53 protein-coding genes, 3 tRNA genes and 1 pseudogene (2 of these 57 only partly in view) are annotated in these 55,852 nt (G+C 71.1%); 32 read left to right on the plus strand and 25 right to left on the minus strand.

The features are described 5' to 3' along the window. From recF to AB0K14_RS01115, 8 genes and pseudogenes are all read left to right on the plus strand, one after another. Positions 1 to 471, plus strand: partial view of a DNA replication/repair protein RecF gene (gene recF, locus AB0K14_RS01080; protein ID WP_360448560.1) — the end only. The gene continues 645 nt to the left of window position 1, outside the view; the window shows 471 of its 1,116 coding nt (coding positions 646-1,116); its start codon lies off the left edge, out of view; the stop codon is at positions 469 to 471. 118 nt (positions 472 to 589) lie between these two features. Further along, the gene (locus AB0K14_RS01085) at positions 590 to 1,090 is read left to right on the plus strand and encodes a DciA family protein (protein ID WP_360448558.1); all 501 of its coding nucleotides are present in this window, start codon (positions 590 to 592) and stop codon (positions 1,088 to 1,090) included. A gap of 235 nt (positions 1,091 to 1,325) precedes the next feature. Next, complete coding sequence (gene gyrB / locus AB0K14_RS01090) at positions 1,326 to 3,296, plus strand: DNA topoisomerase (ATP-hydrolyzing) subunit B (RefSeq protein ID WP_360448555.1); 1,971 nt, start codon at positions 1,326 to 1,328, stop codon at positions 3,294 to 3,296. 33 nt (positions 3,297 to 3,329) lie between these two features. After that, the gene (gene gyrA / locus AB0K14_RS01095) at positions 3,330 to 7,211 is read left to right on the plus strand and encodes an intein-containing DNA gyrase subunit A (RefSeq protein ID WP_360448552.1); all 3,882 of its coding nucleotides are present in this window, start codon (positions 3,330 to 3,332) and stop codon (positions 7,209 to 7,211) included. Between the two features lie 26 nt (positions 7,212 to 7,237). Next, on the plus strand, positions 7,238 to 8,095 hold the full coding sequence (locus tag AB0K14_RS01100) for a DUF3566 domain-containing protein (protein ID WP_360448550.1): 858 nt from the start codon (positions 7,238 to 7,240) through the stop codon (positions 8,093 to 8,095). Between the two features lie 63 nt (positions 8,096 to 8,158). Next, a tRNA-Ile gene (locus AB0K14_RS01105) sits at positions 8,159 to 8,232 on the plus strand. A gap of 35 nt (positions 8,233 to 8,267) precedes the next feature. Further along, positions 8,268 to 8,384, plus strand: a pseudogene (locus AB0K14_RS01110) (DLW-39 family protein); the annotation flags it as partial. 36 nt (positions 8,385 to 8,420) lie between these two features. Next, positions 8,421 to 8,493, plus strand: a tRNA-Ala gene (locus AB0K14_RS01115). A 339-nt stretch (positions 8,494 to 8,832) separates the two neighbouring features. Here the strand turns inward: AB0K14_RS01115 and AB0K14_RS01120 are convergent. Beyond that, on the minus strand, positions 8,833 to 9,249 hold the full coding sequence (locus AB0K14_RS01120) for a DoxX family protein (protein ID WP_360448547.1): 417 nt from the start codon (positions 9,247 to 9,249) through the stop codon (positions 8,833 to 8,835). Between the two features lie 126 nt (positions 9,250 to 9,375). Between AB0K14_RS01120 and AB0K14_RS01125 the strand changes: the two genes are divergently transcribed. Further along, on the plus strand, positions 9,376 to 9,930 hold the full coding sequence (locus AB0K14_RS01125; protein ID WP_360448545.1) for a DUF2020 domain-containing protein: 555 nt from the start codon (positions 9,376 to 9,378) through the stop codon (positions 9,928 to 9,930). Between the two features lie 57 nt (positions 9,931 to 9,987). On the opposite strand, the gene AB0K14_RS01130 is transcribed toward AB0K14_RS01125, so the two are convergent. Further along, positions 9,988 to 10,596, minus strand: a complete 609-nt coding sequence (locus AB0K14_RS01130; protein ID WP_364337046.1) for a hypothetical protein — start codon at positions 10,594 to 10,596, stop codon at positions 9,988 to 9,990. Between the two features lie 94 nt (positions 10,597 to 10,690). Between AB0K14_RS01130 and AB0K14_RS01135 the strand changes: the two genes are divergently transcribed. From AB0K14_RS01135 to AB0K14_RS01145, 3 genes are read left to right on the plus strand one after another with little or no spacing between them, the layout of a single operon-like run. After that, positions 10,691 to 11,239 carry a peptidylprolyl isomerase gene (locus AB0K14_RS01135; protein WP_360448540.1) on the plus strand — a complete coding sequence of 183 codons (549 nt, stop codon included), beginning with the start codon at positions 10,691 to 10,693 and terminating at the stop codon, positions 11,237 to 11,239. Then, positions 11,240 to 12,124 (plus strand): rhomboid family intramembrane serine protease, encoded by an 885-nt coding sequence (locus tag AB0K14_RS01140; protein WP_360448537.1) that lies wholly within the window; start codon positions 11,240 to 11,242, stop codon positions 12,122 to 12,124. It begins immediately after the preceding gene. Positions 12,125 to 12,126: 2 nt separating this feature from the next. Beyond that, entirely contained in the window at positions 12,127 to 12,852 is a 726-nt protein-coding gene (locus tag AB0K14_RS01145; RefSeq protein WP_360448535.1) for an MBL fold metallo-hydrolase, read from the plus strand. An 8-nt stretch (positions 12,853 to 12,860) separates the two neighbouring features. Here the strand turns inward: AB0K14_RS01145 and AB0K14_RS01150 are convergent, their stop codons facing one another. Both AB0K14_RS01150 and crgA read right to left on the minus strand, forming a co-directional pair. Further along, the gene (locus tag AB0K14_RS01150; protein ID WP_360448533.1) at positions 12,861 to 13,274 is read right to left on the minus strand and encodes a PH domain-containing protein; all 414 of its coding nucleotides are present in this window, start codon (positions 13,272 to 13,274) and stop codon (positions 12,861 to 12,863) included. 216 nt (positions 13,275 to 13,490) lie between these two features. After that, positions 13,491 to 13,757: a cell division protein CrgA gene (gene crgA / locus AB0K14_RS01155; RefSeq protein ID WP_053714567.1), complete on the minus strand. Its 267-nt coding sequence runs from the start codon at positions 13,755 to 13,757 to the stop codon at positions 13,491 to 13,493. Positions 13,758 to 14,356: 599 nt separating this feature from the next. Between crgA and AB0K14_RS01160 the strand changes: the two genes are divergently transcribed. Continuing rightward, positions 14,357 to 15,892 carry a class E sortase gene (locus tag AB0K14_RS01160; RefSeq protein ID WP_360448530.1) on the plus strand — a complete coding sequence of 512 codons (1,536 nt, stop codon included), beginning with the start codon at positions 14,357 to 14,359 and terminating at the stop codon, positions 15,890 to 15,892. Continuing rightward, positions 15,892 to 16,050 carry a hypothetical protein gene (locus AB0K14_RS01165; RefSeq protein WP_170185175.1) on the plus strand — a complete coding sequence of 53 codons (159 nt, stop codon included), beginning with the start codon at positions 15,892 to 15,894 and terminating at the stop codon, positions 16,048 to 16,050. Before AB0K14_RS01160 ends, AB0K14_RS01165 begins: the two co-directional genes overlap by 1 nt. Positions 16,051 to 16,053: 3 nt before the next feature. Here AB0K14_RS01165 and AB0K14_RS01170 read toward each other — a convergent pair whose 3' ends face one another. Further along, complete coding sequence (locus AB0K14_RS01170) at positions 16,054 to 17,409, minus strand: FAD-dependent oxidoreductase (RefSeq protein ID WP_360448526.1); 1,356 nt, start codon at positions 17,407 to 17,409, stop codon at positions 16,054 to 16,056. Between the two features lie 65 nt (positions 17,410 to 17,474). Between AB0K14_RS01170 and AB0K14_RS01175 the strand changes: the two genes are divergently transcribed. Beyond that, the gene (locus AB0K14_RS01175; RefSeq protein WP_360448523.1) at positions 17,475 to 18,119 is read left to right on the plus strand and encodes an aminodeoxychorismate/anthranilate synthase component II; all 645 of its coding nucleotides are present in this window, start codon (positions 17,475 to 17,477) and stop codon (positions 18,117 to 18,119) included. 60 nt (positions 18,120 to 18,179) lie between these two features. Here the strand turns inward: AB0K14_RS01175 and pknB are convergent, their stop codons facing one another. From pknB to AB0K14_RS01210, 7 genes are all read right to left on the minus strand, one after another. Continuing rightward, positions 18,180 to 20,192, minus strand: coding sequence for a Stk1 family PASTA domain-containing Ser/Thr kinase (gene pknB, locus AB0K14_RS01180; RefSeq protein ID WP_360448521.1), 2,013 nt, complete (start codon positions 20,190 to 20,192; stop codon positions 18,180 to 18,182). A gap of 72 nt (positions 20,193 to 20,264) precedes the next feature. Beyond that, positions 20,265 to 21,692: a serine/threonine-protein kinase gene (locus tag AB0K14_RS01185; RefSeq protein ID WP_360448518.1), complete on the minus strand. Its 1,428-nt coding sequence runs from the start codon at positions 21,690 to 21,692 to the stop codon at positions 20,265 to 20,267. Next, positions 21,692 to 23,155: a penicillin-binding protein 2 gene (locus tag AB0K14_RS01190; RefSeq protein WP_360448515.1), complete on the minus strand. Its 1,464-nt coding sequence runs from the start codon at positions 23,153 to 23,155 to the stop codon at positions 21,692 to 21,694. Before AB0K14_RS01190 ends, AB0K14_RS01185 begins: the two co-directional genes overlap by 1 nt. After that, positions 23,152 to 24,615 (minus strand): FtsW/RodA/SpoVE family cell cycle protein, encoded by a 1,464-nt coding sequence (locus tag AB0K14_RS01195; RefSeq protein WP_360448512.1) that lies wholly within the window; start codon positions 24,613 to 24,615, stop codon positions 23,152 to 23,154. Before AB0K14_RS01195 ends, AB0K14_RS01190 begins: the two co-directional genes overlap by 4 nt. A 4-nt stretch (positions 24,616 to 24,619) precedes the next feature. Beyond that, entirely contained in the window at positions 24,620 to 26,005 is a 1,386-nt protein-coding gene (locus tag AB0K14_RS01200) for a PP2C family serine/threonine-protein phosphatase (RefSeq protein ID WP_360448509.1), read from the minus strand. Next, on the minus strand, positions 26,002 to 26,463 hold the full coding sequence (locus tag AB0K14_RS01205; RefSeq protein ID WP_184926688.1) for an FHA domain-containing protein: 462 nt from the start codon (positions 26,461 to 26,463) through the stop codon (positions 26,002 to 26,004). Before AB0K14_RS01205 ends, AB0K14_RS01200 begins: the two co-directional genes overlap by 4 nt. A 70-nt stretch (positions 26,464 to 26,533) precedes the next feature. Next, positions 26,534 to 27,712 (minus strand): FhaA domain-containing protein, encoded by a 1,179-nt coding sequence (locus AB0K14_RS01210; protein WP_360448506.1) that lies wholly within the window; start codon positions 27,710 to 27,712, stop codon positions 26,534 to 26,536. A gap of 116 nt (positions 27,713 to 27,828) precedes the next feature. Between AB0K14_RS01210 and AB0K14_RS01215 the strand changes: the two genes are divergently transcribed. The 3 genes from AB0K14_RS01215 to AB0K14_RS01225 all read left to right on the plus strand — a co-directional run bounded on the left by AB0K14_RS01215 (position 27,829) and on the right by AB0K14_RS01225 (position 29,626). Further along, positions 27,829 to 27,914: transfer RNA gene (locus AB0K14_RS01215), tRNA-Leu, on the plus strand. 447 nt (positions 27,915 to 28,361) lie between these two features. Continuing rightward, positions 28,362 to 28,979, plus strand: a complete 618-nt coding sequence (locus AB0K14_RS01220; RefSeq protein WP_360448504.1) for a hypothetical protein — start codon at positions 28,362 to 28,364, stop codon at positions 28,977 to 28,979. 14 nt (positions 28,980 to 28,993) lie between these two features. Further along, a complete protein-coding gene (locus AB0K14_RS01225; protein WP_360448502.1) occupies positions 28,994 to 29,626 on the plus strand; it encodes an NAD(P)-binding oxidoreductase in 633 nt (210 codons plus the stop codon). A 1-nt stretch (position 29,627) separates the two neighbouring features. Here the strand turns inward: AB0K14_RS01225 and AB0K14_RS01230 are convergent, their stop codons facing one another. Next, complete coding sequence (locus AB0K14_RS01230) at positions 29,628 to 30,917, minus strand: D-arabinono-1,4-lactone oxidase (protein WP_360448500.1); 1,290 nt, start codon at positions 30,915 to 30,917, stop codon at positions 29,628 to 29,630. A gap of 73 nt (positions 30,918 to 30,990) precedes the next feature. Here AB0K14_RS01230 and AB0K14_RS01235 point away from each other — a divergent pair, with 73 nt between their 5' ends. After that, positions 30,991 to 32,178 carry an amino acid deaminase/aldolase gene (locus AB0K14_RS01235; RefSeq protein WP_360448498.1) on the plus strand — a complete coding sequence of 396 codons (1,188 nt, stop codon included), beginning with the start codon at positions 30,991 to 30,993 and terminating at the stop codon, positions 32,176 to 32,178. Between the two features lie 16 nt (positions 32,179 to 32,194). Here the strand turns inward: AB0K14_RS01235 and AB0K14_RS01240 are convergent, their stop codons facing one another. Further along, positions 32,195 to 32,809, minus strand: a complete 615-nt coding sequence (locus AB0K14_RS01240; RefSeq protein WP_360448495.1) for a TetR family transcriptional regulator — start codon at positions 32,807 to 32,809, stop codon at positions 32,195 to 32,197. Between the two features lie 101 nt (positions 32,810 to 32,910). Between AB0K14_RS01240 and AB0K14_RS01245 the strand changes: the two genes are divergently transcribed. Genes AB0K14_RS01245 through AB0K14_RS01255 form a run of 3 tightly spaced genes read left to right on the plus strand, consistent with a single transcriptional unit; the run spans position 32,911 to position 36,196 of the window. After that, positions 32,911 to 34,173, plus strand: a complete 1,263-nt coding sequence (locus AB0K14_RS01245; RefSeq protein ID WP_360449075.1) for a family 1 glycosylhydrolase — start codon at positions 32,911 to 32,913, stop codon at positions 34,171 to 34,173. 47 nt (positions 34,174 to 34,220) lie between these two features. Further along, positions 34,221 to 35,393 carry an MFS transporter gene (locus AB0K14_RS01250; RefSeq protein WP_360449073.1) on the plus strand — a complete coding sequence of 391 codons (1,173 nt, stop codon included), beginning with the start codon at positions 34,221 to 34,223 and terminating at the stop codon, positions 35,391 to 35,393. 11 nt (positions 35,394 to 35,404) lie between these two features. Next, positions 35,405 to 36,196 carry an SDR family NAD(P)-dependent oxidoreductase gene (locus tag AB0K14_RS01255; RefSeq protein ID WP_360448493.1) on the plus strand — a complete coding sequence of 264 codons (792 nt, stop codon included), beginning with the start codon at positions 35,405 to 35,407 and terminating at the stop codon, positions 36,194 to 36,196. 286 nt (positions 36,197 to 36,482) lie between these two features. Here AB0K14_RS01255 and AB0K14_RS01260 read toward each other — a convergent pair whose 3' ends face one another. Beyond that, a complete protein-coding gene (locus AB0K14_RS01260; RefSeq protein ID WP_360448491.1) occupies positions 36,483 to 36,845 on the minus strand; it encodes a hypothetical protein in 363 nt (120 codons plus the stop codon). A gap of 13 nt (positions 36,846 to 36,858) precedes the next feature. Further along, on the minus strand, positions 36,859 to 37,011 hold the full coding sequence (locus AB0K14_RS01265; RefSeq protein WP_360448488.1) for a hypothetical protein: 153 nt from the start codon (positions 37,009 to 37,011) through the stop codon (positions 36,859 to 36,861). 444 nt (positions 37,012 to 37,455) lie between these two features. Here AB0K14_RS01265 and AB0K14_RS01270 point away from each other — a divergent pair, with 444 nt between their 5' ends. The 3 genes from AB0K14_RS01270 to AB0K14_RS01280 all read left to right on the plus strand — a co-directional run bounded on the left by AB0K14_RS01270 (position 37,456) and on the right by AB0K14_RS01280 (position 40,075). Then, complete coding sequence (locus AB0K14_RS01270) at positions 37,456 to 38,778, plus strand: helix-turn-helix transcriptional regulator (protein WP_360448486.1); 1,323 nt, start codon at positions 37,456 to 37,458, stop codon at positions 38,776 to 38,778. 19 nt (positions 38,779 to 38,797) lie between these two features. Next, positions 38,798 to 39,688 (plus strand): aminoglycoside phosphotransferase family protein, encoded by an 891-nt coding sequence (locus AB0K14_RS01275; protein ID WP_360449071.1) that lies wholly within the window; start codon positions 38,798 to 38,800, stop codon positions 39,686 to 39,688. A gap of 72 nt (positions 39,689 to 39,760) precedes the next feature. Further along, a complete protein-coding gene (locus AB0K14_RS01280; protein ID WP_360448484.1) occupies positions 39,761 to 40,075 on the plus strand; it encodes a hypothetical protein in 315 nt (104 codons plus the stop codon). Between the two features lie 36 nt (positions 40,076 to 40,111). Here the strand turns inward: AB0K14_RS01280 and AB0K14_RS01285 are convergent, their stop codons facing one another. The 5 genes from AB0K14_RS01285 to AB0K14_RS01305 are packed head-to-tail and all read right to left on the minus strand — an operon-like array spanning position 40,112 to position 43,880. Further along, positions 40,112 to 40,915, minus strand: coding sequence for an NAD(P)H-binding protein (locus AB0K14_RS01285; RefSeq protein WP_360448482.1), 804 nt, complete (start codon positions 40,913 to 40,915; stop codon positions 40,112 to 40,114). Between the two features lie 58 nt (positions 40,916 to 40,973). After that, entirely contained in the window at positions 40,974 to 41,996 is a 1,023-nt protein-coding gene (locus AB0K14_RS01290; protein ID WP_360448479.1) for a CopD family protein, read from the minus strand. Then, positions 41,993 to 42,556: a copper resistance CopC family protein gene (locus AB0K14_RS01295; protein WP_360448476.1), complete on the minus strand. Its 564-nt coding sequence runs from the start codon at positions 42,554 to 42,556 to the stop codon at positions 41,993 to 41,995. The genes AB0K14_RS01290 and AB0K14_RS01295 overlap by 4 nt, the downstream gene beginning before the upstream one ends. After that, positions 42,553 to 43,311, minus strand: coding sequence for a YcnI family protein (locus AB0K14_RS01300; RefSeq protein WP_360448473.1), 759 nt, complete (start codon positions 43,309 to 43,311; stop codon positions 42,553 to 42,555). The genes AB0K14_RS01295 and AB0K14_RS01300 overlap by 4 nt, the downstream gene beginning before the upstream one ends. Before the next feature lie 44 nt (positions 43,312 to 43,355). Next, on the minus strand, positions 43,356 to 43,880 hold the full coding sequence (locus AB0K14_RS01305) for a hypothetical protein (RefSeq protein WP_360448470.1): 525 nt from the start codon (positions 43,878 to 43,880) through the stop codon (positions 43,356 to 43,358). 98 nt (positions 43,881 to 43,978) lie between these two features. Here AB0K14_RS01305 and AB0K14_RS01310 point away from each other — a divergent pair, with 98 nt between their 5' ends. After that, positions 43,979 to 45,640 (plus strand): BCCT family transporter, encoded by a 1,662-nt coding sequence (locus AB0K14_RS01310; RefSeq protein ID WP_364337414.1) that lies wholly within the window; start codon positions 43,979 to 43,981, stop codon positions 45,638 to 45,640. On the opposite strand, the gene AB0K14_RS01315 is transcribed toward AB0K14_RS01310, so the two are convergent. After that, complete coding sequence (locus AB0K14_RS01315; RefSeq protein WP_360448466.1) at positions 45,621 to 46,052, minus strand: DUF6474 family protein; 432 nt, start codon at positions 46,050 to 46,052, stop codon at positions 45,621 to 45,623. The two genes, AB0K14_RS01310 and AB0K14_RS01315, sit on opposite strands and share 20 nt — an antisense overlap. 107 nt (positions 46,053 to 46,159) lie before the next feature. Between AB0K14_RS01315 and AB0K14_RS01320 the strand changes: the two genes are divergently transcribed. After that, positions 46,160 to 47,794, plus strand: a complete 1,635-nt coding sequence (locus AB0K14_RS01320) for a TM0106 family RecB-like putative nuclease (protein ID WP_360448464.1) — start codon at positions 46,160 to 46,162, stop codon at positions 47,792 to 47,794. Between the two features lie 77 nt (positions 47,795 to 47,871). Here the strand turns inward: AB0K14_RS01320 and AB0K14_RS01325 are convergent, their stop codons facing one another. Further along, positions 47,872 to 48,624, minus strand: coding sequence for an SDR family NAD(P)-dependent oxidoreductase (locus AB0K14_RS01325; RefSeq protein WP_360448461.1), 753 nt, complete (start codon positions 48,622 to 48,624; stop codon positions 47,872 to 47,874). A 280-nt stretch (positions 48,625 to 48,904) separates the two neighbouring features. Between AB0K14_RS01325 and AB0K14_RS01330 the strand changes: the two genes are divergently transcribed. After that, positions 48,905 to 50,203 (plus strand): UDP-glucose/GDP-mannose dehydrogenase family protein, encoded by a 1,299-nt coding sequence (locus AB0K14_RS01330; protein WP_360448459.1) that lies wholly within the window; start codon positions 48,905 to 48,907, stop codon positions 50,201 to 50,203. A gap of 85 nt (positions 50,204 to 50,288) precedes the next feature. Then, a complete protein-coding gene (locus tag AB0K14_RS01335; RefSeq protein ID WP_360448457.1) occupies positions 50,289 to 52,085 on the plus strand; it encodes a gamma-glutamyltransferase in 1,797 nt (598 codons plus the stop codon). Between the two features lie 81 nt (positions 52,086 to 52,166). Here the strand turns inward: AB0K14_RS01335 and AB0K14_RS01340 are convergent, their stop codons facing one another. Then, on the minus strand, positions 52,167 to 52,436 hold the full coding sequence (locus AB0K14_RS01340) for a hypothetical protein (protein WP_360448454.1): 270 nt from the start codon (positions 52,434 to 52,436) through the stop codon (positions 52,167 to 52,169). Between the two features lie 183 nt (positions 52,437 to 52,619). Here AB0K14_RS01340 and AB0K14_RS01345 point away from each other — a divergent pair, with 183 nt between their 5' ends. Together AB0K14_RS01345 and AB0K14_RS01350 are read left to right on the plus strand one after the other, a co-directional pair. Next, entirely contained in the window at positions 52,620 to 53,519 is a 900-nt protein-coding gene (locus tag AB0K14_RS01345) for a sensor histidine kinase (protein WP_360448451.1), read from the plus strand. Beyond that, positions 53,416 to 54,075 (plus strand): response regulator transcription factor, encoded by a 660-nt coding sequence (locus tag AB0K14_RS01350; RefSeq protein WP_360448448.1) that lies wholly within the window; start codon positions 53,416 to 53,418, stop codon positions 54,073 to 54,075. Before AB0K14_RS01345 ends, AB0K14_RS01350 begins: the two co-directional genes overlap by 104 nt. 130 nt (positions 54,076 to 54,205) lie before the next feature. Here AB0K14_RS01350 and AB0K14_RS01355 read toward each other — a convergent pair whose 3' ends face one another. Then, positions 54,206 to 54,580, minus strand: a complete 375-nt coding sequence (locus AB0K14_RS01355) for a hypothetical protein (RefSeq protein ID WP_360448445.1) — start codon at positions 54,578 to 54,580, stop codon at positions 54,206 to 54,208. 363 nt (positions 54,581 to 54,943) lie between these two features. On the opposite strand from AB0K14_RS01355, the gene AB0K14_RS01360 reads away from it, so the two are divergent. Next, positions 54,944 to 55,852, plus strand: partial view of a hypothetical protein gene (locus AB0K14_RS01360; protein ID WP_360448443.1) — the 5' portion only. The gene runs 366 nt beyond the window's last position; only the first 909 of its 1,275 coding nucleotides appear in the window; it begins with the start codon at positions 54,944 to 54,946; its stop codon lies off the right edge, out of view.

The following is a 55,852-nucleotide window of genomic DNA, read 5'->3' on the forward strand; positions in this document are numbered from 1 at the left end:
GCGCCGGAGTCCCGACCCGCGCGGATCGCGTACCGGTCGAGCCTCGGCGAGGCGTTCCCGGAAACGCACGACCGCGACGAGCTCGAAGACGCGTTGCTCGCCGAGATGCACCGGGTGCGCGGGCAGGAGGTCGAGCGGGGCGTGTGCCTGGTCGGACCGCACCGCGACGACCTCGACCTGGCGTTGGGCGACCTGCCCGCGAAGGGCTACGCCAGTCACGGAGAGTCGTGGTCCTTCGCGTTGGCGCTGCGCCTCGGCGGGTACGAGCTGCTGCGTGTCGAAGGGGCGGAACCGGTCCTCGTGCTGGACGATGTGTTCGCCGAACTCGACCGCGGCAGGCGTCGCCAGCTGGCGAAGGTGGCGGCCGGCGCGGAGCAGGTGTTGATCACGGCGGCGGTCGTGGAGGACGTGCCCGAGGAGTTGGACGGGCTGCGGTTCGACGTTCGCCACGGGGAGGTGCACCGTGTCTGACGAGTTGCCCCGAACGGGTGTGACCCGACGCACATCTGGGGACAACCCTGTGGATGGTGTGGATAACTCGGTCCCAGAACCGGACATATCCACAGTCGACGCGACACGAGAGGGTGGTTTGCGGGGATCGGACCTCGCCCGCGCCGCCCTCGAAGCCGCCCGTGCCTCCGCCAAGGCACGCGGTGCGCGGGGTGCGCGCAAGGGTGCCGGGGCTCCCACCGGCCGTCGTCGGCGACGCCGCTGGTCCGGCCCCGGTCCGGACGACCGCGACCCGCAACCGCTGGGCAGGCTGGCGTCCAGGCTCGCCGCCGACCGCGGCTGGGCGGAGCGGTTGGCCGGTGGCCAGGTGTTCGCCCGGTGGCCGAAGCTGGTCGGTGAGGACGTGGCCGAGCACGCGCAGCCGGTTGCGCTCAGTGACGGCGAGTTGACCGTCCAGGCCGACTCCACGGCCTGGGCCACGCAGCTGCGGCTGCTCCAGCGCGACCTGCTCAAGCGGATCGCGGCGGGTGTCGGCAACGGCGTCGTGCAGAAGTTGAAGGTGCAGGGCCCGGCGGCCCCGAGCTGGCGTTACGGCCCCAGGCACGCTCCGGGCCGCGGACCACGTGACACCTACGGGTGACGAGCGTCAGGGCCGCAGCGGCGATCCTGTGGCGCGGTGAGCGCTCACCAGTCGATTTTGACCCCGCGAGCGGCGGTCGGCACCCGGCGGCGTTCACTTCGGGCCGCCTGTGAGCAAACCAGGGGTGTCCTAAGTGGGTTTCTGTCGGTCTGCCCCGGTAGAATCGAGGGGAGCGCAACCCAGCGTCGCCCGGCGACGGAACCAGTCGCGTGAAGTCCGAGGAGACACCAGGCCCGTGGCAGCCAAGAAGAATGAGTACAACGCGTCCTCGATCACCGTCCTGGAGGGCCTGGAAGCGGTCCGCAAGCGGCCAGGCATGTACATCGGTTCCACCGGCGAGCGCGGTCTGCACCACCTGATCCAGGAGGTCGTGGACAACTCGGTCGACGAGGCCATGGCGGGCTACGCGACGGTGGTCGACGTGACGCTGCTGGCCAACGGGGGCGTCCGGGTCATCGACGACGGCCGCGGCATCCCGATCGGCATGCACCCGGTCGAGAAGCGGCCCACGCTCGAAGTGGTGCTGACCAAGCTGCACGCGGGTGGCAAGTTCGACAGCGACTCCTACGCGGTGTCCGGCGGTCTGCACGGCGTCGGCATCTCCGTGGTGAACGCGCTGTCGACCGCCGTCGACGTCGAGGTCAAGACCGAGGGTTTCACGTGGAACCAGCGGTTCGAGAACACCAAGCCCGCGCACGAGCTGACCAAGGGCGAGCCGACCGACGAGACCGGCACGACCATCACGTTCTGGGCCGATCCGACGATCTTCGAGACTACCGAGTACAACATCGAGACGATCTCCCGCCGCCTGCAGGAGATGGCGTTCCTCAACAAGGGCCTCACGATCATCCTGCGCGACGAGCGCATCCAGGAAGGCGACGAGGAGGCCGACGCCGAGGGCCACGTGGCGGCCGTGCGCGAGCGCACCTTCCACTACCCGGGTGGCCTGGAGGACTTCGTCCGCCACATCAACCACACCCGTGAGGCCGTCCACCAGAAGGTCGTCTCGTTCGAGGCCAAGGGCGAAGACCTCGAGGTCGAGGTGGCGATGCAGTGGAACACCGGCTACACGCCGTCGGTGTACACCTTCGCCAACACGATCAACACCCACGAGGGCGGCACCCACGAAGAGGGCTTCCGCGCCGCGCTGACCCGCGTGGTCAACGAGTACGCGCGCGAGAAGAAGCTGCTCAAGGAGAAGGACACCAACCTCACCGGCGACGACATCCGCGAGGGCCTGGCCGCCATCGTCTCGGTCAAGCTCAAGGAGCCCCAGTTCGAGGGGCAGACCAAGACCAAGCTGGGCAACAGCGAGGCCAAGTCGTTCGTGCAGAAGTCGACCAACGAGCACCTGGCCGACTGGTTCGAGCGCCACCCGAACGAGTCGAAGACGATCGTCACCAAGGCGGTGTCGTCGGCGCAGGCCCGCATCGCCGCCCGCAAGGCCCGTGAGCTGGTGCGCCGCAAGGGCGCCCTCGACATCGGCGGCCTGCCGGGCAAGCTCAAGGACTGCCGCTCCACCAACCCGGAGGAGTGCGAGATCTACGTCGTGGAGGGCGACTCCGCGGGCGGCTCGGCCAAGGAGGGCCGCGACTCCATGTTCCAGGCGATCCTGCCGATCCGCGGCAAGATCATCAACGTGGAGAAGGCGCGCATCGACCGCGTGCTGAAGAACAACGAGGTCCAGTCGCTGATCACCGCGTTCGGCACGGGCATCCACGAGGACTTCGACCTCGCCAAGCTGCGCTACCACAAGATCGTGCTGATGGCCGACGCCGACGTGGACGGCCAGCACATCCGCACCCTGCTGCTCACCCTGCTGTTCCGCTTCATGCGCCCGCTCATCGAGCACGGCCACGTGTACCTGGCGAACCCGCCGCTCTACAAGATCAAGTGGCAGCGGGCCGAGCCGGAGTACGCCTACTCCGACCGCGAGCGCGACGGCATCATCCAGGCCGGTCTCGCCGCGGGCAAGAAGATCGGCAAGGACGACAACATCCAGCGCTACAAGGGCCTCGGCGAGATGAACTCCTCCGAGCTGTGGGAGACGACGATGGACCCGGCCAACCGGGTGCTGACGCAGGTGACCATGGACGACGCCGCGACGGCCGACGAGCTGTTCAGCGTGCTCATGGGCGAGGACGTGGAAGCCCGCCGCGCGTTCATCACCCGCAACGCCAAGGGCGTGCGGTTCCTCGACGTCTGATCTCTCCCCGGCCCCTGTTAAGGAAGTAGAACTGTGAGCGAGACGACGCTGCCCCCGGTCGGTGGAGACCGCACCGAGCCGCGCGACATCCAGCAGGAGATGCAGAACTCGTACATCGACTACGCGATGAGCGTGATCGTGGGACGAGCGCTGCCCGACGTGCGCGACGGCCTCAAGCCCGTGCACGTCCGCGTGCTGTACTCGATGTTCGACTCGGGCTTCCGCCCGGAACGCAGCTACAACAAGTGCGCCCGCGTGGTCGGCGACGTGATGGGCAACTACCACCCGCACGGCGACTCGGCCATCTACGACGCACTGGTCCGCCTCGCCCAGCCGTGGTCGCAGCGCTACCCGCTGATCGACGGCCAGGGCAACTTCGGCTCCCCGGGCAACGACCCGGCAGCGGCCATGAGGTACTGCTCCGTTCCGGAAACCCGGATTCGCCTAGCAGACGGCTCCTCGCCGCGGATCGGCGACCTCGTGCCGGACGCCAAGCCGAACAGCGACAACCCGATCGACCTCAAGGTGCTCGACCGCAACGGCAACCCGGTGCGCGCCGACATGCTGTTCCACTCCGGCGAGCATCCCACGCTGAAGCTGCGAACCAAGAACGGCTACGAGCTGACCGGCACGCACAACCACCCGGTGCTGTGCCTGGTCAACGTGCTCGGCGTGCCCACCTTGCTGTGGAAGCTGCTGGAGGAGATCCAGCCGGGCGACCGCGTGGTCATGCAGCGCACGCCGCAGGACGGCGGTGATCTGCCGGAGATCGGGCACTACTCGTCCGCGATCCTGGCCGGCGCCTTCGTCAGCGAGGGCTTCGTGTCCGAGAACCGTGCAGGCTTCAACAACGTCGATGCCGAGTACTTCCAGCGCGTGGTCGAAGCCTATGACGACGCGGTCGGCGGTCCGCGCTACGTGTACTCGCGCACCATCAAGTCCGGGTCCGTCCTCCACGAGCTCGACGTGCAGGACATGACCCAGCTCCGGGTCAGCGTGCTCGGTGGGATGGTGGGGCAGCGCAGCGCCGCCAAGCGCGTGCCGGAGTTCGTCTGGGCGGCCGGTGAGGTGGTCAAGCGGGCGTTCCTGTCCTCGCTGTTCACCGGTGACGGCTCCGCCTCGGCCCTGCCGCGCAACACCGTGCAGGTCTCGTACTCCACGCGCAGCGCCCAGCTCGCCCGCGAGGTCCAGCAGCTCCTGCTGGAGTTCGGCGTGGTCAGCACGCTGGTGAACTACGAGAACGGTGAGATCAAGGTCGTCATCACCAACCGGCGTGACGCGCGCCTGTTCGCCCGCAACGTGGGCTTCCTGGGCGCGAAGCAGGACAAGCTGAACGCGATCCTCGACGCCGTCCCACTGGCGAGCAGGTCGATGAGCAGCGACCACGTGCCGTTCGTGGGTGACTACGTCCGGGCACACGGGGCGACCCGGTGGACCGAGCGTGACTGGCTGCGGCGGCACAACGTGGACCGTGTCGAGCGGTGGGAGCGCGACTACGACGAGATCACCGCGCGGATCACCAACCGCGAGGTGCTGGATGTGGTCGAGCCGCTGGTCGACGGCCGGTTCTACTACGCGTCGGTCGAGTCGGTCACCGACGCGGGTGTCCGGCCGGTGTTCAGCCTGCGAGTGGACACCGAGGACCACGCGTTCATCACCGACGGCTTCGTCAGCCACAACACCGAGTGCCGGTTGACCCCGTTGGCCATGCAGATGCTGGCCGACATCGAGGAAGACACGGTCGACTTCCGGGACAACTACGACGGCCGCATCCAGGAGCCGACGGTCCTGCCGTCGCGCGTGCCGAACCTGCTGATCAACGGCAGCTCGGGCATCGCGGTCGGCATGGCGACCAACATCCCGCCGCACAACCTGCGCGAGGTCGCGGAGGGTGTGGTGTGGGCGCTGGACAACTGGGAGGCGTCCGACGAGGAGACCCTCGAGGCGATGATCGCCCGGATCAAGGGTCCGGACTTCCCGACGCACGGCCAGATCCTGGGCACCGCGGGCATCGAGGACGCCTACCGAACCGGCCGCGGCTCGGTGAAGATGCGCGCGGTCGTGGAGATCGACGAGGACGCCAAGGGCCGCACGATCCTGGTCGTCACCGAACTGCCCTACCAGGTGAACCCGGACAACCTGGTGGAGACCATCGCCACCCTGGTCCGCGACCAGAAGCTCACCGGCATCGCGAACATCGCCGACGAGTCGAACCGCCGCTCGGGCATGCGCATCGTGGTCACGCTCAAGCGTGACGCGGTGGCCAAGGTCGTGCTGAACAACCTCTACAAGCACACCCAGCTGCAGTACTCGTTCGGCGTGAACATGCTGTCGCTGGTCGACGGCGTGCCGCGCACGTTGCGCCTGGACCAGATGATCCGGCACTACGTGAAGCACCAGATCGAGGTCATCGTCCGGCGCACGCGCTTCCGGCTGCGCAAGGCCGAGGAGCGCGCCCACGTCCTGCGCGGCCTGGTCAAGGCGCTCGACCAGCTCGACGCGGTGATCGCGCTGATCCGCCGGTCTGAGACGCCCGAGGTGGCGCGCACGGGCCTGATGGAGCTGCTCGACGTCGACGAGATCCAGGCCAACGCGGTCCTGGAGATGCAGCTGCGCCGCCTGGCGGCCCTGGAGCGGCAGAAGATCGTCGACCAGTTGGCCGAGATCGAGCTGGAGATCGCCGACTACAAGGACATCCTCGCCAAGCCGGAGCGGCAGCGCGCGATCGTGCGTGAAGAGCTGATGGCGATCGTGGACAAGCACGGTGACGACCGGCGCACCCGGATCGTGCCGTTCGACGGCGACGTGTCGATGGAAGACCTGATCGCGGTCGAGGACGTCGTCGTCACGATCACCCGGACGGGTTACGCGAAGCGCACGAAGACCGACCTGTACCGCTCGCAGAAGCGCGGCGGCAAGGGTGTGCAGGGCGCGCAGCTCAAGCAGGACGACATCGTGCAGCACTTCTTCGTGTGCTCCACGCACGACTGGATCCTGTTCTTCACCAACAAGGGGCGGGTGTACCGGGCGAAGGCGTACGAGCTGCCCGAGGCCAACCGCAACGCGCGTGGCCAGCACGTGGCGAACCTCCTGGCGTTCCAGCCGGAGGAGGAGATCGCCCAGGTCATCCAGATCAAGAACTACGGGGTCGCGCCGTACCTGGTGCTCGCCACCAAGAAGGGCCTGGTCAAGAAGTCGAAGCTGTCCGACTTCGACTCCAACCGGGCCGGCGGCCTGATCGGCATCAACCTGCGCGACGACGACGAGCTGGTCGGCGCGGTGCTGTGCTCGGCGGAGGACGACCTCCAGCTGATCTCGGCCGACGGCCAGTCGATCCGGTTCCACGCCAGCGACGAGGCGTTGCGCCCGATGGGCCGGGCCACGTCCGGTGTGCTGGGCATGCGGTTCAACGCCGGTGACGAGCTGCTCTCGATGGGTGTCGTCCAGGAGGGGCTGTTTGTTTTGGTGGCCACCGACGGTGGGTACGCCAAGCGCACGCCGATCGAGGACTACCCCGTCCAGGGTCGTGGTGGCAAGGGTGTGCTCACCATCCAGCACGACCGCAGGCGTGGCAGGCTGGTCGGCGCGCTCATCGTCGACGTCGACGACGAGCTGTACGCGATCACCTCCTCGGGCGGGGTCATCCGGACCAGCGCCAAGGAGGTGCGCAAGGCAGGGCGGCAGACGAAGGGCGTCCGGTTGATGAACCTCGGTGAAGGGACCACCCTGATCGCGGTGGCACGCAACGCCGACGAGCCCGTGGACGTCACCACTGGTGACGGCGGTGTGGTTGTCGACTCCGCCGACGAGAGCTCGACCGTCGGCACCGCCGACGGAAGTCTGATTGTCGACTCCGCCGACGGAAGTCGGATCGTCGACTCCGCCGACGGTGGCCAGGCCGAGCCTGCCAACTAGCGCGAACGAGAGGTTGAGGACAGCTCGTGACTCCACCCGAGAAGCCAGAGGACAAGACCGCGGTGATCACCCGGCCAGGCGCCGAGCCGACCGCGGCGGCCGGCGCCACGGCCGCTGGCGCCGAGAAGCCGGCGGTCGACGCCTCGGGGGCGTCCGAGCAGCCCGAGACGCCCGCGACCGGCGCGACGGCGGCCGACGGCAAGACCGAGAAGGTCGACCGGTCGGCCGTCGACCAGGACAGCCACGCCGCCGCGCCGCCGCCGTGGCAGCGGGTCACCAGTGAGACGCAGTACGGCGAGGCGCAGCAGGTCGGTCCGGCCGACCTGATGTCCGCGCCGGAGCAGCCGACGGTCGAGGCGTCGCAGCCGGCGTACCCGGTCAGCGACCCGGACACGGTGGCGGTGGCCCGGCCCGTGCCGGCGGGCGCGGGCGCGGCGGGTTCGGCCCGCACCCAGGTGAGCCTGGGCGGCGCGCCCGGCCGCCCGGCCGCCTCGGCGCCGTCGGCCCGCCGTCCGGGGCGTGGACCGCGCCGGGCGAGCCTGCAGGTGAAGCGGGTCGACCCGTGGTCGGTGCTCAAGCTCGCCCTGGTGCTGAGCGTGGCGCTGTTCTTCGTGTGGCTGGTGGCGGTCGGCGTGCTGTACGGCGTGCTGAACGGCATGGGCGTGTGGGACAAGATCAACCACACCGCGAACGACCTGCTGCAGGGCAACGAGGCCAGCGGTGACCCGCTGATCAGCGCCGGTCGCGTGTTCGGCGTGGCGGCGATCGTGGGCGCGGTGAACATCGTGCTGTTCACCGCTCTGGCGACGGTCGGGTCGTTCGTCTACAACGTCTCCGCTGATCTTGCGGGTGGCCTGGAAGTGACCTTGTCCGAGCGCGAGTGATCTAGATCCACCCGATTTGGGGCCGCGACGGCAGGTGCTGTAGTCTTGCCGTCGTTGCCCCGAGGGCCTATAGCTCAGACGGTTAGAGCGCTTCGCTGATAACGAAGAGGTCGGAGGTTCGAGTCCTCCTAGGCCCACCGGAAGTTCACAGGTGTTGCAGAGGGGAATCGCCGTGAAGAAGATCATCGCACTTGTCGCAGTAGCCGGTGCGGTTCTGTTCTTCGTCAAGCGCAACCGCTCGGCCAAGGCCGACGCGGACCTGTGGCGCGAGGCCACTGCTCCCACCGACTGACCCGCGAGGGCGGTTCGCCTGCCGCTCCCGCTCGGGGACGTAGCTCAATTGGCAGAGCACCGCCTTTGCAAGGCGGGGGTTAGGGGTTCGATTCCCCTCGTCTCCATCCGCTCGCTCCGGGCGAGGTGTGTTCGCGGAATGCGCGAACCACCTCGCTCGTAGTGTTTGTGGGGGTGCGACCCCCACGCCCCGCCCGGGAGGCTTCGCCCCCGGACCCCCTTCGGGGACTGCGTCCCCGGGCTCGCGTGGATCGCCGCCGTTGGTGGCTCGGGCGGATCGTCAGGTTGGGTCGTTGGGGCGCGAAAGTTTCGGGTTTCGTGTTTACTGGTTGGGCTACCCCAGGGACATCTCATGGGTGGGTCCTGCGGGTTGCGTTCGCGGTAGGGCAACAAGGTGAGGGCCCGCACCCAATGCCGCTGGGTGCGGGCCCTCGTTTTGCCCGCTGCTATGCGTTGACGAGCACCTGTTCCCGTTTGCGTGCGGCGATCACCTTGTCCACGGCCCAAGCTCCCGGGCCGGTGAACGCCAACAGCAGGAACACCCACGCGTACACCGCGGCCAGCTCGCCCTTGTTCTGGATGGGCAGGAGCCCGGCGGGCTGGTGGACGACGAAGTACGCGTAGGCCATCGCACCGGACGAGATCAGCGCGGCGATCCGGGTACCGAGGCCGATGACGATCAACGCGCCACCGACGAACTCGATCAGTCCGGCTGGGCCGGACGGCCAGTCGGTGATCGACACGGCACCCTTGGAGCCCAGCACGCCGAACAACTTCTGCGCGCCGTGGCACATGAACAGCACGCCGACGACGATCCGGAACACAGCGATGGCATGGTCTCGGCCGCGGTCAAAGATGTTCATCTTGACTCAGTCCTCACATTGCAGGGGCGGCCGGCAGGGTAAGACAACCGTAATGTGAATGACGATGCGTGCCTAGGTGGTCACGGTGTCGATTCGCTGTGACGCATCTGATTGACTGGCGCTCCTATGAACCGAGTGCTGCTCACCGCCCTGCCATCCCTGCTGGTCCTCGGTGTGTTGGCCGCTTGTGGCGCCGCCGAGCCCGCTTCGGCGCCCACCACCGGGACCACCACCAGCGCAGCGGCGACGACTACGACGACCACGCCCGCCGGGCCGCCGCCCGTGCCGGCGCCCACCGCCGACGGCCAGTGCCCCTACCTGGCCTCTTCCGTCGTGCAGGAGGCGAACGGGCAGTTGGTGCGGAAGGTTCGGCTGTCCGCAGACCAACCCGATCCGGCCTGCTTCTTCTACGCCGACGCCACCGACGTGCAGCTGTCCGTGTGGGTCTTCCACGGTGAGCCGGCGACCGCGAAGGCGGTGGTGGACCGGGCCGCGCCGGTCGCCGACTCCAGCCCCGCGTCCGCGCCGGCCGGGTGGAACGGCGGTTCGCTGACCACCGGCACCGGTGCGGTGTACGCCGTGGCCAAGGGCGGCGACGCGGTGGTCGTGACCAGCAACCAGAAGCAGACGATCAAGGCGCGCAGGATCGCCGAGACGGTGGTCGGCAACCTCGGTCTGTGAGACGGCACGACTTCGCGCCCGCCCCCTCGGGGGACGGGCGCGAAGTGCTTCTTCCGGTCAGCTGCGGCTGTGCTGGTCGGAGACCTGGCCGTTGCGGGCCGCGTGCGGGCGCACCGACTCGGGGGTGGCACCGGTGGTGGTGGTCTCGGACGTGGGCTGCACGTCCTCCTCCTCCAGGTGCACCTCCTGCGGCCGCTTGGTCAGGGCGATGTACCCCGCCACCGCGGCGGCGGCGAACACGCCCAACACCCAGGGCCAGCGACGACGCGGCGGGCGCTTGGCCGCGGCCAGCTCCTTGCGCGCCTGCTTCGCGGCCTTGCGCACGTCCTTCGCGCGCAGCTTGGCCTCCTTGCGCGCCCGCTCGGTGGCCTTCGCGACCTCCTTGCGGACGCCCTCGGCCCTCTTCGCGAGCTGCTTGCGACCGCGCCTGGTGGACTTCTCGTACGCTTCGGCCTTCTCCACCAGCACGCCCGCCTTGTCGGCGACGACACCGCGGATGTAGTCCTTGGTCACGCCGCGCTCGGCGAGCTTGCCCTCGGCGCGCTCCGCGAGTTGAACGGCGGCGTCCGCACCGACGTGACCAGCACGGACGGCACCGCGGCGAACGCTACGCACCGCCTTGCCGACCGACTCCCCGGCCCGGGTCATGGCGTCTACCTCATCCATATCGCGCTCCAGAAGCTGTCGGTCAGTCACGTCCAGGCAATACCCATCGTGCCCCTTCCCCAACCACATCGCCCGGTGATGGCACGATGGGTGTGTGGCAGACAGCAACGAATCGTTCGTCGGGTCCAAGGTGACGGCGACCCTGCACACCTCGCAGGGCGACATCCGCATCAACCTCTTCCCCGACCACGCCCCCAAGACGGTGGCCAACTTCGTCGGCCTGGCCGAGGGCACGAAGGACTACTCCGACCCCAACGCGAAGGGTGAGTCGTCCGGCCCGTTCTACGACGGCTCGGTCTTCCACCGCGTGATCGCGGGCTTCATGCTCCAGGGCGGTGACCCGACCGGCACCGGGCGCGGCGGCCCGGGCTACAAGTTCGCCGACGAGTTCCACCCGGAGCTCCAGTTCAACAAGCCCTACCTGCTGGCGATGGCGAACGCCGGGCCCAACAGCAACGGCTCGCAGTTCTTCATCACGGTCGCGCCGACCACGTGGCTGAACTTCAAGCACACGATCTTCGGCGAGGTCGCGGACCAGGACTCGCGCAACGTGGTGGACGCGATCGGCGCCGCGCCGACCGGCGCCGGCGACCGCCCGGTCACCGACGTGGTGATCGAGAAGGTCTCGGTGGAGCGGGCCTGAGTGGCCGACTCGCCGATCTCCCCGCCGCCCGGTGAGCCGATCGGGGCGCGTCCGGACCTGCCGGTCTGCACGCGCCACCCCGATCGGGCCACCGGGCTGCGGTGCGTCCGCTGCGACCGGCCGGCGTGTCCGGAGTGCCTGCGCGAGGCGTCCGTCGGCTACCAGTGCGTCGACTGCGTGAACGAGGGCCGGGCCGCCGTGCGCCGGCCGCGCACGTTCGTCGGCGCGGAACTCACCCAGCGCATGGTGGTCACGCCGGTGCTGATCGCGCTGAACGTGCTGATGTTCGTGATCACCGCCGCGCAGGCGGGCAGCGTGGCGGGCAACCAGCGGTCGGCGCTGTTCGAGGCCTTCGTCATGTACACGCCGTCGGTGGCCTGGGACGGCGAGTGGTGGCGGCTGGTGACGTCGGGGTTCCTGCACTTCGGGCTCCTGCACCTGGCGCTGAACATGATCGCGCTGTACGTGCTGGGCCGTGACCTGGAACCGGTGTTCGGCAGGCTGCGGTTCGCCGCGGTGTACGGGGTGTCGCTGCTCGGCGGCGGCCTCGCGGTCTACGTGTTCGGCGGCATCAACACGATCGTCGCGGGCGCGTCCGGCGCGGTGTACGGCCTGATGGGCGCGATGCTGGTGGCGGTGCTGCGGCTCAAGCTCAACCCCGGCCCGGCGCTGGGTGTGATCGGCTTGAACGTCGTGCTCAGCTTCACCCTGCCGGGTGTCTCGCTGCTCGGGCACATCGGCGGGCTGGTGGTCGGCGCGCTGCTGACGGCCGGGCTGGTCTACGCGCCGAGCGCGAAGCGGAACAACTGGCAGGCGGCGGCCGTGGTGGGTGCGGTCGTGGTGCTGGTGGTGCTGGCGTTCGTGCGGACCGGTCAGCTGGTCTGACCGTGCGGCTCACCGTCCTGGGTGGTGTCGGCGCGTGGCCCACCGCCGACCAGCCGTGCAGCGGCTACCTCGTGGAACACGACGGGTTCACCCTCCTGGTGGACCCGGGTTACGCGACCTTCCCCGCGTTGCAGGCCCTGGTGCCCGCTTCGGCGGTGGACGCGGTGCTGGTGAGCCACGGGCACCCGGACCACTGCGCCGACCTCAACCCGTTGCTGCGCGCCCGCGCGCTCGGACCGCCCGCTCCCGTGCTGCCGCTGCACGCGCCGGCAGGCGCGCTGGACCGCGTGCTGGCGCTGGACCAGGTGCCGCTGGACCGCGCGTTCTCGGTGCACGTGGTCGAGCGGTCGTTCCGGGTGGGGCCGTTCCGGGTGGACACCTGGGACCTGCCGCACTTCGTGCCGAACGCCGGTCTGCGGCTGACCGCCGGCGGGCGCGTCATCGCCTACACGGGTGACAGCGGGCCGAGTCCGGCGCTGGTGGACCTCGCCCGGGACGCCGACGTGTTCCTGGCCGAGGCCACGTTCGCCCGGCAGGTGCTGCCCGCAGACAACGCGCCGTTCCTGTCGACGGCCGAGCAGGCGGGTGCGAACGCCCGCCGGGCCGGGGTGGGCCGGCTCGTGCTGACCCACCTGTGGCCCGGCGCGGACCCGGCCGGGCACCTGGCCGCGGCCGAGCACCCCGGTGACGTGGACGTCGCCGTGCCGGGGCTGGTCGTCGACCTGTAGCGGTGGCGTCAGGGGCGCAGCGCGTGCAGGACGTCCGCCACGTCGCGCGGGTCCGTGCCCAGGTCCATCGGGGTGAACACGAACAGGTGCTCGTCCTCGCCGTGCCGCCAGTCGAGCTCCAGCGTGGCCGTCTCCCGGCCAAGTCGGCGGGTGCGGGCCAGGCGGACCTTCACCTCGTGCCACGGCAGTCGCCGCGCGCCGGACAGGGTGCGCACGGTGAGGCCTGAGTCGTCCACCAGCAGCCTGGGGCGGACAAAAGTGCCGTAGGCGCCCAGGGCGAGCATGAGGAGCGTGGCGAGGCCCAGGAAGACCCGGCTCGTCGGCTCCGAACTGAGGATTGTGACCAGCAGGAACACGGCGGCCAGACCCCAGGCGAGGCCGACCATGCCGGGTTGGGGCGACCAGGTGCGCGGTGGGTTCACGCTTCCGAGTCTGCCGCACTTGTGGACAACTAGAGCCCCCGACCGGGGCTTGTGCAATTTGTCGCAAAGTTGTCCACAGGAGTTGTCCCCATTGGGGATGACTTACACCTGTGTGCTTCGGTGACCGTCCGGTGAACTGCGTGAACGACGGGGGAACGCGAGACGGCCCGGACGTGGTGCACGTCCGGGCCGTCAGCCACTAGGCGTAGTGCGTGGTCAACGCCACTTCATGGTCATCAACAGGCCGACGATCATCAGGGCGAATCCGATGCCGAAGTTCCAGGACCCCAGGTCCATCATGACCGGGACCTTCTCGCCCGCGATGTAGTTGACCACCAGCCACGCCAGCCCCAACAGCATCATGCCGAGCATCACGGCGACGTAGACGGGGTGCGACGGCCCCGCTGCCTTGACCTTCACCGGGGTGCGGCGATCGGCAGGCGCCGTGTAGACGGCCTTCTTGCGGACCTTGGACTTGGGCATGCTGTCCTCGCCTGACGGGTGGATAGGCCTCCAGTGGCGCGAGTTCACGTCCACTGCTGGATGAACACGTTAACGTAACCGAGCAGGTCCCTGAAGCACCGTGTAGGTCTGGAACGTTCGGCTTGGGAGGTTTTCCGGTGAGCTACGACCCGCCCCCGCCGCAAGGCGGCCCGCCGGGCCGACCGCCGCGACCCAGGCCACAGCCGCCCCGGATCCCCGGTGAACCGCCGCTCCCCGGCCACCGCCCGCCCACCCCGCCCGGTGGTTTCACCAGGCCATCGACGCCTCCCGGCGGGTTCGACCCGTCGGTCGGCCGTCCCGGCGGCCCCGACCGACCGCTCACCCCGCCCGGCGGTGTCGACCGCCCGCCGACGCCTCCCGGGGGGTTCGACCGCCCGGTCGGCCGGGCCGGCGGCCCTGATCGGCCCGCGACCCCTCCCGGCGGTTTCAGCCGTCCGGGGGAGTCCCTCCCGCCCCGCCCCGAGACCTTCCCGCCCCCCGCCGGGCCGCCGCCGACCGGCCGCCGGGCACGTCGCGACGACGTCGAACCACCACCGGTCGAGCCACCCGCCGGACGTCGCGCGCGTCGCGACGAGGTCGTGCCGCCCGAGCCGCCGTACGCCGAGCCGGTGTACGTGGAACCGCCCGCCACCGGCCGTCGAGCCCGTCGTGACGACGTCGAGCCACCGGCGGTGGAACCCCCCGCGGGTCGTCGTGCGCGCCGCGAGGACGTCGCGCCGCCCGTCGAGCCGTACGCGGAACCGCCGTACGCGGAGCCGCCGGCCACCGGCCGCCGCGCTCGTCGTGACGTGCCCGCCAGGGCCGTGCCACCGGGGACCGTGCCACCCGTCGGTCGCCGGCCGACCCGCGAGGACGTCGTGCCGCCGCCCGTGCCGACCCACGCCGAGGCGACCTCGTACGTCGACCCGGCGCGGATCGAGCCGCCCGACGGCCGCCGAGCGCCGCGCGACGAGCCCGTCCCTCCCGGCGGGCGTCGCCGTGCGCCCGACGACCCGGCGAACCGGCCCGCGCCCGCCCCGGTTCCGGCCTCGTCCGAGGTGGCCGCACGGCTCGGCGGAGCGCCGCCTCCTCCGCCGAACGCCCGGCGCCCCCGCCCCGCGCCCCCGGAGGCCGACGCCACCCGCTACACCAACGCGTTCTCCGGCAGCCTCCCGCCGCCTCCCGGCGCCCGCCCGCCGGCACCCCCGCGCCGCCCGCGCCCCGTCGACCCGCCCACCGAGGTCATCGCGCCGGTGGACGACTACGACGACCAGTACGACGACTACGACGACGAGTACTACGAGGACGACGACTACTACGACGAGGACGACCAGCCCGCACCGCCGCCGGACAGCACGGCCCGCAAGACGGTCCGCGCCATCGGCGAGCTGCTGATCACGGCCGGTCTGGTCATCCTGCTGTTCGTGGTCTACGAGGTGTACGTCACCGACCTCATCTCCGCGGGCAAGCAGGACGACGCCACCCAGGCGCTGGACGACCAGTGGAACTCGAACACGGTCGAGGCCGACCAGCAGCGGCAGGCGCAGTACGAGCTGCTGGACGGCCAGGCGTTCGCCAAGATGTACATCCCGGTGTTCGGCCCGGACTACAAGTTCTCCGTCGTCGAGGGCACCACCGACAAGGACCTGGAGATCGGCCCCGGCCACTACAAGGGCACCGCGCTGCCGGGCGACCCGGGCAACTTCGCCGTGGCCGGCCACCGCGTCGGCAAGGGCGCGCCGTTCAACGACCTGGACCTGCTGAACTCCTGCGACGCGATCGTGGTGGAGACGCAGACCCAGTGGTTCGTCTACCGGGTGCTGCCGAAGGCGGGCGAGGCCGCGACGTGGGCGGAGAAGCAGGCCGACCCCCGGTGCGCGGAGGTCGCGCCGCTGGGCGCGCCCTACGACAAGGCGGTCGGCCAGTCGATCGTGCTGCCCACCCAGGGCGAGGTGATCGACCCGGTGCCGTACTTCACCGGCGAGGTGCCCGCGGCGCAGCAGCAGAAGTTGATGACGCTGACCACCTGCCACCCGCGGTTCTCCGACAAGCAGCGGCTGATCGTGCACTCGATGCTGACGAAGAGCTACCCCAAGGCCCCCGGCTTCGTGCCCGAAGAGATGAAGGAGCAGTGATGTACGGGTGGATCTGGCGGCACCTCCCCGGCCCGCTGCCCGTGCGCGTCCTGGAGGCGCTGGTGCTCGTGGCCGGGGTGGTGGCGCTGCTGATGTTCGTGGTGTTCCCGTGGGCGGAGCCGAAGCTGCCGTTCAACAACGTGACCACGCCCCAGTAGGCACTACGACCGGCAGATGTCGGTCATCTCCGCGCGGTCGACGACCTTGACCCGGTCGCGGCCGCGGGCGGCGCCGAGGGCGAGCTCGTGCGCGTCCAGCTTCCGCCACCCGTCCACGGTGGTGAACGGCACCGCGCGCTGCTCCAGGAACCGGACCACCGAGTCGGGCGCGCGGCTCGGCGCGACCGGCAGCAGCGGCGCGTCGGCGAGCAGGCTGGTGACGGTCTCCAGCGCGTCGCCCTTGGTGTGGCCGATGAGGCCGACCGGGCCGCGCTTGATCCAACCGGTGACGTAGACGCCGGTCATCGCCTGCTCGTCCAGGTCGAGCACGCGGCCCGCCTGGTGCGGCACGGTGCCGGACGTGTGGTCGAACGGCAGGTCGACCAGGTGCGTGGACAGGTAGCCCACGGCCCGGTACACCGCCTGGACGGGCCAGTCGGTGAACACGCCGGTGCCGCGCACGCCGCCGTCGCCGGTCAGCTCCATCCGCTCGGTGCGCAGGCCGGTGACCTCCGTCGACCCGAGCACCTCCACGGGCGCTTCGAGGAAGTGCAGGTGCAGTCGGCGCGGCCGGTCGCCGACGTCGCGGATCGCCCACTCCTGCAGCGTCCTGACCACCATCTCGACCTGCTTGTTCGACCGGATCGAGGCCATGCTGGCGGCGTCGAAGTCGATGCCCTCCGGGTGCACGACGACCTCGACGTTGGGCGAGTGGTCGAGCTCGCGCAGCTCCAGCGGGGTGAACTTGGCCTGCGCCGGTCCACGCCTGCCGAACACGTGCACGTCGGTGACGGGACTGGCCTCCAGGCCCTCGTGGACGTTGTCCGGGATGTCGGTGCTCAGCAGCTCGTCGGCGGTCTTGGCGAGCACGCGGGCGACGTCGAGCGCGACGTTGCCGACGCCGAGCACGGCGACTTCGCGAGCCCGAAGCGGCCACGTCCGGGGCACGTCGGGGTGGCCGTCGTACCAGGAGACGAACTCGGCCGCGCCGTAGGAGCCGTCGAGGTCGATGCCGGGGATGGGCAGCGGCCGGTCCTTCTCCGCGCCGGTGGAGAAGATCACCGCGTCGTAGAAGTGCCTGAGGTCGTCCAGCTTGAGGTCGACGCCGTACTCGACGTTGCCGAAGAACCTGATCCCCGGCCGGTCCAGCACCCGTTGCAGGGCGTTGACGATGCCTTTGATGCGCGGGTGGTCCGGGGCGACGCCGTACCTGATCAAGCCGTACGGGGCGGGCATCCGCTCGAAGAGGTCGACGCCGACGTCCGTCCCCGACTCGGCCGCGGACTTGGTCAGGATGTCGGCGGCGTAGATGCCGGCGGGGCCGGCGCCGACGACGGCGACGCGCAGGGAACGGGTCATACCTCTAGGTTAGGTGAGCCTAAGCTCACTTCTGGCGAGAGGTTCGTCACGGCTAGGCTGGCGGCATGCGCGTGCTCGTGGTCGACAACTACGACAGCTTCGTCTACAACCTCGTCCAGTACCTGGCCCAGCTCGGGGTCGAGTGCGTGGTGCGGCGCAACGACGCCGTCGAGCTGGACGAGGTCGGCGAGGTCGGTGGCGTCCTCGTCAGCCCGGGCCCCAGCACGCCGGACAAGGCGGGCCGGAGCATGGACGTCATCCGCCACTGCGCGGACCGCGGCGTCCCGGTGTTCGGCGTGTGCCTCGGCCACCAGGCGATCGGCGCGGTGTGGGGCGGCACGGTCGACCTCGCGCCGGAACTGCTGCACGGCAAGACCAGCGTGGTGCACCACAACGGCTCGGGCGTGCTGAAGGGCGTGCCCAGCCCGTTCACCGCGACCCGCTACCACTCCCTGACCGTGCTGCCGGACACCATCCCGGCCGAGTTCGAGGTGACCGGGCGCACCGAGTCCGGCGTGGTGATGGCCATGCGGCACCGCGAGCTGCCGGTGGAGGGCGTCCAGTTCCACCCCGAGTCCGTGCTGACCGAGGGCGGCCACCGGATGTTGGCGAACTGGCTCGAGGTGTGCGGCTTCGAGGTGCCCGAGGGGACCGTGTCGCAGCTGGAGAACGGCATGCGCCAACTCGCCGCGGCGGCCCTGCGGAAGTAGCCCGGCCCGAACGACGAACGGCCCCCCTCCGCGCGGAGGGGGGCCGTTCGTCGCTGTCGACTACCTGGTCGTGGTCGGGCCACCGCCGACCTTGAACTCGCCCAGGATCACGTTGATCCGCGCGTTCTTGGCCGCCGGCGCGTCCGGCTTGATCTCCTGGTCCAGGATCTTGTTGTTCTGGCCGATCTCGGAGACCGGCTCCTTGTCGCTGACGGTCAGGTCGTTGCCGGTCCACCCCGCCTGGCTGAGCTTGGTGCGGGCCTGGTTCTCGGTGAGACCGCGCAGGTCGGGCATGATGAACTGGTTGCTCTTGGACACGCTCAACGTCACCAGCGTGCCCTTCTCCGCCCGCCCCGGCGCCGGGTTCTGGGCGATGACCTCGTTGAGCGGCTCCGGGCTGTCGACGTCCTTGGTCTGCACCTTGAACCCGTTGCCCTCAAGGGTCGCCCTGGCGTTCTCGACCGTCTGGCCGGTCACGTCCGGCAGCTGCACGGTGTCCGGGGCCTTGCCCAGCGTCACCGTGATCGCGCTGCCCTTCGGTGCGTTGGTGCCCGGCGACGGCGACTGCGAGACGACCTTGCCGACCAGGTTCGGGTCCTCGGTCTCGACCGTCTCGGTGGCCTGCTGGTAGACCCAGCGCTCCGCTTCGAGCTTCTTCTGCGCGTCGGTCGGGCTCAGGCCGGTGACGTTGGGCACCGGCGCGGGCTCCGGGTTGGCCCCGATCATCAGCTTGACCGAGCTGCGCTTGTCCACCTCGCGGTTCGCGGGCGGGTCGGTCGAGATGACCTTGCCGATCTGGTCGTCCTTGCAGGCGGGCTCGGTGCCCGGTTGGCACGGCGTCAGCACCACCTCGACGCCGAGGCCCTTCGCCTCCAGCTCGGCGTGGGCGACCTGCTGCGTCTTGCCCACGAGCGCGGGCACCGACACCTTGTCCGAGGTCGCGTTGTTCTGCCCGTCGCCGTCGTTGAGCAGGGACGTGGTGATCCACGTGGCGAGCGCGAGCACGGCGATGCACAGCAGGACGACCAGGGTCACCATGATCGCCTTCTTGCGCCGGGCGCGCCGCTCCTCGTCCTCCTCCGCCAGCGGGTCGTACTCGGAGGGCTCCTCGCGCTGCGGCTGCGGCCGGTGCCGACCGCCCGCGGAGGGCGCGATCTCGGTGCGCGGCGCCGACGTCTGGCCGAGCACCGCGGTGCGGTCCTCGGCCGTCATCACGGCGGGCGCCGACGGGCGCTGGCCGGACAGCACGCGCACCAGGTCCGCGCGCATCTCGGCGGCCGACTGGTAGCGGTTGGCCGGTCCCTTGGCCATGGCCTTCAGCACGATCGCGTCCAGCGCGGGCGTCACCTTCGGGTTCAGCGACGACGGAGACTTCGGGTCCTCCCGCACGTGCTGGTAGGCCACCGCCACGGGCGAGTCGCCGGTGAACGGAGGCTCCCCGGTCAGCAGCTCGAACAGCACGCAACCCGAGGCGTACACGTCGGAACGCCCGTCCACGGCCTCGCCGCGGGCCTGCTCCGGCGACAGGTACTGCGCGGTCCCTATCACGGCGGCCGTCTGGGTCACCGCGGCCTGGCCGTCGTGCACCGCGCGGGCGATGCCGAAGTCCATCACCTTCACCGCGCCGGCCCGGGTGATCATCACGTTCGCCGGCTTCACGTCCCGGTGCACGATGCCGTGCCGGTGGCTGAAGTCCAGCGCGGCCGACACGTCGGCCATGACCTCCATCGCCCGCTTGCCCGACAACGGGCCCTGGGTCTTCACGATGTCGCGCAGCGTGCGGCCGTCGACGAACTCCATGACGATGTAGGGCAGCGGGCCGTACTCGGTCTGGGTCTCCCCGGTGTCGTAGACCGCGACGATCGCCGGGTGGTTCAACGCCGCCGAGTTCTGTGCCTCGCGACGGAACCGCTCCTGGAACTGGGTGTCACGGGCGAGGTCGGCGCGCAGGACCTTGATGGCCACGTCCCGGCCGAGGCGGACGTCCCGGCCCTTGTGCACCTCCGACATGCCGCCGTAGCCGAGGGTCTCACCCAGTTCGTAGCGGTTGGAGAGCAGTCGCGGAGTGCTCATCAGTGCTTCGTCCCGCTCCTCGTCAACGGTCTCACCATCAAGCCTTGCGTTCGCTTTCGTACCGTTTCGGCGTTAAGTCGGCACACACGTCACCGTGACCCGTGAGCCGATCGCAACCTCACCGGTCGGCGCCAGGTCCGACACCAGGCACCGCTCGGGATCCGGCGGCGCGCCCCCGTCCTCGGAGTGCACCTCGGGTTCCAAGCCGTGCCCGGAGAGCTTCTTCGCGACTTCGTCCACCGGGAGGTCGACGTAGTCCGACTCCGTGATCGTCACCTTCGGCTTGCCGGGGAGCCGATCGGTCGAGTCGTCCAACGGGCGGGCGCTCGTGGTGCCCTGCTGGTTCGCCCCGCCGGGCACCTCTTCGTCCTTCAGCGCCCAGCGCAAGATGACCACGCCGAGCACCAGCAGCGCGACCACCAGCACAGCGACCATAACCCACAGCACGGCGCGGTTGCGCCCCGGTGGCCGTGCGCCCGGCGGCAACGGACGGAAAGCGCCCGTGTGCGGAGTGTTCATACCTGGTGGGACGGGTTGCATGGCCGGACGCGACCCGGGATGGGTTCCCGGGACACCGGGATGGGCCCGCTGCGCGGGCGGCGGCGTCATCGGCGCGGCCATCGGCGCACCGACCACCATCGCCAGTCCGGACGGCGCGGGCAGCGGCTGGCCGGCGCGCACCGCGCCCACCGCGGACGCGAACTCGCCGCCGTTGCGGTAGCGCTGGCGCGGGTCCTTGACCAGGGTCGCCTCGATCAGCGCCCGCGGGCCCGGCGGCACGTCCGGCGGCAGCGGCGGCGCGATGTCGCGGATGTGCATCATCGCGACCGTCACCGCGTTCTCCGACAGGAACGGCCGGTGCCCGGTCAGGCACTCGTAGCCGCACACCGCCAGCGCGTAGACGTCCGAGGCGGGCTCGGCGGCGTGACCGAGGGCCTGTTCCGGCGCGATGTAGTGGGCCGTGCCCATGACCATGCCGCTGTGCGTGACCGGCGCCGCGTCAGCCGCCTTCGCGATGCCGAAGTCGGTGATCTTCACCGTGCCGGTCGGGGTGACCAGGATGTTGCCCGGCTTGACGTCGCGGTGCACCAGCCCGCGCTCGTGCGCGGCCTGCAACGCGTTGCCCGCCTGCTCCAGCACGTCGAGCGTGCGGTCCGCGCCGAGCCTGCCGCGGGCGATGATCGCGGCCAGCGGCTCGCCCTCCACCAGCTCCATCACCAGGTAGGCGGTGTCCTCCGGCCCGTCCGGGATCGACGCGGTCTCGCCGTAGTCGTGCACCGCGGCGATGCCGGGGTGGTTGAGCGACGCGGTGGTGCGCGCCTCGATGCGGAACCGGTTCAGGAACTCGGCGTCACCGCTGAGCTCCGCCTTCAGCACCTTCACCGCGACCTTGCGGTCCAGCCGGGTGTCGTCGGCCTCCCAGACCTCGCCCATGCCGCCGACCGCGATCCGCTTGCTGAGGCGGTACCGCTCGGCGAGCAACTGGCCGGAGGTCAGCATCAGCGTCCCCCGAGGTAGGCGCCGATGACCGCGCGGCCGATCGGTGCGGCGACCCGGCCGCCGGTGGCCGCCAGGCCCTGCTGGCCGCCGTTCTCCACGATCACCGCGATCGCGATCTCCGGCTTCTCGGCGGGCGCGAACGCCACGTACCAGGCGTGCGGGTTGGTCGAGCGCACGTCGTCGCCGTGCTCGGCGGTGCCGGTCTTGGACGCGATGGTCACGCCGCTGAGCTTGCCGCCGCCACCGGTGTTGTTCTCCGAGGCGATCATCATGTCGCGCAGCACGGCCGCCTCGCCGGGCTCCATCGCCTCGTCGACCTCGTCCGGCTTCGTCTCGCTGATCGACTGCAGGTCGGGCGCCAGGATCTTGCCGACGAGGTGCGGCTGCATCCGCACGCCGCCGTTGGCGATGGTCGCCGCCATCACCGCGTTGGCCAGCGGCGTCACCCGGACGTCCTTCTGGCCGATGCCGGTCTGGTAGACCGACGGCTTGTCCGACATCGGGCCCAGCGTCGAGGGCACCACCGACAGCGGGATCGACAGGTCCTGCTCGCCGATGCCGAACTTGGCCGCCTGGTCGCGCAGCTTGTCCGGGCCCATCTCGGCGGCCAGCACCGCGAACGCCGTGTTGCACGACTTGGCCAGCGCCTCCTCGAGCCTGGCCGTGACGCCGTTGCCGCACACGGTGTCGTTGAAGTTCGGCAGCTTGTTCTCGGTGCCGGGCAGCGTGATCGACGGCCGGCCGTCGACCTCGGTGTCCTTGGTCTTGCCCTCGGCCAGCGCCGCCGCCGTCACCACGAGCTTGAACGTCGAGCCCGGCGGGTAGTTCTCGTGGATCGCGCGGTTGAGCATCGGCTTGGACTTGTCCGCGTCATAGCCGACCCAGGCCTCTTCCTGCACGTCCACGTCGTGGCTGGCCAGCACGTTCGGGTCGTAGGACGGGGTGCTGGCCATGGCCAGGATCTCCCCGGTCTGCGGCCGGATCGCGACCACCGTGCCGGTCACGCCCTGGAGCCTCTCGTACGCGATCTGCTGCAGCTTCGCGTCGATGGTCAGCTGGAGGCTGCCGCCCTTGGGGTCGCGGCCGGTGATCAGGTCGGACACCCGGCGCGCGAACAGCCGGTCGTCCGAGCCGTTGAGCAGGTCGTCCTCGGCGCGCTCCATGCCGCCCGCGCCGTAGAGCGTGGAGAAGTAGCCGGTCACCGGCGCGAACGCCGCGCCTCCGGCGTAGGTGCGCAGGTACTTGAGCCGGTCGTCGACCCGCTGCACGCTGGCCAGCGGTGTGCCGTCGGCGGCGATGATCTGGCCGCGCTCGCGCGAGTACTGGTCCAGGATCACGCGCCGGTTCAGCGGGTCCTTGCGGTAGTCGTCGGCCTTGATGACCTGCACGTACGTCGCGTTGCCCAACAGCAAGAGCATCATCGCCATCATGGCGAGGCCCACCCGGCGGAGCGGTGTGTTCATTTCGGACGCTCCACCATGACTGTGAACTGGTCGGCGATGGCCGGCTGCTGCGGCCTGGGCTTCGGCGTCGACTTCGGCGCGCGCGCCGCGTCCGAGATGCGCAGCAGCAGGGCCACCAGGATGTAGTTGGCCAGCAGCGACGAGCCGCCCTTGGACAGGAACGGCGCGGTGATACCGGTCATCGGGATCAGCTTGGTCACGCCGCCGACGACGATGAAGATCTGGAACGCCACCGCGAACGCCAAGCCGCCGCCGAGCAGCTTGCCGAACGTGTCACGCACCGCGAGCGCGTTGCGCAGGCCGCGCATCGCGAGCACGGTGTAGATCAGCAGCACCGCGGCCAGCCCGACGAAGCCCAGTTCCTCGCCGATCACCGCGGTGATGAAGTCGGTGTTGGCCTCCGGGATCTGGTCCGGCCGCCCGCCGCCCAGGCCCGCGCCGAACAGCGCGCCGGTGCCGAGCCCGAACAGCGACTGCACGATCTGGTAGCCCGTGCCGGACGGGTCCGCGAACGGGTCGAGCCAGTTCTGCACCCGGACCTGGACGTGGCCGAACAGCTTCCACGCCACGAACGCGCCGACGCAGAACATCAGCACGCCCAGCACGACCCACGCGGCCCGCTCGGTCGCCACGTACAGCAGCACCAGCACGATGCCGAAGAACAGCAGCGAGCTGCCCAGGTCCTTCTGCAGCACCATGATGCTCACGCCGACCGCCCACGCGGCGATCAGCGGGCCCAGGTCGCGCGCCCGCGGCAGGTCCAGGCCGATGACCCGGCGGCCCGCGACGGTGAACAGGTCGCGCTTGGACACCAGGAACGCGGCGAAGAACACCATCAGCAGGATCTTCGCGAACTCGCCCGGCTGGATGGAGAACGCGCCGAAGCTCAGCCAGATCTTCGCACCGTTGATCTCCGGCGCGATGAAGCTCGGCAGCACACCGGGCAGCACCAGCGCGACCAGGCCCAGCAGGCCCGCGGTGTAGCCGTAGCGGGCCAGCGTGCGGTGGTCGGACAGCACCTTCAGCACGGTGCAGAACAGCACCAGCGCGATCGCCGTCCACAGCACCTGCTTGGGCGCGGCCGACGACCAGACCTGGTTGTTCGGCAGCTTCACGTCCGCCATGGCCAGGTCGATCCGGTGGATCATCACCAGGCCCAGGCCGTTGAGCAGCGCGACGCACGGCAGGATCACCGGGTCGGCGTAGGGCGCCCACTTGCGCACCGCGAGGTGCGCCACGGTCAGCAGCCCGAGGTACGCCAGGCCCAGCCACAGGATGCTGAGGCTCAGCTCCTGCTCCTGGTTGGCCTCCACCAGGATCAACGCGCCCGTCACCAGGACGGCCGCGAACGCGAGCATGAACAGTTCCGTGGTGCGTCGCGTGGGCGGCCTCAACCCGGGCGACGTGCTGCTCGCCGCCGCGAGCGGTGTGCCCTCAGCGCCGGTGACCGGCGAACCCATGCGACTACTGACCCTTTCGGCAATCCGTGCCCGGCTTCTGCACGGGCGTGGGGAGGGGAGTTCCCTCCGCAGTGGTGGACGTCGGCGGCGCGGTCGAGGTTGCCGTCGGGTCCACCGAGGTGGTGGACGTTCCCGGCGTGCCCTCGGTGCCACCCTTCGGGCAGAACGGCAGCGTCTGCTCGGTGCGCAGCCTGCGGATCGCCTCCCGGGCGCCCTCCAGGCCGTCCACGTCGGTGATGCCGTTGCGCACGACGTCCCTGGTGGCGACCTTGAGGTCGTCCACCGTGATCGGCTCGCAGGCCTGCGAGCCCGGCGGGCACGAGCCCTCCACCCGGCGGTGCAGGTCGAAGCCGAAGACGCTGCCGGTGACGCCGCGGAACACCGACACCTCGCCGTTGTCCGCGGTGCCGACGTAGTACTGGCGCAGCACGTACCAGCGGGTGCCCAGACCGGCCGCGACCAGCAGCAGGAGCAGGAAGACCACCAGCGCGAGCGCCTTGAGCCGGTTGCCGCGGGCCCGCCGGGGGTCCGGCGGCGGCATCGGCTCGACCCGCTGCGGTACCGGCCGCGGGCCGGTGATGGAACTCGCCCGCGAGGCGGGCGAGTCGGGGGGTGGCGGGTCTTCGCTGCCGTCTCCGGCCGCGCCGCCCACTATCGGGGCGTCCTCCCCGAAGTCGACGTCGACCACGTCGGCGATGACGACCGTCACGTTGTCGGGGCCGCCGCCCTTGAGCGCCAGCTCGATCATCCGGTCCGCGCACGCCTGCGGGTCCGTGATGCGGATCGCCTCTTCGAGCGTCTCCATGCTGACCACGCCGGACAGGCCGTCCGAGCACAGCAGGTAGCGGTCGCCCGGGCGGGCCTCCCGCACCATCAGCCTCGGCTCCACCTCGTGGCCGGTCAACGCGCGCAGCAGCAGTGACCGCTGCGGGTGCGTGGCCGCTTCCTCTTCGGTGATCCGTCCCTCGTCGATCAACGACTGCACGAACGTGTCGTCGTGCGTGATCTGCGTGAACGTGCCGTTGCGCAGCATGTAGGCGCGCGAGTCGCCGATGTGCACCATGCCCAGCCGCGAGCCCGCGAACAGCACGGCGGTGAGCGTGGTGCCCATGCCGTCCAGGTCGGGGTCGCTCTGCACGAGCTCGGAGATCGCGCCGTTGCCGGCGATCACCGCGTCGCGCAGCTGGCCCAGCAGGTCGTCGCCCGGCTCGTCGTCGTCGAGCGGTGCCAGGGCGGCGATGACGACCTTGCTCGCGACTTCACCCGCGGCGTGGCCACCCATGCCGTCGGCGAGTGCGAGCAGGCGTGGGCCCGCGTACACGGAGTCCTGATTGTTCGATCGGACCAGGCCCCGGTCGCTGCGGGCCGCGTATCGGAGGACGAGGGTCATGAGCGCAGCTCGATCACCGTTTTGCCAATTCGGATCGGGGAGCCGAGCGGGACCCGGAGTGGGGCCGTGACCTTCGCCCGGTCGAGATAGGTGCCGTTCGTGGAGCCCAAGTCCTCCACGTACCAGTCGGTGCCGCGCATCGACAGCCGCGCGTGCCGGGTCGACGCGAAGTCGTCGTCCAGCACGAGCGTGGAGTCGTCGGCGCGGCCGATCATGATCGGCCTGCCGTCCAGGGAGATGCGCGTGCCCGCCAGCGCGCCGTGCGTCACGACGAGCTGCCGGGCCGCCTTGTTCCCCCGGGCGGCTTTGTTCGCGCCCCTACCGAACTTGGGCGTCGGGACACGGAGCCCCGACGCCGCGTACAGATCGGAGCGGACCACTCGAAGCGCAGCCAACACGAACAACCAGAGCAGGACGAGGAAGCCCGCTCTGGTCAGCTGCATCACCAGCTCTGGCACCGGTTGTAACCGCTCCTGACTTGAGTGCCGTCACGCCTTCGCCCGAATCGACGCGCCCAGAATGTACTGGTCAGCCCTGGGTGCGGTAGACCAGCGAGGAGTGGCCGATGCGGACGACATCGCCTTCCGCGAGCTGCCAAGTCTGCACTGGAGTGCCGTTCACCGTGGTGCCGTTCGTCGAACCGAGATCAGCGAGCATGGCACTGTGCCCGTCCCACGTGATCTCCAGGTGCCTCCTGGAGACCCCGGTGTCGGGAAGTCGGAAGTCCGCTTCCTGGCCGCGGCCGACGACGTTGCCGCCCTGCTTGAGGTTGTAGGTGCGGTTGGAGCCGTCGTCCAGGTGCAGCGTCGCGTTCAGCTGCCGGGGACCGGACTGGACCGCCGGGGGCGCGTAACCCTGTGCCGGGTCGCCGTAGCCCTGCTGGCCGTAGCCCTGGTCGTAGCCGGGCTGGCCGTAACCCTGCTGGCCGTAACCCTGGTCGTAGCCCTGCTGGCCGTAGCCCTGGTCGTAACCGGGCTGACCGTAACCGGGCTGCTGCTGACCGTAACCCTGGTCGTAGCCCTGCTGCTGGCCGTAGCCCTGCTCGTAGCCGGGTTGCTGCTGACCGTAGCCCTGCTCGTAACCGGGCTGCTGTTGGCCGTAGCCCTGCTCGTAGCCGGGTTGCTGCTGGCCGTAGCCCTGCTCGTAACCGGGTTGCTGCTGACCGTAACCCTGCTGGTCGTAGCCCTGCTGCTGCTGGCCGTAGCCGCCCTGTGCATAGGGGTCGTAGGCGGGCTGGCCCTGTCCTTGTCCGTAGCCGGGAGGCTGGCTCATGGATCCGTCTCCTGCAGTGCGAGGTGGTGCTGACCGTCGGCTGGCAACTTTCACGTCGGGGTCGACGGACGAGCTGGTTCGGAACTGTCCCGTGTGCAGCGCGTCGGAGCGCTCCAGGGAGACTACGACGTCACCATAGGTATCCCATCCGCTCTCTTCGAGGTGCTCCCGGATGGAGTCCCCCAGAAGCTGGGTGATGCGTAGTTCATCCTGACCGTCCCCGGCAAGCCGATCGTGGTCCTGCGGACCCAGCAGGACCTGGAAGTGGTTCGGAGCGAGCAACCTGCCACCCGCCAACTCGCGGATGCTGCTCTCCGCCTCCCGCTGCAGTGCCTGGGCCACTTCCTGCGGGACGACGTTGCCACCGAACACACGCGCGAAGGTGTTGCCGACGATGCCTTCGAGACGGCGCTCGAAGCGCTGTACGAGGCCCACGGCAACCCTCCGACCCGGTCGACTTCTACGACCGATCGTATCCGGGCTGACGTGGCGGTACACGGGGCAATTGGTAACCCGGACGGGGACCATGCTAGTGTTCCCCACGTCGCTCCGGGCGAGTGGCGGAATGGCAGACGCGCACGGTTCAGGTCCGTGTGTCCGAAAGGACGTGGGGGTTCAACTCCCCCCTCGCCCACCAGAATCATGAAGTCCCATCCACGGTCGTGGGTGGGACTTCTGGTTTTTCCGGACTTCCCCGTCCCGGGTCCGCGTGATGTCTGTCACCTGGGTGGCTGCGGCCGAACGTGGCGGCTTCGGGTCGGTCGGTCGGTTTCACGCGGCGAGCGGTCGGTCGTGCGGTCGCCGGTGTGGCCGGGGCCCGGGTTCGGCGGGCTTTCCAGGCGAGCGGCGCGCACGCAGAGCAGCATTCCGGGATTTGCCGGCCGCCCGGGTCACCCAGACGGCAGCACCGCCGGGCCGAAGTCCGCCCGCCGGTCGCCGACCGGTTACCGACCGCTCGACGCCGCCGATCGCAGGACGCCTTTTGCCCCGGTGGTGCGACCGTTCCCACCTGGTACGCCTTACCCAGAGCACGAGTCGAAACGCGGCGGACAGCCCGCCGTGGTTTTGCCGAGGAGGCCCTGGCGTGAGCAGCACACCAGCACGGATCGTGGACACCGATGACGCCAGGGCGCTGTCGGCTACCGCCGTTCCGGTTCCCGAACTGCCCGGTTCCGCCGAGGAGCTGGCCGCCTCCGCGGCGTTGCGCCTCGGCTGGCACGGCGTGGTGCTGCCCGAGATGGTCCTCATGGGGCGCAAGGTGATCGTGGTGGCGGAACTGCTGCCCGACGCGCACGCCGAGCGGCTGTGCCTGGGCGCGGGCCCCGAGACCGACCGCACCACGGTGTCCACCTGGGTGTGGCCGGAGATGGACGGCCGCGTGCCGCCCACCGCCGTGCGGATCGTCGGCGTGGTGGCCGTCGCCCGGCACTGGCGGACCGCGTTGGCCTCGGCGGTGCCCTTCGCCCGCTTCGGCAACGCCGCCGCCGTGCTGCCCACGTCGGTCGTCTTCACCCACGACTACCTGGCGAACTGCCTGCCGCGGGTGCGGCGCTACGGCGTCTCGGTGCTGCTGGCCGACGAGGAGTTGCAGCTGAGCACCGACGTGGCCGGTCGCAACGAGACCGTGCCGGTCGAGGACACCGCGACCACCCGTTGGGTGAACGAACTGGTCTACGAGCGGGTGCTGGCGACCGCGTCCTGACCTACGGTCGGACCATGCGGGTAGTGATCGCGGGTGGACACGGCAAGATCGCGTTGTGGGTGCAGCGGCTGCTGGCCGCGCGGGGTGACAGCGCCACGGCGCTGGTGCGCAACCCGGACCACCACGCAGACGTGCTGGACGCGGGCGGTGTCCCCGTCCACTGCGACCTGGAGGCGACCGACGTCGCCTCGGTCGCCGATCTGCTGAACGGCGCGGGCGCGGCACTGTTCGCCGCGGGCGCCGGGCCCGGCAGCGGGGTGGCGCGCAAGGACACCGTGGACCGGGCGGCGGCGGCGTTGTTCGCGCAGGCCGCCCAAGAGGCCGGTGTGCGGCGGTTCGTGCAGATCAGCACGGGCGGCATCGGCCGGGCGACCGGTGACGAGGTGTTCGACGCCTACCTGGCGGCCAAGGGCGCCGCGGAGGCGGACCTGCGGGAACGCGACCTGGACTGGACGATCCTGCGGCCCGGCCGGCTGACCGACGACGAGCCGACCGGGTTGGTGGAACTGGCCGAGACGCCCCTACGGGGTTCCGTACCGCGCGGCGACGTGGCGGCGGTCGTGGTGGCCCTGCTGGACCGCCCCGGCACCGTCCGGCGCACCTACGAGTTGATCGCCGGCGGTACCCCGATCGCCGAGGCGTTCTGATCTACCGCCCGACCGGGCCGAGCACGCGGTCCAGGTAGGCGTTGGTGAACTTCCCGGTCGGGTCGACCTCGGCCCGGACCCGGCGGAAGTCGTCGAAGTGCGGGTAGCGGTCGCGGAGGGTGTCGGCCGACAGGCGGTGCATCTTGCCCCAGTGCGGCCGTCCGCCGACCGCGCCCGCGATCCGCTCGAACGCCTCGAAGTACCGCCGGTAGGGCATCCCGAGGTACTGGTGGACGGCGACGTAGGCGGTGTCCCGGCCGTGCGCGGTGGACAGCCAGATGTCGTCGCCCTGCGCGACCCGCACCTCGACCGGCACGATGACGCCGTGGTCGAGCCGGGCGACGGCCGCCCGGAGCTCCCGCAGCACGTCGTGCAGCGCCGCGCGGGGCACCGCGTACTCGGTCTCGACGAACCGGACCCGCCGCGGCGTGACGAACACGCGGTGGGAGACGTCCCGGTAGTCGCGTTCCGAGATGAGCGACCCGCACACCCGGTTGAGCGTCCTGGTGGTGGCCGGCAGGGCCTTGGCCAGCTTGCAGACCAGCCCGAACGCGCCGTTCTCCATGACCTCGTACTCGTAGAACCGGCGCAGCGCCGACAGCGGCGCGGCCGGGGAGTCGACCCGGTTGTTCCGCTTCACGATCACCCGGTCGGAGTGCGGGAACCAGTGGAACTCCACGTGGTCCTCGACCGCGGTGAGGTGGTCGAACTCCTCCAGCACCGCGTCCAGCCGGCCGGGGAACTCCCGCGCGTGCAGCACGAACGACGGCACGCACCGCAGGGTGACCGTGCTGATCACGCCCAGCGCACCCAGCCCCACCCTGGCCGCGTGGAACAGCTCGGGCCGTTCGTCGGCCGCGCACCGCGCCACCGACCCGTCGGCGAGCACGAGCTCCAGCGCCACCACCTGGGTGGCCAGGCCGCCGAGTTTCGCGCCGGTGCCGTGCGTGCCGGTGGAGATGGCGCCCGCCACGGTCTGCGCGTCGATGTCGCCGAGGTTCGGCATGGCCAGGCCCAGCACGTCCAGCAGCGCGTTGAGCTGCTGCAACGTGGTGCCCGACCGGACGGTCACCTGCGTGCCGGTCACGTCGACGACCCCGGTCCACGCGTCCAGGTCGACCGCGACGCCGGGCGCGACCGCGATGCCGGTGAACGAGTGCCCGCTGCCGCGCGGGCGGACACTGGAGGCGCCCGCCACGGCGGAGGCGATCTCGTCGACGCTCGCCGGGTGCTCCACCCGGTGCGGGATCGCGGACGCCGTGCGTGCCCAGTTCGTCCACGGGGTCCCCATGCCCACCTCCGGATGTGACGCGTTCCACGAACCGTAGGTGAAAGCTATTCACCTTTCAAGTACGGTGAGGCCCATGCAGCACCGCACGCGCCTGGACGCCGCGACGGAGGAGCACGACCCCCCGTTCGCGATAGTCGACCTGGACGCCTTCGACAGCAACGCGGCCGACCTCGTGCGCCGCGCGGGCGGGCGGCCGATCCGGGTGGCGAGCAAGTCCGTGCGGGTCCGGGCGCTGCTGGAACGGGTGCTCGCACGGCCCGGTTTCGCGGGCGTCATGTGCTACTCGTTGGCCGAGGCGCTGTGGTTGTCCTCGGTCGACCTCGCCGAAGACCTCCTGGTCGCCTACCCGACCGTGGACGGGTCGGCGTTGCGGGAGCTCGCGAAGGACGACAAGGCCCGGGCGAGGATCACGATCGTGGTCGACTCGACCGCCCACCTCGACCTGGTCGGGGCCGCGCTCGGCGCCGACCACCCGGAGATCCGGGTGTGCCTGGAGCTGGACGTCTCCTGGCGACCGGTGCCCGGCCTGCACGTCGGCCCACGGCGCTCACCCGTGCACACGGCACGTGAAGCGCGCGCTCTGGCCGAAGCGATCGCGCGCCGGCCGGGGTTCCGGCTGGTCGGCGTGATGGCGTACGAGGGGCAGATCGCGGGCCTGGGCGACGAGCCGCCGGGCAAGCCGCTGCGCGGCGCGGTGCTGCGCTGGATGCAACGCCACTCCGCCGCCGAACTGGTCGAACGCCGCACGGCCGCGGTCTGGGCCGTGCGCCAGGTCGCCGACCTGGAGTTCGTCAACGGCGGCGGCACGGGCAGCCTGGAGGTCACCGCCGCCGACCCCTCGGTCACCGAGCTCGCCGCGGGTTCCGGGCTCATCGGCCCGACCCTGTTCGACGGCTACCGCGGCTTCCGGCCCAAGCCCGCCGTGCTGTTCGCCCTGCCGGTGGTGCGCAGGCCGAAGCGGCACGTGGCCACGCTGTTCTCCGGCGGCTACATCGCCTCGGGCACCGCCACCCCCGACCGCCAACCGTCCCCGTACCTGCCGCTCGGGCTGAAGCTGCTGCCGATGGAGGGCGCGGGCGAGGTGCAGACCCCGGTGGTGGGTCGGGCGGCCGACTCGCTGCGCCTGGGCGACCGCGTGTGGCTGCGGCACGCCAAGGCGGGCGAGCTGGCCGAGCGGTTCACCCACTACCACGTCGTGTGCGGCGACGTCGTGGAGCGGACCGTGCCCACCTACCGGGGCGAAGGCCACTCGTTCGGCTGACGGTCGACCGGGGTTCCTAGCTCGGGAGCCTGGTCGACAGGTAGCCGCGCACCAGCGCCTTGGCCTCGTCCAGGATCCGCTGGTCACCGGCCGGGTCGCGGCGGAACGCCAGGTTCAGCACGCCGTCCGCCGCCTCGACCGCGATCGAGATCGGCAGCTGCAGCTCGGCGAACGGGATGTCGAACTTGGCCGAGATCATCTCCGCGATGCGGTCGGAGATGACCGTGTTGTTGTCGCGCTGGTCGTCGAGCAGTCGCATGTCGACCACGTCGCCGAAGTGCAGCTTGGAGAACGCGGGCACCTCGCGGTGCATCGACACGTACACGTCGAAGATCGAGTCGACGGCGTCCCACCAGTGCTCAAGGGTGGTGGAGGTGAACCGGCCGTCCACCGTTTGGATGAACTTCTCCAGGTTGCGCAGGGTCAGCGCCTGCACGACCGCCCGTTTGTCCGGGAAGAACTGGTAGAGCGAGCCGACCGCGACCCCCGCGCGCTCGGCGATCAACGTCGTGGTGACTCCGTCGTAGCCGACCTCCTCGATGAGCTGTGCGCAGGCTTCGAGCATCCGCTCGACGCGCTTGGCGCTGCGCTGCTGCACCGGCTGGCGGCGCAGCGGGGTCGTACTGGTCACGGCGACTCCTGCTGAGTGGACTGCGGGACTCCATAGTGCCCGGTCGTGGACCTTTCCACTTCACTTCGCGCTGCAACACGCCTACGATCCGAATGACTTTCATGTTCTGGGAGGCTCGCGTGACCGTGCCGAACGACCTTCTGGGTCCCCACGACTTCCTCTGGGGAGTGTCGACCTCCGCGTTCCAGATCGAGGGGTCGTTCACCGCCGCCGGCAGGCAACCGTCCACCTGGGACGCGTTCCCGGCGTTCGAGGGGCACGACGCGTCCGTGGCGTGCGACCACTACCGCCGCTACCGCGAGGACATCGCGCTCATGCGGTCCCTCGGCGTGGGCGCCTACCGGTTCTCCGTGTCGTGGCCGCGGGTGCTGGCGGGGGACTTGGCGTTCTACGACCGGTTGGTGGACGAGCTGCTGGAGTCCGGCATCGCGCCCGTCGCCACGCTGTACCACTGGGACACCCCGCTGACCGTGGAGGACGCGGGCGGGTGGCTCAGCCGCGACACCGCCTCGCGGTTCGCCGAGTACGCCGCCGAGGTCGGCGGACGCCTGGCCGACCGGGTCGCGATGTGGATCCCGATCAACGAGCCCGCGATGGTGACGCTGCTCGGGTACGCCACCGGGCAGCACGCGCCGGGCAAGGCGCTGCTCTACGACGCGCTGCCGACCGCGCACCACCTCAACCTGGCGCACGGGCTCGCCGTGCAGGCGCTGCGTTCCGCCGGAGCGCGCGCTGTGGGCACGGCGAACAACCACACGCCCGCGTGGCCGGCCGGCCCGTCCGACGAGCCGGCCGCGGCCGCCTACTCCGATCTGCACAACTGGCTCTACGCCGACGCGCAACTGGCGGGGCGCTACCCGGACTCGTTGGCCGACCGCTTGCCGATCGTGGACGGCGACCTGGCGATCGCCGCCGCGCCGCTCGACTTCTACGGCGTGAACTACTACAACCCGACCCGGCTGCGGCAGCCGTCCGAGGGCAACCCGCTGCCGTTCGAGCTGGTGGACATCGACGAGTACCCGAAGACCGGCTTCGGCTGGCCGGTCGTGCCGTCCGGGCTGTCGGAGATGATCTCCCTGTTGCGAGATCGCTTTGTCGACTTGCCTCCCGTGTACGTGACCGAGAGCGGGTGCAGCTACCCGCACTCGCCGGAGGACACCGAGCGGATCGAGTACCTGGACCGGCACATCGAGGAGGCGCTGAAGGCGGACGTGCGCGGGTACTTCGTGTGGTCCTTGATGGACAACTTCGAGTGGGACTCGGGGTACTCGCAGCGGTTCGGCCTGGTCCACGTCGACTACGCGACGCAGGAACGCACCCCGCGTGCCTCGTACGAGTGGTACCGCGATCGGATCAAGCGGTGACCGCGGAGGCGTTGGCCGAACCGGTCGTCCCGGTCCGGCGGTCGTGGATGACGTGGCTGTTCCTGGCCAACCTCGGCCTGTGGCTGGCCATCTACGCGCCCATCCAGGTGCTGCTGCCGCAACAGGCCGAGCTGCTCGACGCGGCGGGCAAGGAAGCGGTGTTCGGCCTGGTCACGGGGGTCGGCGCGCTCGTGGCGCTGGTGGCGAACCCGCTGATCGGGCTGTCGTCGGACCGGACCACGTCCAGGTTCGGCCGGCGGCACCCGTGGACGCTGGCGGGCGCGCTGATCGGCGCCGTCGGTCTGGTGGTGCTGTCGGCCGCGTCATCCGTCGGTGTGATGGTGCTCGGGTGGTGCCTGGTGCAGGCCGGGCTGAACGGGATGCTCGCGAGCCTCACCTCCGCCGTGCCCGACCGGGTGCCCGTGCGGCAGCGGGCCAAGGTCGGTGGGCTGGTGGGCGTCTCCCAGATGCTCGGCACCGTGCTGGGCGCGGTCGTGGTGACGGTGCTGGTCAGCGGCCTGTCGGCGGGGTACCTGGCGTGCGCGGCGCTGGTCGTCGTCGGCGCGGCCGCGTTCGTGCTGATCACCCCGGACGCCCGGCTGCCGCTCGTCGCCCGCCCGGCGCTGCGGTGGCGCGAGCTGTGGGTGTCGCCGAGGCGGCACCCGGACTTCGCCTGGGCGTGGGGCACCCACTTCATGATCAACCTGGGCAACGCGTTCGGCACGCTCTACCTGCTGTACTTCCTCGGTGACGTGGTCCGGCACCCGTCGCCCGAGGACGGCCTGCTGGTGTTGATGCTGCTCTACGGCGTGGCGCTGGCGCTCGGCGCGTTCGGCGTCGGCGTCCGCTCGGACCGGACCGGCAGGCGCAAGCCGTACGTGCTGATGTCGGCCGGCGTGATGGCCGCGGCGGCGCTGCTGCTCGTCGCCTGGCCGACGTGGACGGCGGCGCTGGTCGCGGCGCCGCTGCTCGGCGTCGGCTTCGGCGGGTACTGGGCGGTGGCGTTGGCGCTGCTGACGCAGGTGCTGCCCGCCGCGTCGGACCGCGCCAAGGACCTGGGCGTGGTCAACATCGCCAACTCGCTGCCCCAGGTGATCGCGCCGCTGCTGACGACGTTCGTGCTGGCGTGGCTCGGCGGGTACCGGGGGTTGTTCGCCGTGTCGGCGCTCGCCACGCTGTGCGCGGCGGTGCTCGTGACGCGGGTCCGTTCGGTGGCTTAGGAGGGGTTCGGGTGCGGTTGGCGGGCAAGGCGGTCGTGGTGACCGGCGCGTCGCAGGGCATCGGCGCGGCGACGGCCCGGACGCTCGCGGGGCGCGGTTCGGTTGTCGTGCTCGTGGCACGCGGCGGTGAAGCGCTCGATGAGCAGGTCGAACGGATCACGGCGATCGGCGGGCGTGCGGTCGCACTGCCCGCCGACCTCGCGGACGTCGACCAGATCCACGCGCTCGCCGAACGGGTGGTCGCGGCGGTCGGCGTGCCGGACGTGCTGGTGAACAACGCCGGTGTCGGCCGCTGGCTGTTCCTGGACGACACCCCGACGCCGGAGCTGGCCGGGATGATCGCCCTGCCGTTCACCGCCGCGCTGCACCTGACCAGGGAATTCCTGCCGGGGATGCGGGCGCGCGGCTCGGGGCGGGTGGTCAACGTGAACTCACCGGTGTCCCGCCTGCCGATCCCCGGCGCCACCGGGTACGCGGCGGCCCGCTACGCGTTGCGCGGGATGACCGCGGCGCTGCGGATGGACCTGCGCGGCACGGGCATCGGGGTGAGCGAGGTCGTGCCGGGCAAGGTGAGCAGCCGGTACTTCGTCAACAACCCCGGCGCGGAGGAGCGCATCCCGGCGCTGGCCAGGGTGATCCCGACGGTGACGCCGGACGACGTGGCGGCGCGCATCGCGTGGGCGGTGGAGCGCGAGCGGGACGAGGTGGTCTTCCCGTGGCAGCTGAGGGCGTTCGACCTGGCCGGTCGGCTGTTCCCCGGGCTCACCGGGTACCTGACCTGGCGCACCGGCACCCACCGCTGAGGGCCTGAGCACGCGAAACGGCCCCGATGTCCGCGCGGGAGGGGCGGACATCGGGGCCGGGTTGGTGCCCGCGGACCAGTGCCGGTCGGGGAGGGAAGGTGTGCACGACACCGGCCCGCGGATGACTGTGGAGTTGTCGTGCCTGCGTAGCGGTCGTGCTGGTGGAGCTTGTAGCCGGCCGGCGATCCGATCGTCGCGGTCGGGGGTTCGCACGTCCCGGACCGCCGGCCAGTAGGCGGGTGCTCGACCTGGTCGCGTCGGGGGAACGACAGGTCGGGACCGCCCGTCAGTGGGCTCTGGCCACGAATCCCCGCCGCGACCGGGTGACAGGAGGCGTCACCGGCGCCGATCGGAGGTGGCGAGCCGGGCGCGGGGCCAAACCGCCCGCGACCAGGTGTTCGTACGCGGCGCGCCACACCGAGCAGGGGCTCTTCTGCTGCCGCCACCGACCGGAGCACTCGGGGCAGTTGCCCTTCTCGTCCGGTTCGTGCGCGGCGAGCAGGGCCCGCCACCCCTCGGTCAGCCGAGGGAGCTCGGAACGCGCCACCGACAGCAGGGACGGGGCGTCGGCCTCGTTGGCCAGCTCTGTGAGCAGGTCCAACCGCTCCCACACCGCGTTGCGAAGAACTTGTCCGAGGATCTCGTCCACCGAAACGTCACCGTCACCTTTCCGCCTGCTCGGCGGCCTCACGTAGCGCGGCCCTGAGTTGTACGAGTTGGTCGGCCGAGAGCACCGCGGTCTCGCCCGGCGGACCGACCAGGACCACGCGGCCCCGGTCGACCAGCACGGTGAGGCAGCGGTCCCGGTCGACCACGTCGCTGCAGCGGATCCGCCACCAGCGACGTTGCCCGGTCGTGCCGCGCCATCCGGAGTCGAGGTCGGTCGACTCCCGGACAGACAGGGAAGGTGAAGAGGGGACCGTGGCGACGGCAGGCGCTGCCGGTCCACCAGTGGTGGTCACCGCCCGCTCGATCAGGTCCACAGTCAGGTTCCTCTCCGTGCTCACTCGCTTACCGGAACCCAGATTGCGATGATTCATGCCGGATCGGGACGTCATAGCGCTGGCCGGTGGCCGTTCCACGGTAAGCGGTCAGTGGAGTTCGGCAGGGCCGATCAGCTCCGCCGATCGGCACTTCTCGCAGTCGGGGGAGTGCCCCTACTCTGCCGTTGACGCCCAAAGGACTGTGAGGGGGCGCAATTGAACACCATCGGTTCGCCAAGCTCTCCTGTTACACCAGACGTCTGGGACCAGCAGGAGATGCGGGACGCGCTTGCCAGACGAGAGATCAGCGCGGTCTACCGCCTGCTCCGACGGCACGGCGTCTCGCAACGCCAGATCGCGGCGTTGACGGGCCAGTCGCAGTCCGAAGTCTCGGAGATCCTCAAGGGACGCCAGGTCATGGCCTACGACGTCCTCGCGCGGATCGCCGCCGGCTTGGGTGTCCCAAGGGGGTACATGGGTCTCGCTTACGACGAGGCCACGGCAGTGCGGGTGGCCGCCACGGCGGAGGCACCCCATTCTGAGGAGGACGAGTCGGTGAAGCGAAGGAAGTTCCTCGCGCACGCCGCCGCCATCACCGTCGGCGCGGCCGTGTTCGGTACGGACTCCGGGTCTTGGGCTTCATCGCCCGCGCAGACTCCGGCCCCTGGCCGGATCGGCATGACCGACGTGCGCCAGGTCGAAGCGGCCACCAGGGCGTTGCGCACCCTGGACTACCAGTACGGCGGCGGCTCGTGCCGCGACGCGGTGGTCGCCCAGCTCTCGTGGGGCCAGCAGATGCTCGGCGCGAACGCGACCGACCTGGTCAAGGAACGCCTCTACGTCGCGCTCGCCGACCTGCACAACCTGGCCGGGTGGACCTCGTTCGACACCGGCCTGTACGACTCGGCCCGCAACCACTTCGGCCAGGCGCTCGGCCTGGCCAAGCAGGGTCGCAAGGAAGAGCTCGTGGCCAACATCCTGTACCGGATGGGCCGCGTCTACCTGCACCAGGACGCGCCGGACGACGCGTTGAAGGTGTTCCAGCTCGGCCAGCTGGCCGCGCAGAACTCCGGCTCGGAGCTCGCCGTCGGCATCCTGTGCGCCAACGAGGCGTGGGCCTACGCGAAGATGGGTTCCGACCACCAGGCGCTCAAGCTGCTCGGCCGGGCGCGCGACGAGTTCGCCCGCGCCAACATCGGCGAGGCGCCCGCCTGGGCCAAGTTCTTCGACGCCAACGACCTGTCCGCGATGATCGGCACGGTGCACACCGAGCTGGCGCAGACCGTGGACGCGAAGTACACGCGCACGGCGGTGCCCGCGTTGACCAAGGCCATCGGCGGTTACGGCGAGGACATGACCCGCAGCCGGTCGTTCAACCTCACCTCGCTGTCGATCAACCACCTGCTCGACGGCGACATCGACCACGGCGCGCGCCTGGGCCGCCAGGCGATCGAGCTGTCCGAGGGCCTGAAGTCGGTCCGCACGAAGGACCGGATGAAGCCGCTGCAGTCCGAGGCCGAGAAGCGCCGCAACAACCCCGACGCCCGTGAGCTGGCCGAACGCCTGGCCAAGTTCACCGGCAGCGACAGCGCGGCCTGAGCTGCGGGGAGTCGGGGTCCTGGACGGCAGGTTCACCTCCGCCGCGCTGACCGCCGTGCTGAGGCGGCTGTGCGCCGAACTGGGGTTGGCGCACCGCGGCGCGCGGCTGGTGAAGTTCACCAGCAACGCCGTGTTCGAACTGCCCGGCGACCGGGTCGTGGTGCGGATCGTCGGCTCGATGAACCTGCGCCACCGGGCGCACAAGGTGGTCGAGGTCGCGCGGTGGCTCGCCGCGCACGACGTGCCCGCGGTCCGGCTGGTGGAGGGCGTGCCCCAGCCGTTGGCGGTGGGGGACCACCTGGCCACCGTGTGGCACACCGTGCCCTCCGGCGGCAGGCCCGTCGACGGCCGTGACCTGGGCCGGGTGTTGCGCCAGGTGCACGCGCTGCCCGCGCCGGAGTTCGAGTTGCCGCGCTGGGCGCCGCTGGACGACGTGCGCAGGCGCATCGCCGACGCCGAGGAGCTGTCCGCGCCGGACCGCCGGTTCCTGGAGGACCGGTGCGCCGAGGCCGACCAGCGCCTGGCCGAGCTGCGGACCGTGCTGCCGCAGGGCGTGGTGCACGGCGACGCGCACCTGGGCAACCTGATCCCCAGCCCCGACGGGCCGGTGATCTGTGATTTCGACTCCACCAGCGTCGGGCCGCGCGAGTGGGACCTGAGCACCCTGCCGGTCGGCGTCGCCCGCTTCGGCCACCCCGACGAGTGGTACCGGCAGCTGGCCGACGAGTACGGCTTCGACGTCACCCGGTGGGCCGGTTTCCCCGTGTTGCGCGAGGTCAGGGAGCTGAAGCTGACCACGAGCGTGCTGCCGATCATGCGCAGCCACCCCGGTGTGCGCGACGAGCTGCACAGCCGGCTCAAGGCCCTGCGCGCCGGCGACACCACGACCCACTGGACCCCCTACCGCTGAAACCGGTGGCGTGGGGGAACGAACCCGTAACACTCGCCGCGCGTCATACGAATGAGGCATCGACGAGTTCGTGTGACGGTCGGCGAGGTGTGCGTGGTCGGGAATCTGCCGGTGGTGCGGCGTCGGAAGGTGAAGCGGGCCCTGCGGGCCGCGCGGATGTTGGACGAGGTCGTGGACACCCAGCTGCCGTTCCTGGCGTCGTTCGACGAGCAGCGCCGCCGCCGGTCCGCCAACTACCTGGCGGAACTGGTGAAGCTCGCCCAGGACTACCGGTACTTCGCCCAGGGCTGGATCGACGCCGAGGAGCTCGAACGGCGAGGTCAGGACGCCATGGCGGCGCTGAACCGGCTCCGGGAGGACCCTTCCGCGCGACTGGTCACCGATTAGGGCGTTCAGCGCAGTTCGTCGCACCGAACGGACCACTCACCGACGCTGGGCGCGCCACGCACCCCCTTCCCACGCCCGCACGGCGTACTCGCGGAAGCTCCTGGGTCCACGCCCGGTGACCCGTGCGACGGTGTCGGTGGGCACGCCGTCGGCCACCGCGTCCCACGCCCGGATCTGCTCCTCGGCCAGGTCGGCGGGCATGATCGCCCGGTAGTCCTCCGGCGTGCCGCGGAACGCCACCTCCCGGCCGGTGACCCGCGCGATCACGTCCAGGGCCTGCGGGAACGACAACGCCTCCGGCCCGGTGACCTCGTACACCAGGCCCTCGTGCCCGTCCTCGGTCAACGCGGCCACGGCCACCGCGGCGATGTCGTCCGCGTCGACGAAGGCCTGAGTCTTGTCACCGAGCGGCAGCACCAGCTCGCCCGCGAGCACCGACGGGCGGAAGAACCCCTCGTCGAAGTTCTGGTCGAACCAGTCCGGCCGCAGCACGGTCCACCCGACGCCGGAGGTGCGCACCAGCCGTTCGGCGGCGAGCAGCCGCTCGTCGCGCATCTCGGCCACACCGCGGGTGGACAGCAGCACGAACCGCCGCACGCCGCGCGTCACGGCCTCGTGCACGAATCCGGGATCGACGGGCAGCTCGTGCGGCGCCATCAGGTACACCCGCTCGACGCCGGTCAGCGCGTCCGGCCAGGTGTCCCGGTCGGTCCAGTCGAACGGCACGTCGCCCCGGCGCGACGCCCGGCGCACGGCGTGGCCCGCGGCGGACAGGCGTGCGGCCACCCGCCTGCCGGTCGAGCCGGTGGCCCCCAGGACCAGGATCGGTTGATCAGCCATGGATCGACCCAACCACAGGGGTCCGACACCGGCGCGCGGCCGCGACCGGCTCCGGGGATCAGGCGACCGGTGCCCTGGACAGCACGACCGCCAGCCCGAACGCGATGCCCATGATGGTCAGCTCCACCGCGGCCCAGCCCACGATCGCGGTCGTCCGGTGCCGGGCGATGTGCGGCAGGAGCCGCCAGCGGATGTTCGCGCCCAGGCCCGCCAGGAGCGCGGCGCACACGACCTTGCCGATCAGGACCAGCCCGTACGACGTGGTGAACAGCGAGCCCGGCAGGCCGACGACCGGGTTGAGCGCCAGTTCCAGCACACCGTTGAACAGGCCCGTCACCGACACCAGGAGCAACGCCACGGTGGCGAGCTTCGAGAACTTCGGCAGCGCGTCGGCCAGCAGGCCGCGCCGGTGGGCGACCAGCACCACCAGCGCCGCCAGGCCGCCGGTCCACGCCGCCGCGCCGAGGACGTGCAGCTCCATCGAGATCATCGAGTAGTCGTGGTACTTCCAGTTCGACGCGTGGCCGGTCACCGGCAGCGGCAGCAGGCCGAACATGGCGATCAGGATGCGCAGCTCCGCGGGCACGGATTCGCCCCGGCGCACCGCCATGACGCCGATCCACAGGTACACCAACGCGCAGACCGCGCTGAACAGCAGCCCCTGCCCGGCCCCGACGCGCTGCACGTAGTCCACGACCATGGGCATGGTCAGTTCCGCGTCCGGACGCGTCTCGTACGCGCGGATCACGATGGACAGCAGCGCGGTGAAGGCCCACACCGCCGCGGCGATCACGGCGGCCGGCCGGGCCACGCGCAGCACCGGTTCGGTGAGGGTGGGCCGGCTGAACCCGAGCAGCTTCGGCAGCAGCGAGAGCCCCACGACGATGGTCGCGGCCACGTCCAGCAGGGTCCGCACCAGCGGGTGCGCGAACCGGACCACCACCCCCGGCTCGGCCACGCCCACCGCTTCCGGTGTGGTGGACAGGCCCAGGCCGAGGAAGACGCCGACGGCTCCGCCCGCGAGCAGGCCGCCGACGATCCAGTACCTGTTCGTCGTGGTGGTGGTCCGGTTCGCGGTCATCGCCTGGTGCTCTCCTTGGCGTGGTCCGCACCGCCGCGCAGCGCGAGGAACGCGCCGCCGGCCAGCAGCACGGCCGCGCCGGCGATCCACACCCAGATGGGCACGCCGCCCGCACCGGACGGCGTGGAGGCCGTGTCCTGGGTGGCCGCCGCGGAGGCGGGCGCCGGTGTGCCGTCGCCCGCCTTCGTCAGGGTGAACTTGAGCGAACCCGTCACCGGGTGCCCGTCCGCGGAGAGGATCCGGTAGCCGACGGTGTACTCGGCGGCCGGGCCGAGCGGGCGGACCGGGAAGACGACGCTGTTGTTCTTGACCGTCGGCTCGCCGACCGCTTCCCAGCGCGTGTCCTCGGGCCCGGTGACGGTGATCGTGTTGAACTTCTCCCCGGCCTGCACGGGCTGGTCGAAGGTCAGCGTGATCGTCGTCGGCCCGGCCTCCAGCTGCGACCCGTCCTTCGGGTCGCTGCTGACCAGCACGTTGTGCGCGAACGCGGTGCCGGCCGTGCCGAGCACGACCGCCCCCGCGACCAGGCCGGTCAGCAGCAGCGAGACGACGCGCCTCATGCCGTCGGCTTGCCCGCGCGACGGGACCGCAGCACGGCTCCCGCACCCAACCCGAGCCCCAGCGCGCCGACCGCCAGGCCGGCGCCGCCCAGCCAGCGGGCCGTGTCGTCGGTCGAGCCGGCCGCCGCCGCGTCGTGGCCGGCGTCGGCGACCGCGGTCGCCGTGGCGGCGCCGTGGTCGTCACCGCCGCTCTTCGCGACCAGGTTCAGCACGGGCGCGGGGCGCTCCGGCTCCTCGGCGCCCTCGGCGGGCGGCGGGGCGTTCCAGTCCACGACCTCGCCGCTGTCGTAGGTCTGCTTGGTGGGCAGGAGGAGCTGGTCGGTGTTGTCCGGCAGCGGCCCGATCGACAGGTCGAACTCGTTGAACTGGCCGGGCTCGATGCGGGCGCCCGGGTCGGCGGTCCAGGTGACGGTGCGGACCGCCTCGGTGACCTCGCGACCGTGGCTCTTCACCGGCGTGGCCAGCTTCTCCTTGACCGCCTCGACCTTCCAGCCGGGCGTCGGCTTGGTGCTCACCGAGGCCAGCGGGTACTCGGCGGGCAGGGTCAGCTCCAGCTTGACCGTGCCCGCGTCGGCGCGCTCGTTGGGCACGCGCAGCGTGACCTTGGTGTACCCGCCCTGGACGGCGTCCTTCGGGGTGGACGCGGTGACGTGCGCGGACGCCAGGCCCGCGGTGGTCAGCGCGAGGATCGCGGCGGTGGCGAGCACGCCACCGCCCTTGGCGAGCGTGCGCACGCCAAATCGGTTCGTCGACATGAAGTTGTGCTCCTGAGACCTGAGGTGTGAGGGGACTCGGGTGATCAGGAACCAGGAGGGCCGCGGCGGCCGTGCACCCGCCGGAGCAGCACGTCGACCGGGGTGTCTACGGCGGGCGCAGGGGCGAGCGCCCACAGCGCGCCCGCGGGCACGACCGGTGTGGCCGGCGGCGGCAGCAGCCGGGTGACGGCGCCGACCAGCGCGTGCAGCGCGGCGTCGGCGCGGGCCAGCAGCAGGCCGGTGAGCAGCGCGGCGACGACGTGCGCGACGGTCATGGCGGTCGGGCTGAACCCGAGACCCGGTCCGTCGGCGGCGTGGTGGCCGAGGCCGAGCAGCGCGTGCTGCCCGAGCTGGGCGGCGCCCAGCGTGCCCAGGATCGTCCACGGGCGGCGGCCGCGGTCGGCGAGCGCCGTGCCCGCGAACGCGACCAGCAACGTCAACGGCAGCGCGGGCGCGAACTCGGTGACCGAGCCGCCCGCCGCACCGTGCGCGGCGACGCTGAGCGCGGCGGAAGTGGTGGCCAGCAGCACGGCCCGCGCGAGGCGGGTCGGGGCGGGCCGGCTGGTCACACCCCAGAGAGTAGGAGGTCGCACGGCCCGAGCGTCAGCCCCACCGGTTGACCGCGGGTTTGCACTACTCCGTTCGGGGGTAACGGCTACCCGTGACGATCGAGAGTAAACCTGTCGAAGAGCCCCTGCCCGGTGATCCGAAAGCGGACCGACCGGGTCGCACGGACCGCGTGGTCTTCGGCGTCGCCGCCGCTGTCACGCTCGGGTTCGTGGCGTGGGGCATCTTCGGCACGGCGTCCCTCGCCACCGCGTCGAAGACGGCCCTGACCTGGGTCATCACCAACCTGGGCTGGGCGTTCGTGCTCAGCGCGTCGGGGTTCGTGCTGTTCGCCCTGTGGCTCGCGGTGAGCCGCTACGGTCGCATCCCGCTCGGCCGCGACGACGAGCCGCCGGAGTTCCGCACGATCTCGTGGGTCGCGATGATGTTCAGCGCGGGCATGGGCATCGGGTTGATGTTCTACGGGGTCAACGAGCCGCTGTCGCACTTCGTGCAGCCGCCGCCCGGCACCGTCGAGGGCGGCACGGACCGGGCGCTCCAGACCGCGATGGCCACCACCCTGTTCCACTGGACGCTGCACCCGTGGGCGATCTACGCGGTGGTCGGCCTGGCCATCGCCTACGGCAGCTTCCGCCGCGGCCGCAGCCAGCTGATCAGCGCCGCGTTCGCGCCGCTGCTCGGGCGGCGCCGGGCCGAGGGCCCCGCCGGTCGGGCGATCGACGTGCTGGCGATCTTCGCCACCCTGTTCGGGTCGGCGACCTCGCTGGGCCTCGGCGCGCTCCAGATCGGCAGCGGCCTGCGGGTCGCGGGCTGGCTCGGCGAGGTCGGCAACGGCGTGGTGGTGGGCGTCATCGCGGTGCTGACCATGGCGTTCGTCGCGTCGGCCGTGTCCGGCGTGGCCAAGGGCATCCAGTGGCTGTCCAACACCAACATGGTGCTGGCCCTGGTGCTGGCCGGGTTCGTCTTCGTGGTCGGGCCGACGGTGTTCGTGCTGAACCTCGTGCCCACCGCGATCGGCGACTACTTCCGCGAGCTCGCCGACATGGCGGGCCGCACCGCCGCGTCCGGTGGCGACGCGACCGAGACGTGGCTGTCCGGCTGGACGGTCTTCTACTGGGCGTGGTGGATCTCGTGGACGCCGTTCGTCGGCATGTTCATCGCCCGCATCAGCCGCGGCCGCACGATCCGGCAGTTCGTGGCGGGCGTGATCGGCGTGCCCAGCCTGGTGAGCCTGGCCTGGTTCTGCGTGTTCGGCGGCACGGCGATCTTCCTGCAGCGGTCCGGCACGGACCTCGCGGGCACCGCCTCCCCGGAGGGGCAGCTGTTCGAGCTGCTCGACCGGTTCCCGCTGGCCTCCGTCGCCGGGGTGGTGGTGATGGTGCTGGTGGCGATCTTCTTCGTGTCCGGCGCGGACGCCGCGTCCGTGGTGATGGGCACGCTGTCGCAGCGCGGGTCGATCCGGCCGGCCAAGGGCGTGGTCGTGTTCTGGGGCGCGCTCACCGGTCTCGTCGCGGCGGTGATGCTGCTGGTCGGCGGGTCGAGCGGGCTGACCGGCCTGCAGAACCTGACGATCATCGCCGCGCTGCCGTTCATGGTCGTCATGGTGGGGCTGTGCGTGTCGCTGGCCCGTGACCTGCGCAGCGACCCGCTGATCCGGCGGGAGGAGCGGGTCGCCGAGGTGATGGAGGAGGTCACCGCGCAGCTCGGGCCGGAGGAGACCGCCTACCGGGCCGTGGAGCAGCTCACACGCCGAGGCGTTTGAGCAGGTCGGCCTCCATCGCGTCGAGGTCGACCGAGACCGCGCGGTGCGCCGCCTTGCGCCGCGGTGCGGGCATCCGTTCCGACGCCCGCACCGCGGCCAGCAGCTGCGCCAGGCGCTTGCCGGTGCGCTCGACGAAGTCGGGTTCGGTGTCGCGCAGCTGCTCCAGCGCCTCGCCGAAGCCGACGATCCGGGCGTGCAGCCGCGCGCCCCTGCCCGAGTACCGGGTCAGCTGGTCGACCGGCACACCCAGCCGTGACGCCCGGTAGTGGTCGTAGCGGTCGCTCAGGAGCGCGGCGGCACGGGCCGCGACCGGCGCCATCACCGGGATCAACGCCGGCGCCAACACCTTGGCCAAGCCGACGAGGTTCTTCGCCCTGCTCGGGGTGAACCCCTTGCTCTTCTCACGCGCCATGGCCGCACCTCCTCGGTTGATGACCCTAGAGGCGATCCGGCAAAAGATCGACTCGACTCCGCGAGGTTGCCGGTACAACGACCCGCCCGGCGTCATACGCTGCACCGGTGACTTCCCAGGTGCAGCTCGACGCCGGTGTGGTCACTCGTTGCCGGCGGCGGGTGCACCTCGAACACGATCCCTCCATGCGCGACGTGCCCAAGCTGCCGCCGGACCCCACCGGTCAGCAGCGCAAGGCCGACGCGGACGAACACCGGCGCGCGGTCGCCACCGCGTTGGGCCGGGCCGTCGGGTCCGACCTGATGGAGATACCGCAGGACGTGCCGTCGGCCGACCGCGAGCGCGTCACCGCCGCCGCGATGCAGGCCGGCATCCCCTACATCTGGGGCGCCGCCCTGCCGCGCGACCCGCTGGGCGGCCGTCGCGGCGGCATCGACCTGCTGGTCAGGGAGACCACCGGGTACGTGCCGGTGCTCGTGGTCCGGCACAAGGTCAGCGACCCCGGCCAGGGCGCGCGCACGTCACCGCTGACGTACCCGCTGCCGAGCGGCGCGCGGGTCGACCCGCTGCGCAAGGTCCGGCCGCAGCCGCGCGACCAGCTCCGGTTGGCGCACGCGCAGCGCCAGCTCCAGGCGTCCGGGTTCGCCGCGCGGGGCCGCGCCACCGGTGGCGTGATCGGCATGGACGCCGACGTCGTCGTCTGGCACGACCTGGAGGCGCCGACGTGGCCGGGCGGCCGCAACGCGCTCGCCGAGTACGACAACCGGTTCTCCGACCGGCTGGCCGTCGCCTCGGCCGCCGCCACCGGCGCGGACCCGCAGGCCCGGGCGTCCCGGATCGTGGAGTGCCGCAGCTGCCCGTGGTGGCCGGTGTGCGAGACCGACCTGAAGGCGGCGCGGGACGTCAGCCTCGTGGTGCGCGGCGAGGACGCCGTGGCGCTGCGCAAGGTCGGCGTCGGCACGGTCGACGAGCTGGCCGCGCTCGACCCGGACGAGCAGGTGATCCCGCTGGTCGGGATGCTGCACTCGGACGCGGTCATCCTCGCCCGCGCCTGGCTGCGCGACCTCACCGTGGTCCGCCGCGTGTCCCGCATGGACGTGCCGCGCGCCGACGTCGAGGTCGACGTGGACATGGAGAGCTTCGGCGACCTCGGCGCGTACATGTGGGGCTGCTGGCTGTCCGGCCAGGACGTCGGCGAGGAGCACGGCTACCGGGCGTTCGCCACCTGGGACCCCCTGCCGTGCGCGGACGAGGCCCGGTCGTTCGCCGAGTTCTGGGGCTGGCTCACCGGCGTGCGGCTGCGCGCCCGTGCGCGCGGCCTGTCGTTCAAGGCCTACTGCTACAACGAGCTCGCGGAGAACCGCTGGCTGCTCGGGTCGGCCGAGCGGTTCAAGGGACAGCCCGGCATCCCGACCGTGGCGCAGGTGCGCGAGTTCATCACGTCCGACTCGTGGGTCGACCTGTTCGGCATCGTGCAGGACCAGTTCCTGTGCGCCCACGGCAAGGGCCTGAAGACCATCGCCCCGGTCGCCGGCTTCCGCTGGCGCGACCCGGAGGCGGGCGGCGAGAACTCGATGCGCTGGTACCGCGACGCCGTGGGCCTGGACGGCGGTCCGCCGGACCCGGCCCAACGCCGCCGCCTGCTGGAGTACAACGAGGACGACGTCCGCGCCACCCACACCCTGAGGCTGTGGATGACGTCGGACGCCATGGACGACCTCCCCTTCGCCGGGGATTTGTAAGACGACACCCGCTACCGGACCACCACGCGAGGTCGACTTCCAGGCGACCGAGCCGCCGTCTGCGGAGCAGCGGCCATTCAACGCGGCTGCATGCGGAGGGCGCCGTCCATGCGGATGACCTCGCCGTTCAGGTAGTCGTGCTCGATGATCGACACGGCCAGCCGCGCGTACTCCTCCGGCAGCGCCAGCCGCTTCGGGAACGGCACGCCCGCGGCCAGGCCGGCCCGGAACTCGTCCGACACGGTCGCCAGCATCGGCGTGTCCACGATGCCCGGCGCGATCGTCATCACCCGCACCCCGACCGACGACAGGTCGCGCGCCGCCGGCAGCGTCATCCCGACCACCGCCGCCTTCGACGACGCGTAGGCCACCTGCCCGATCTGACCGTCGAACGCCGCGATCGACGCCGTGTTGATCACGACGCCCCGCTGCCCGTGCTCCAGCGGCTCGGTCTTGCCCATCGCCGCCGCCGCCAGCCGCAGCACGTTGAACGTGCCGACCAGGTTGACGTCGATGACCTTCCGGTACAGGTCGAGCGGGTGCGGGCCGGACTTGCCCACCGTCCGCGTCGACGGGCCGATGCCCGCGCAGCTCACCACGACCCGCAGCGGCGAGCCGGAACCGGCGGCCGTGTCGACGGCGGCCTGGACGTCCTCCTCCGAGGTCACGTCCGCCGCCAGGTAGGTCACGCCCTCGACGTCAGGGGCGTTGTCGACGGAGAGGTCCAACGCGAACACGGTCGCACCGCGAGCCGCGAGTGCCCGCGCGGTCGCGAGGCCCAGACCGGACGCGCCGCCGGTGACGATCGCCGCGGTACCCGAGATCTCCATACATCCTCCTGTCCTGGGGACAGGAGGTTAACGGTCGTTCAGTCCCCGGCGCTCGGAGAAGTGGAGCAATGCGACCAACGGCACGGCCGCCAGCACCGCCAGCCCCACGAAGAGCAGGGAGAAGAGGACGAGTTCCATACCTACGACCTTGCCTTCGCGCAGCTGAAAGCGCGTCCGCCGCGAGGGGTGTTTCCCCGTACACCCGGAGGACTACCCACATCACTCTCCGCATACGCCTGGTGTTTGACCCGCGGTCAACTTCGGGTGCCACCGTCACCTCATGTTCGTCCGACGGATCGCGGTCGTGGGAACGGGTTACGTGGGCCTGACGACGGGGGCCTGCCTGGCCTCCCTCGGGCATCGGGTCGTGTGCGCCGACGTGGACGCGCTGAAGGTCGCCCGGCTGCGCGCCGGGCAGGTCGACATCCTCGAACCCGGCCTCGCCGACCTGGTCGTCGAAGGCCAGTCCGCGGGCCGGTTGGAGTTCGTGGAAGGCGCGCGGCACGCCGTCGCCGACGCCGAGGTGGTGTTCCTGTGCCTGCCGACACCCATGGGCGCGGGCGGCGCGGCCGACCTGAGCGCGGTCGAGGCGGTGGCTCAAGAGATCCGCGACGTCCTCCCTTACGGCGCGGTCGTGGTGTGCAAGTCCACCGTCCCGGTCGGCACGTCGACCAAGGTCGCGGCCCTGCTCGGACGCGAGGACGTGGCCGTCGTGTCCAACCCCGAGTTCCTGCGCGAGGGCAGCGCCGTCCGCGACTTCCTGCACCCCGACCGGATCGTGGTCGGGTCGGACTCCCCGCAGGCCGCCGAACGCGTCGGCGCCCTGTTCACCAGGCTCGGCGCGCCCACCGTGCTCATGGACGCGGCCAGCGCCGAGATGGTCAAGTACGCGGCCAACTGCTTCCTGGCGATGAAGCTCTCCTACGTCAACGCGGTCGCCGAGCTGTGCGAACTCCTCGGCGCGGACGTCACCTCCGTCACCGAGGGCATGGGCTACGACAAGCGCATCGGCCAGTCGTTCCTCAAGCCGGGACCGGGCTGGGGCGGGTCGTGCCTGCCCAAGGACACGCACGCCATGGTGCGCATCGCCGACGCGGTCGGCGTCGACTTCTCGCTGGTCAGGGCCACTATCGAGACGAACTCGCGGCACCAGCGGCGGGTGGTCGACAAGGTGCGCCGGGCCGTCGGGTCGCTGGCCGGCGCCCGCATCGGCGTGCTGGGGCTGGCGTTCAAGGCGGGCACCAACGACCTGCGCGACTCGCCCGCGTTGGCGGTGGCGGAGCTGCTCGCGTTCGAGGGCGCGGAGCTGGTCGCCTACGACCCGGAGATCAGCCGGCCGCTGGTGGGGATGACCGTGGTCGACTCGCCCTACGCGGCGGTGCGCGACGCCGACGCGGTCGTGCTGCTGACCGAGTGGCCCGAGTTCCGCGCGCTGGACTGGGCGGTGGTGGCGTCGGTGATGTCCGGTTCGACGGTGCTGGACACGCGCAACCACCTCGACGCGGACGCGCTGGCCCGGGCCGGGCTCGTGCTGCACGGGCTGGGGCGTGAGCTGCGGGTGTCCGACCAGGCGGTGTGAGAGGGCTTCGGGTTCAGCTGATCTTCAGGACACGGTCTCGTTAGCAGGGGTAACAAAACCGGCCGGGTGGACGTAGGTTGTTGAAATGTTCACCACGCGTCCTGAACTGGTCGGCACGCACGGAATGGTCGCGTCCACGCACTGGCTCGCCTCCAGCGCGGGCATGGCCGTCCTGGAGGACGGCGGCAACGCCTTCGACGCCGCGGTCACCGTCGGCTTCGTGCTGCAAGTGGTGGAACCGCACCTCAACGGGCCCGGTGGCGAGGTGCCCGTGGTGTTCGCGGCCGCCGGCGAGACCGCGCCCCGCGTGCTGTGCGGCCAGGGCGTGGCGCCCGCCGGTGCCACGATCGAGCACTACACCGGCCTGGGGCTGGACCTCGTGCCGGGCAGCGGGATGCTCGCCGCCACCGTGCCGGGCGCGTGGGACGGCTGGCTGACGCTGCTGCGCGACTACGGCACCAAGTCGCTGCGCGACGTGCTGGGCTACGCCATCGGGTACGCGCGGGACGGGTTCCCGCTGCTGGAGCGGGTGTCGTTCACGATCTCGACGGTCGCGGACCTGTTCCGCGACCACTGGACGTCGTCGGCGGCGCTGTGGCTGCCCGGCGGGGAACCGCCGCAGGCCGGGTCGCGGTTCCGCAACCCCAAGCTGGCCGACACGTGGGAGTGGTTGCTGGCCGCCGCCGAGGCCGCCGGATCGGACCGGGAAGCGCAGATCGAGGCGGCCCGGCGGGCGTGGTCGCAGGGGTTCGTGGCGGCGCAGGTGGACGAGTTCTTCCGGATCGCCCACCGCGACGACTCGGGCGCCGACCACGCCGGCGTGCTGACCGGTGAGGACCTGGCGTCGTGGGAGGCGACCTACGAGGACGCCGTGTCGGTGGACTTCGGGTCGTGGAGCGTGGTGAAGCCGGGGGCGTGGACCCAGGGACCGGTGCTGTTGCAGCAGTTGCTGCTGCTGGAGGGCTTCGGCGACCGCTTGTCCTACGTGGACGGCGTGCCGTCGGCGGAGACCGTGCACCTGGCGGTGGAGTGCGCCAAGCTCGCGTTCGCCGACCGGGAGGCCTGGTACGGCGACAGCGGCGACGTGCCGCTGGACGTGCTCCTGTCGAGGGAGTACGCGCGCCAGCGCCGGCAACTCGTCACCGACCACGCCTCACTCGACCTGCGACCCGGTTCACCCGGTCCGGTCGAGGGACGCCTTCCCGGGCACGTGCTGCGCGGCCCGCGCGTGGCGAGCCGGAACGACAGCGGCGGCGCGCTCGGCGAACCCACCGTGTCGAGCACGGGCACGGTCAAAGGCGACACGGTCCACGTGGACGTGGTCGACCGCTGGGGCAACATCGTGTCGGCCACCCCGTCCGGCGGCTGGTTGCAGTCCTCGCCGACCATCCCGTCACTGGGCTTCTGCCTCGGCAGCCGGGCGCAGATGTTCTGGCTGGACGAGGGCCTGCCGAACTCCCTGGCCCCCGGCAAGCGACCCCGGATCACCCTGTCCCCGTCCCTGGCCCTGCACGACGGCCTGCCCGCGATGGCCTTCGGCACCCCCGGCGGCGACCAGCAGGACCAGTGGCAGCTCGGGTTCTGGCTCGCGCACACCGTCGGCGGGATGAACCTCCAGGAGGCCATCGACTCGCCGATGTGGCACACCAACGCGTTCCCGAGCTCGTTCTACCCGCGGTCGTGGACGCCCGGCGAGGTCGTGGTCGAGTCCCGGATCGGTGCGGCCGGGATGGCCGAGCTGCGCGAACGCGGGCACGCGGTCGTGGACGCCGGCCCGTGGACGCTGGGCCGGATGTCGGTCGTGGCCAGGGATTCCCGCGACGGCCTGCTGCGCGCCGCCGCCAACCCGCGCGGGGCGCAGGGCTACGCCGTCGGCCGCTGACCCCGGTGTCGCGTGGTTGGAACGGCCCCGGCCCGAGGGGGAGGGGGCCGGGACCGTTCCGGCTGGGGGATCGCCGGTCGGTCAGCCGCCGACGAGGACCTTGAGGTCGATCGGCGCGCCGCCGGTGCTGTTGCTCAGGGCGAAGGGACCGACGATGACGGGGCCCGCCGGGTCCGAGGCGTCGACGCGGAGGACGTCACCGACCTGCGCGACCTCGCCCAGCTCGGCGTCCAGGTCGGGCCTCGTGTGCGCGCCGACGTCGGCGGCCTGCGCGGTGCCGCCCAGACCGAGCATGACGGCGGTGCCGCCGAGGGTGACCGCGGCGCCCGCGATGGTCTTCCTGAGGTTCATGGGCGGGAAAGTTTCGCAACCACGGGGTCCGGTTCAAGCTCGCTAATCCGGCCGAGTGGATTACTTCACCCTGTGCAGTGGTGTCCGGACTCTGGACACGCCGGCGTACGACCGTCGACGTACGGGGGCGAACCGCCCCTGAGCCGACGCTGACCTGCGCCCACCTCCCGTACCGTCGTCCGCATGGCGTGGTTGGCGTGGCTCTGGTTCGCGGCGACGTTCGTGCCGCTGATCTGGCGCAAGCGCTTCCCCGTGGCCGTCATCGCGGTGACCGGGGCGTCCACCTGGCTCTACTACCTCACCGGCCACTGGGGTCCGCTGATCGCCGCACCCGCCATCGCCGTGCTGTCCCTGCGCCGCACCCGTGTCCTCGAACAGCGGAGTCGCCAGGTGGAAGAAGAACGGCTGCGGATCGCGCGTGAGGTCCACGACGTCGTCGCGCACAGCCTCGCCATGATCAACGTGCAGGCCGGCGTGGCCGCGCACGTCGCCGACCGCCGGCCCGAAGAGGCGGTCAAGGCGCTCAAGGCCATCAAGGAAGCGAGCGGCCACGCGTTGGACGACCTGCGCGCGACCCTCGGCGTCCTGCGCACCGGTGGCGGGACCACGCCGGTGGCCGGCCTCGACCGGCTGGACGAGCTGGTGCGGCCGGTGCCCGTCGCCAGGGTCGTCGGCACGCCGGGCACCCTGCCCGCCCCGGTCGACGCCGCCGCGTACCGGGTCGTGCAGGAAGCGCTGACCAATGCGATGCGGTACGCGTCGGACGCGTCCGAGATCGTCATCTCGTTCGAGCACACCGACGACGCCCTGGTCCTCACCGTGACCGACGACGGCACGGGCGTCGACCAACCGCCGCAGGGCGCGGGTTCCGGCCTCCGCGGCATGCGGGAACGGGTCGAGGCGCTCGGCGGCACGCTGGCCGCCGGTCCGTCGACCCGGGGCTTCACCGTCAGGGCGGTCCTACCGTGGGAGGTACGTGGTGATCAGGGTGGTGCTGGCCGACGACCAGGCGTTGGTGCGGGCGGGTTTCCGCCTGCTGCTCGACACCGAGGACGGGTTCGAGGTCGTCGGCGAGGCCGGTGACGGCGCGGAGGCGGTGCGGCAGGCGCACGAGCACCGCCCGGACGTCGTGGTGATGGACATCCGGATGCCCGGCACCGACGGCCTGGCCGCCACCCGGCAGGTCTGCGCCGAGCTGCCGGAGGTGAAGGTGCTCGTCCTGACGACCTTCAACGTGGACGAGTACGTGTTCGAGGCGTTGCGCGCCGGCGCGTCCGGTTTCCTGCTCAAGGACACGGACCCGGTGGAGCTGCTGCACGCCCTCAGGGTGGTCGCGGAGGGTGATGCGCTCCTCGCACCGAGCGTCACCCGGAAGTTGATCGAGGAGTTCGCGAACCGGCCGGAGCACCGCCGCCCGGACCCCCGGGCGCTGCGCGAGCTGACCGCGCGGGAGCGGGAGATCCTGGCGCTCGTCGCCGCCGGCATGTCGAACGACGAGATCGCCGAACACCTGGTGATCAGCCCGGCGACCTCGCGCACCCACGTGAGCCGGGTGATGACCAAACTGGGCGCGCGGGACCGCGCGCAACTCGTCGTGCTCGCCTATGAATCAGGATTGGTCTCGCCGCGCCGAGGGTGAATATTCATTGTTGAGGTCACGGCGGCCGTTACGAAACTTTGGCGAAAATCGAACAACAATTACGGACCGTAACCGAAACGCCGATACCCGCCGCATTCTGTGTGCGGCGGGTGACGTTAACGGGAGATGTCTAGGCGATAGCGCCGGGCGGCAGGTTCAGCTTGAACGGCAGCGTGGTCACGACCGCGAGGTCGGACGCCGTCCGCTTCATCAGCGTCGGTGCGTTGCGCGCGCCGGGCTCCGGCAGGTCGAGCAGTCGGTCCACGGCCTCGACCAGCGGTCCCTCGTAAATCCAGACCGCTTGGGCGGCGCGCTGGCTGTCGCGGACGGCCGGCAGCCTGCCCGCGCGGGCCTCGGTCTCGGACCAGAACAGGATCGAGTCGATGAACCCTCTGCGCTGCTTGAACGCCATGATGCGGTCGAGCTGTCCGTCCTCGTCACGGAGGTGGAGGAACTGGAAGCCGCTTTCGCGCAGCTCGATGACTTTGCTCAGTGCGAGATCCATGACGCACCTACCTCTGTTCTGAGGTCCCCTAGCAGGCACAGGTCGTTCGACCCGAAATGATCGTACGGCAAGTGGACAAGCCGCCATAGGGACTAGACCGGCGGGGCGGTCTCAATACGGGGTTGTCCGCCTTCGGATTTCGATACGGATCGCAGGACGCGAACGGTTCGCACTAAAAAGGCCAACCCTCCCAAAGTGACCAGGATCACAGTGGGCCACATGCCGTTCCTCCGCTGCATCGGGTTCCTGTCACCCGAAGAGACGTCTGCCATGCCCGCCGGGTTGCACGCGCACCACTACGTGAATCCCCACCTTGAGGTGAACCGCGAACGAGCGACATACGTGCCGGCTAGGCTGTTCGGCGTGAGCATCGACCCGCCCAAGAGCCTCCCGGCGGTGCCCGAGTCGCTGCTTCCCCGCGAGCACGCCCTCTACCGGCCGCGGCACAGCAGCCGCCAGCGCACCGCGCTCACCCTCGCCGTCCTGTTCTTCTGCGGGCCCGCCCTGCTGCTGCTCGTCGGCGTGCGGCCGGCGGAGTTCGAGAACCGCAAGCTCGCCGAGTTCCCGTCGATCACCGACGGCTGGGGCTTCTTCACCGGGCTCAACGCGTGGGCGAGCGACCACGTGCCGCTGCGCGACAAGGCCGTGGCCGCCGCGAGCGGCATCAGCCGGGGCGTGTTCGGCGAGGCGCCCGACCTCGACCGGCCGCAGGACGCGGTCGGTCCGGTGGTGACGCCGAAGGACCCGTCCGCGGACCGCCCCGAGCCGACCGCGTTCGTGGACGTGATCGAGGGCAAGGACGACTGGCTCTTCCTCGGCGCGGACGTCGAGGGCGCGTGCGACCCGTTGCTGCCGATCGCGGAGGTGCACGCCCGGCTGAGCCGGCTGCGGGCCGCGGTCGAGGCGTCGGGCCGCCGGTTCCTGCTGGTCGTCGCGCCCAACAAGAGCACGATGGTGCCCGACTACCTGCCGTCGAAGTTCTACGGCAAGGACTGCTTCAACAAGGCCCGCGACGAGTTCTGGAAGGGGCTGCCCAAGACGGGCGCGCTCGACCTGCGGTCCCGGATCGAGGAGACCGCCAAGCTGACCAACCGGCTGCCGTACCCGAGGTACGACAGCCACTGGACCCACGAGGGCAGCCTGGTCATGGCGCGGGTCATCACCGACACCGTCAAGCCGGGCACGTCCAAGGGGTGGAAGGTCGTGCCGACCCAGGTGGTCGACCGCGAGGGCGACCTGGCCCCGCTGCTCGGGCGAACCGCGACGGACCCG

It is taken from the genome of Actinosynnema sp. NPDC050801, assembly GCF_040673975.1.
In the GTDB taxonomy this organism is placed as follows: Bacteria; Actinomycetota; Actinomycetes; order Mycobacteriales; family Pseudonocardiaceae; genus Actinosynnema.

What these genes read in the sequence shown, in the direction of transcription:
- AB0K14_RS01120 (WP_360448547.1), bottom strand. Translation starts at nt 9,249, where the DNA reads ATGAACATCTTTGACCGCGGCCGAGACCATGCCATCGCTGTGTTCCGG.
- AB0K14_RS01125 (WP_360448545.1), top strand. Translation starts at nt 9,376, where the DNA reads ATGAACCGAGTGCTGCTCACCGCCCTGCCATCCCTGCTGGTCCTCGGT.
- AB0K14_RS01130 (WP_364337046.1), bottom strand. Translation starts at nt 10,596, where the DNA reads ATGGATGAGGTAGACGCCATGACCCGGGCCGGGGAGTCGGTCGGCAAG.
- crgA (WP_053714567.1), bottom strand. Translation starts at nt 13,757, where the DNA reads ATGCCCAAGTCCAAGGTCCGCAAGAAGGCCGTCTACACGGCGCCTGCC.
- AB0K14_RS01165 (WP_170185175.1), top strand. Translation starts at nt 15,892, where the DNA reads ATGTACGGGTGGATCTGGCGGCACCTCCCCGGCCCGCTGCCCGTGCGC.
- AB0K14_RS01170 (WP_360448526.1), bottom strand. Translation starts at nt 17,409, where the DNA reads ATGACCCGTTCCCTGCGCGTCGCCGTCGTCGGCGCCGGCCCCGCCGGC.
- AB0K14_RS01175 (WP_360448523.1), top strand. Translation starts at nt 17,475, where the DNA reads ATGCGCGTGCTCGTGGTCGACAACTACGACAGCTTCGTCTACAACCTC.
- pknB (WP_360448521.1), bottom strand. Translation starts at nt 20,192, where the DNA reads ATGAGCACTCCGCGACTGCTCTCCAACCGCTACGAACTGGGTGAGACC.
- AB0K14_RS01185 (WP_360448518.1), bottom strand. Translation starts at nt 21,692, where the DNA reads ATGCTGACCTCCGGCCAGTTGCTCGCCGAGCGGTACCGCCTCAGCAAG.
- AB0K14_RS01190 (WP_360448515.1), bottom strand. Translation starts at nt 23,155, where the DNA reads ATGAACACACCGCTCCGCCGGGTGGGCCTCGCCATGATGGCGATGATG.
- AB0K14_RS01195 (WP_360448512.1), bottom strand. Translation starts at nt 24,615, where the DNA reads ATGGGTTCGCCGGTCACCGGCGCTGAGGGCACACCGCTCGCGGCGGCG.
- AB0K14_RS01200 (WP_360448509.1), bottom strand. Translation starts at nt 26,005, where the DNA reads ATGACCCTCGTCCTCCGATACGCGGCCCGCAGCGACCGGGGCCTGGTC.
- AB0K14_RS01225 (WP_360448502.1), top strand. Translation starts at nt 28,994, where the DNA reads ATGCGGGTAGTGATCGCGGGTGGACACGGCAAGATCGCGTTGTGGGTG.
- AB0K14_RS01230 (WP_360448500.1), bottom strand. Translation starts at nt 30,917, where the DNA reads ATGGGGACCCCGTGGACGAACTGGGCACGCACGGCGTCCGCGATCCCG.
- AB0K14_RS01235 (WP_360448498.1), top strand. Translation starts at nt 30,991, where the DNA reads ATGCAGCACCGCACGCGCCTGGACGCCGCGACGGAGGAGCACGACCCC.
- AB0K14_RS01245 (WP_360449075.1), top strand. Translation starts at nt 32,911, where the DNA reads ATGTTCTGGGAGGCTCGCGTGACCGTGCCGAACGACCTTCTGGGTCCC.
- AB0K14_RS01250 (WP_360449073.1), top strand. Translation starts at nt 34,221, where the DNA reads ATGACGTGGCTGTTCCTGGCCAACCTCGGCCTGTGGCTGGCCATCTAC.
- AB0K14_RS01270 (WP_360448486.1), top strand. Translation starts at nt 37,456, where the DNA reads ATGCGGGACGCGCTTGCCAGACGAGAGATCAGCGCGGTCTACCGCCTG.
- AB0K14_RS01285 (WP_360448482.1), bottom strand. Translation starts at nt 40,915, where the DNA reads ATGGCTGATCAACCGATCCTGGTCCTGGGGGCCACCGGCTCGACCGGC.
- AB0K14_RS01290 (WP_360448479.1), bottom strand. Translation starts at nt 41,996, where the DNA reads ATGACCGCGAACCGGACCACCACCACGACGAACAGGTACTGGATCGTC.
- AB0K14_RS01295 (WP_360448476.1), bottom strand. Translation starts at nt 42,556, where the DNA reads ATGAGGCGCGTCGTCTCGCTGCTGCTGACCGGCCTGGTCGCGGGGGCG.
- AB0K14_RS01300 (WP_360448473.1), bottom strand. Translation starts at nt 43,311, where the DNA reads ATGTCGACGAACCGATTTGGCGTGCGCACGCTCGCCAAGGGCGGTGGC.
- AB0K14_RS01315 (WP_360448466.1), bottom strand. Translation starts at nt 46,052, where the DNA reads ATGGCGCGTGAGAAGAGCAAGGGGTTCACCCCGAGCAGGGCGAAGAAC.
- AB0K14_RS01325 (WP_360448461.1), bottom strand. Translation starts at nt 48,624, where the DNA reads ATGGAGATCTCGGGTACCGCGGCGATCGTCACCGGCGGCGCGTCCGGT.
- AB0K14_RS01330 (WP_360448459.1), top strand. Translation starts at nt 48,905, where the DNA reads ATGTTCGTCCGACGGATCGCGGTCGTGGGAACGGGTTACGTGGGCCTG.
- AB0K14_RS01335 (WP_360448457.1), top strand. Translation starts at nt 50,289, where the DNA reads ATGTTCACCACGCGTCCTGAACTGGTCGGCACGCACGGAATGGTCGCG.
- AB0K14_RS01340 (WP_360448454.1), bottom strand. Translation starts at nt 52,436, where the DNA reads ATGAACCTCAGGAAGACCATCGCGGGCGCCGCGGTCACCCTCGGCGGC.
- AB0K14_RS01345 (WP_360448451.1), top strand. Translation starts at nt 52,620, where the DNA reads ATGGCGTGGTTGGCGTGGCTCTGGTTCGCGGCGACGTTCGTGCCGCTG.
- AB0K14_RS01355 (WP_360448445.1), bottom strand. Translation starts at nt 54,580, where the DNA reads ATGGATCTCGCACTGAGCAAAGTCATCGAGCTGCGCGAAAGCGGCTTC.